This is a genomic window from Glutamicibacter sp. (assembly GCF_032154645.1).
In the GTDB taxonomy this organism is placed as follows: domain Bacteria; phylum Actinomycetota; class Actinomycetes; order Actinomycetales; family Micrococcaceae; genus Glutamicibacter.
The window spans coordinates 110,753-168,343 of the sequence record NZ_JALDXV010000006.1; the positions used below are offsets into that span (position 1 = coordinate 110,753).

Consider the following 57,591-nt stretch of genomic DNA (forward strand, 5'->3'; position numbering starts at 1 on the left):
GGATGGTGGATAGAATCTATGTTGATACCTGCGCAAAATTGGCATCTTCAACACTAGTTCTCTGGTTGTTATGTGACCAAGATTGCATTAATCGATGGAAAGAGGGGCGCCCTTAGTGAGCAGCGACGAGACCAATAGTATTGGCAGCTCCTGGCGTCAGGTAATCCGGAAGATCGAAGACGACGACCGAGTGAAGGCGCGCCACCGGGCCTTTGTATCGTTGGCAAAGCCGCAGGGGCTCATTGGTACAACGCTACTGGTAGCCGTACCCAACGATCTGACCCGCGACATGTTGCAGACTCAGCTGCGCGAGCCACTTGACGACGCATTGCGCGAAGTATTCCAGGATGACATCCGTTGCGCTGTCAGCGTCGATCTTTCTTTGTCAGAAGAGCTTGAAAACAACGAAGATGAAGCTCCTGCTGCGTCCCCAACTGCGGCTTCTACTGTCTCCGATGCGCCAGGTCCTCGTCCTCAGCCAGCCCCCCAGCCGACTCCACCATCAAACTCGCAGGAATTCGGACGACTCAACCCGAAGTACATTTTCGATACATTTGTCATCGGTTCGTCGAACCGTTTCGCGCACGCTGCTGCAGTTGCCGTCGCAGAAGCACCGGCCAAGGCCTATAACCCGCTTTTCATCTATGGCGATTCCGGTTTGGGCAAGACTCACTTATTGCACGCAATCGGCCATTACGCACGTCACCTCTATAAAGGCATCCGTGTTCGTTACGTGAATTCAGAAGAATTCACCAACGACTTCATCAATTCGATCCGTGATGACGAGGGTGCGAGCTTCAAGCAGACCTACCGCAACGTAGATATTCTGCTCATCGACGACATTCAATTCTTGGCGAACAAGGATGCAACTCAAGAAGAGTTCTTCCATACGTTCAATGCGCTGCATAACCACAACAAACAAGTTGTCATTACCTCTGACTTGCCTCCAAAACAGCTGCAAGGATTCGAAGACCGCATGCGTTCTCGCTTTGAATGGGGTCTGCTCACCGATATTCAGCCGCCTGAACTTGAAACACGGATCGCGATTCTTCGCAAGAAGGCCGATGCAGAAAACCTCTCTGCGCCTAGCGATGTCATGGAGTACATCGCTTCGCGCATCTCCACTAACATCCGCGAGCTTGAAGGCGCACTGATTCGAGTCACAGCATTTGCATCACTGAACAATCAGCAAGTTGATCTGGCACTCGCTGAAACCGTGCTCAAGGATCTAATTAGTGAAGACGGCGCACAGGAGATCACTCCTTCAACCATTATCAAGCAAACGGCTGAATACTTCGGATTGACCATCGAGGAACTCAACAGCAAATCGCGCACGAGAACGCTGGTTACCGCGCGCCAAATCGCAATGTACCTCCTGCGCGAGCTGACCGAAATGTCGTTGCCGAAGATCGGCGCTGAGCTTGGCGGACGAGACCACACCACTGTCATCCATGCTGATCGCAAGATCCGTGAATTGATGGCTGAACGACGTGCCATCTTCAACCAGGTAACCGAGCTAACCAACCGCATCAAGCAAAGTCAGCGGGAACTCTAAATCCGATTGCCACAGATGTGGATAAATATGTGGAATATCTGGTGACAGGCTGCGGATAAACAGCAGAGCCCATGTGGATGTTAAAAAACGTGAAACTGAGTATCAACAGTTGAGTGGAACTGCGTCTCACGTTCAACCACAGATTGTTCACATGCACAATTGGCGTCGGATCTGGGAATGAGCGCCTTTTCCACAGTATCCACAAGGGTTATTAACACTTCCCCTTTAAATACTTATCCATCCAAATAACGAGTCCTCCGACTCTCAGGGATCCAAAACTGTGAAAAACCAAAGTTGAACAGACTGCAGACATCGCAAGCATTCTGAAAATTTTTGTTGTTTGCTACACAGTTGGGACAGATCCTTCACCAGAGAACTTTTAGACGTGGCAAGATTGTTTGCAGAGAACATGCAACTACCTCCTCTATGCTTAAGAACTTGGCGGGGAACTACCTTCTTGGCCTGACTTAAGACTTATTAAGGTTCCGAAAGGCGGATTTTTCGTGAAGTTCAGCGTTGAAAAGGATGTATTGGCAGACGCCGTATCTTGGACTGCTCGCTCCTTGGCTCAGCGACCACCATCTCCCGTACTAGCTGGCATTCTCATCACTTCGCATGAAGGTCTAGTACGCCTCGAGGGATTCGACTACGAAATTTCGTCCCATATTGAGATTCCTGCTGACATCTCCGAACAGGGCTCAATTCTGGTTTCCGGAAAACTTCTGGCTGAAATCACCCGTTCCCTGCCGAACTCAACGGTGACTTTGGAGACTGAAGGTTCCAAAATCACTTTGACCTGTGGTCGATCGCGATTCCATTTGGCTACGATGCCGGTGGATGAATATCCGAACCTTCCCGAACTGCCTGAGGTTGCCGGCGTCATTGACGGCCAGTCATTTGCATCAGCGGTCTCGCAGGTAATTGTCGCCGCATCAAAAGACGACACTCTTCCTGTGCTTACCGGCATTAAGGTCGAAATCGAAAATGACCTCATTACGTTCTTGGCCACAGACCGCTATCGCTTGGCTATGCGTGAGCTGAACTGGACCCCGAACCAACCAGAAATCTCAACTTCATTCCTCATCAAGGCAAAGACTTTGAGTGAAGTAGCAAAGACTCTGTCGGGGGCAGGAGAGCTGAAGCTTGCCATCAGTGCCAACGGTGAAATGGTCGGTTTTGAAAGTGCTAACCGTCGAACCACATCGCTGCTGATCAATGGCGAGTATCCGAAGATCCGATCGCTGTTCCCTAGTGATACGCCAATTCATGCTACCGTTCGCACCAGCGAATTGATCGAAGCGGTTCGCCGCGTTTCTGTGGTTGCTGAAAGAAACACCCCGGTGCGTATGGCTTTCATCGATGGCCAGCTGACCTTGGATGCAGGTACCGGTGAAGACGCTCAGGCTGAAGAAGCAATCGTTGCAGCACTGCGCGGCGAAGACATTACCGTCGCCTTCAACCCGACTTTCTTATCTGAAGGACTGAATTCCTTCAATACCGATTTCGTACGCTTCTCATTCACCAGTGCCCCAAAGCCGGCAATGCTTACCGGACAGGAAAAACTGGATGAAGACGATCAGGACCAGTACCGCTACCTTGTGATGCCTGTCCGTCTGCCAAACTCGAACTAGTCATTGCCTACACGGTAGGTAGATCATCCTTCCTACCACGTCATTTCTGTCAGGACCCAGGTGTATATCTCACAGCTTTCCCTCACGAGCTTCCGCTCGTATACGCAAGCTGACGTGCATCTGGCTCCTGGCATCAATGTCTTGGTTGGTCCCAACGGCGTCGGCAAAACGAACATCGTTGAATCAATTGGATACCTGGCGACCTTAGCTTCCCACCGCGTTAGCAATGATGCGCCGCTGCTGAACTTTGGTGCTGAACGTGCACTCATTCGAGCTACTGTGCATCGCGGAAGTCAGCAGACGCAGCTCGAGGTAGAAATAACCAGCGGCAAACACAATCGAGCTCGAATCAACCGGGCCAATCCGGTGCGTGCGCGAGAAATCCTGGGCCTGGTTCGAACTGTGCTCTTTGCGCCGGAAGATTTGGCACTGATTAAGGGTGATCCATCAAATCGGCGCAGGTTCCTCGATGAGTTGTTAATTGCACTTCGTCCCATCGAAGCCGGCACCAAGAACGACTACGAACGAATCGTGAAGCAGCGCAATGCGTTGCTCAAATCTATTCGCGGCAAGTCCAAGCTCAACACCTCACAAGAAAACACTCTGCAGGCATGGGATATGCAGCTCGCCGCCACCGGCGCACGCTTAATTCGTGGCCGACTAAATGTTCTGGCCCTGCTGCGTCCCTACATGCAGGCAGCCTATGCAGACCTCGCGGACGGGGCCAAGGCCGCGAATGCCGTCTATCGTTCGTCGCTCGAGGGCGAAGTGGATGAAAGCAGCCTCCCAGCACAGAATTTGGAAGAACTAGGTCAGGAAGAAATTCAAAATCTGCTGCTTGATGCAATCGAAGCAAACCGTGCTCGAGAACTCGAGCGTGGAGTTTCCCTGTTCGGCCCGCACCGCGACGACTTGATTCTTACGTTGGGCAAGGCCCCAGCCAAGGGCTATGCCTCCCACGGCGAGACATGGTCGTTCGCTCTTGCCCTGCGTTTGGCGGCCTACCGTGTATTCGGCGACGACGATCCGCGCACCGGATCAGGCCCCATTCTGATCCTCGACGACGTTTTTGCAGAACTCGACGCAACCAGACGCAACAGGCTGGCGCATATTGTGGCCGGAGCTGAGCAGGTTCTGGTCACTGCAGCCGTGATGGATGATGTCCCCGAAGCATTGAAGGGACATTTCTTCCAGGTCTCCCCTGGGCAGGTAATCGATGCCTAGCCAGGGCTTTGACGACGAGCACCGCATGGACCCGGAGATCGACGCCGCCAAGGCGTTGCTCAACCGCATGCGCAAGCTCGCCGAAGAGCGCGGCGACGCCCGACTGGATGCAGCTCGAATAGCAAAGGTGCGCCAACGCCAAGCTGCAAGGAATGCTTTCGCCGCGGGCAAATCCGCTCCCACGGAAGGCGCAGCACGCGATCCGCGGTCCATCGGCGATGTCGTTTCGCGCATGTCCAAGGCCCGGGGTTGGAACACGCAAGTTGCCGTGGGCTCCGTTCTGGGACGTTGGGATGAGCTGGTCGGTGAGCGCATCGCTCAGCATTGCAAGCCGGAATCTTTTGAAAATTCGGTGGTCATCGTCCGCTGTGATTCAACCTCTTGGGCAACCCAACTGAAATTGATGACGCACCAGCTGTTGAAGAAATTTGATGCTGAACTCGGGCCCGGGATCGTCACGGTGATTCGGGTGCTGGGACCGAACGCTCCTTCGTGGCGTCACGGAAGCAGATCTGTCGCAGGCCGCGGCCCTCGAGATACCTACGGCTGAAAATTGCTGGCACGGCATATGGCGCTCTAACGCCCCCTCAAGCTGGATCCCCCCTCAGCAGATCACTCAAACTCGCTCAGATGGTCAATTCTGTGGCTTATGCGGCTGATTTAGGCCACAGAATCCCCGAAAATTTTGCTCTAGGCGGTAGAATTAGAGGTAGTGAATTCTCTGCGCCGCGGTGTACTCCGCGACTCAGTAGTTTCAGACCAAGATCGTCATGGGCCTCCTGCCAAGGAAGCGCCTCTGGTTATCGCGCGCCAAATTCGAGGAGTTCGTAGCACCCGTGTCTACCGAAAACGCTTCACCGCAGGAACCGGACAACATCCCAGTACCTGCCGAATCGATGACTTCCAAAGTCGAGCACACATACGGCGCCCAGGATATTACCGTTCTCGAGGGACTCGAAGCGGTACGCAAACGCCCGGGCATGTACATCGGTTCCACAGGTCCCCGCGGCCTGCACCACCTGGTGTATGAAGTCGTTGACAACTCCGTCGATGAGGCGCTGGCAGGCTACTGCGACACCATCACCGTCACACTGCAGGCAGACGGCGGCGTGCGCTGTGAAGACAACGGCCGAGGCATCCCAGTGGATATCCACCCCACCGAGGGCAAGCCGACCGTCGAGGTAGTGATGACCATCCTTCACGCCGGCGGCAAATTCGGCGGCGGCGGCTATGCGGTGTCCGGTGGCCTTCACGGTGTGGGCATCTCCGTGGTGAATGCGCTGTCATCCAAGGTTGAAACCGTCGTGCGCCGCCAGGGCCATGCCTGGCGCATCGGCTACTCCAACGGCGGCCACACCACTTCCCCGCTGGTCAAGGGCGAAGCCACCGATCAAACCGGTACCACCCAGACCTTCTATCCGGACGCGGGCATCTTCGAGACCACCGAGTTCGACTTCGAGACCCTGCGCGCCCGCTTCCAGCAGATGGCGTTCCTGAACAAGGGTCTGCGCATCATCCTGATCGACGAACGCATCCAGGACGTCGCGGAGCCGGAGGCAGAGGTCGACGAGGAGATCGAGAAGCAGGTAGTCAAGCCGCGCCGCGTGGACTACCTCTACAAGGACGGCCTGCTGGACTACGTCAAGCACCTGAACGCGGCCAAGAAGGTCGAGCTGGTGCACGACGAGGTCATCGCCTTTGAGGCGGAGGACTCGAATCGAGGCATCAGCCTCGAGATCGCGATGCAGTGGACCACCGCCTACGCCGAGTCCGTGCACACCTACGCGAACACCATCAACACCCATGAGGGCGGCACCCACGAAGAGGGCTTCCGCGCCGCGCTAACCGGCTTGCTCAACCGCTATGCACGCGAGAACAAGATCCTGCGCGAGAAGGACGACAACCTCACAGGCGACGACGTGCGCGAAGGTTTGACCGCCGTCATCTCCGTGAAGCTCTCCGAACCGCAGTTCGAGGGCCAGACCAAGACCAAGCTGGGCAACTCCATCGCCCGCGGCTTCGTCCAGGGCGTGGTCAATGAGGAGCTCGGCGACTGGTTTGAACGCAACCCGAACGTTGCCCGCGACATCATCCGCAAGGCCCAGCTGGCTTCCCAGGCCCGCATGGCGGCGCGCAAGGCCCGCGACAACGCCCGCCGCAAGTCCCCGATGGAATCCTTCGGCATGCCCGGCAAGCTCTCGGACTGCTCCTCGAAGAACCCCGTCGAGTGCGAGGTGTTCATCGTGGAGGGCGACTCCGCAGGCGGCTCGGCCAAGCGTGGACGCAACCCGCACACCCAGGCCATCCTGCCGCTGCGCGGCAAGATCTTGAACGTTGAACGAGCCCGTCTGGACCGCGCGCTGGGCAACGCCGAGGTGCAGTCGATGATCACCGCCTTCGGCACCGGCATCGGCGAAGAGTTCGACATCTCCAAGCTGCGCTATCACAAGATCGTGCTGATGGCGGATGCCGACGTGGACGGCCAGCACATCACCACGCTGCTGCTCACCCTGATCTTCCGCTTCATGCGCCCGCTGATCGAACAGGGCTACGTCTTCCTGGCCGCCCCGCCGCTGTACCGCATCAAGTGGTCCAACGCCCCGCACGACTACGTCTTCTCCGACAAGGAGCGCGACCAGGCGCTGGTGGAAGGCGCTGCGGCGAACAAGCGCATCCCGAAAGAAAACGGCATCCAGCGCTACAAGGGCTTGGGCGAGATGGACTACTCGGAGCTGTGGGACACCACCATGGACCCGGAGCGCCGCACCCTGCGCCAGGTCACCATGGACGACGCCGCCGCCGCGGACGAGGTCTTCTCCGTGCTGATGGGCGAGGACGTCGAATCCCGCCGCAACTTCATCCAGCAGAACGCCAAGGACGTCCGCTTCCTGGACATCTAGGCGACGCTGCCACGGATCTTAGAAACTTTTGAGCTAGAGGGAAGAAATTGAGCGACGAGCAGACCCCTGAAAACGAGCCGCTAGACGGCGAGGTCGTGGAGAACCACGAGCACGGCCGCATCGACCAGATCGACCTGCAGACCGAAATGCAGCGTTCCTACCTTGACTACGCCATGGCCGTCATCGTGGGCCGTGCGCTGCCGGATGTGCGCGACGGCCTGAAGCCCGTGCACCGCCGCGTGATCTACGCGATGTACGACGGCGGCTACCGCCCGGAGCGCGCCTACAACAAGTGCGCTCGCGTGGTCGGCGAAGTCATGGGCCAGTACCACCCGCATGGCGACACCGCCATCTACGATGCGCTGGTCCGCCTGATCCAGGACTGGGTCATGCGCTACCCGCTGGCCCTAGGCCAGGGCAACTTCGGCTCGCCGGGCAACGACGGCGCCGCCGCCCAGCGTTACACCGAAACCAAGATGGCCCAGCTGGCCATGGAGATGGTCCGCGACATCAACGAGGACACCGTTGATTTCCAGGACAACTACGACGGCAAGAACCAGGAACCGACGGTCCTGCCGGCCCGCTTCCCGAACCTGTTGGTCAACGGCTCCTCCGGCATCGCCGTGGGCATGGCCACCAACATCCCGCCGCACAACCTGCGCGAAGTCGCCGACGGCGTGCAGTGGTACCTGCAGAACCCGGAAGCCACCCGCGAGGAGCTGCTGGCCGCGCTGATGCTGCGTGTGAAGGGGCCCGACTTCCCGTCCGGGGCCATGATCCTTGGCACCAAGGGCATCGCCGACGCCTACCGCACCGGCCGCGGCTCGATCACCATGCGTGCGGTGGTCAACGTGGAGGAGATCCAGGGCCGCACCTGCTTGGTGGTCACCGAGCTGCCGTACATGGCGAACCCGGATAACCTCGCGGTGAAGATCGCCGAACTGGTGCGCGACGGCAAGATCGCCGGCATCGCGGACATGCGCGATGAGACCTCGGGCCGCACCGGCCAGCGCCTGGTCATCGTGCTCAAGCGCGACGCCGTGGCCAAGGTGGTGCTGAACAACCTCTACAAGCACACCGAGCTGCAGTCCAACTTCTCCGCGAACATGCTAGCGATCGTCGACGGGGTGCCGCGCACCCTGCCGCTTGACGGCTTCATCCGCCACTGGGTCACCCACCAGATCGAAGTGATCGTGCGCCGCACCGCCTACCGCCTGAAGAAGGCGGAGGCCGAGGCCCACATCCTCACCGGCCTGCTTAAGGCGCTGGATGCATTGGACGAGGTCATCGCGCTGATCCGCGCCTCGCAGACGGTGGACATCGCCCGCGAGGGGCTCAAGGAACTGCTGGACATCGACGACGAGCAGGCCCAGGCCATCCTGGACATGCAGCTGCGCCGCCTGGCAGCCCTCGAGCGCCAGAAGATCCTGGACCAGCACGCCAAGCTGATGGCGCTGATCGCCGAATACAAGTCCATCCTTGAATCCCCTGCACGTCAGCGCGAGATCGTCTCCGAGGAATTGGGCGAGATCGTTGACAAGCACGGCGACGAGCGCCGCACCAAGATCCTGATGGGCTACGACGGCGACATGAGCGTCGAAGACCTGATTCCCGAAGAGGAAATGGTCGTCACCATCACCCGCGGCGGCTACGTCAAGCGCACCCGCATCGACAACTACCGTTCGCAGGCGCGCGGCGGCAAGGGCATCAAGGGTGCCTCGCTGCGCGGCGATGACGTGGTGGAGCACTTCTTTGTCACCTCCACCCACAACTGGCTGCTGTTCTTCACCAACCACGGCCGCGTCTACCGCACCAAGTGCTACGAACTGGCGGAGGCAGGCCGCGACGCGAAGGGCCAGCACGTAGCGAACGTGATGGCCTTCCAGCCGGACGAGCACATCGCCCAGGTGCTGGATCTGCGCACCTACCAGGACGCGCAGTACCTGATGCTTGCAACCCGCAACGGCCTGGTGAAGAAGACCCGCCTGGAAGACTACGACACCAACCGCACCGCCGGTGTGATCGCTATCAACCTGCGCGAGGGCGATGAACTGGTCTCTGCGCAGCTGGTCAGCGAATCAGATGATGTGATGCTGGTCTCGCGCAAGGGCCAGTCGGTGCGCTTCACTGCCACCGATACGGCACTGCGTCCGATGGGCCGCGCCACCTCCGGCGTAACCGGCATGAAGTTCCGCGACGGCGATGAGCTGCTGGCGGCCGACGTGGTCCGCGAGGACTCCTACGTCTTCACCGTCACCGATGAGGGCTTCGCCAAGCGCACCACGGTGGACGAATACCGCGTCCAATCCCGCGGCGGTCTGGGCATTAAGGTGGCCAAGCTGAACGAGGAACGTGGCGAATTGGTCGGCGCCTTGATCGTCGACGAGACCGACGAGGTGCTGGTTGTCATGAGTTCGGGCAAGGTCGTCCGCTCGGCCGTTTCGCAGGTTCCATCCAAGGGCCGCGACACCATGGGCGTGATTTTCGCGAAGCCGGATAAGAAGGATCAAATCATTGCGGTAGCTAAGAATACTGAAACCGAGCTTGAAGAGAACTCGGAGGAAGATGCCGTAGCCTTAGATCCAGAAAATATCACCAACGAGTCATCCGCTGCGCCGGAAACTGTTTCCGACGCTGCCGACGATGACAACACCACTAACGGAGGTAACGCATGAGCACGCCCTCGACGCCCCGCCCCAGTGGCAGTGCCCCGAAGAGCGCAGCGCCGCGACCTACCCAGGTAAAGCGTCCGACGTCTGCCAGTACCGGCAGTCGTCCAGCTCCGGGTCAGCGCCCCGCCCCCGGATCACGTCCTGCCGGCGCCCGGCCGACCACCACCCAACAGCGTCCGGCCAATGGACAGGAGCGCCTGGTGCGTCCGGCACCCAAGGCGAAGGTCCGCAAGGCGCGACTGCTGGTTTCAAAGGTCGAACCATTCTCGGTCTTGAAGATCGCATTCTTGCTGTCTGTAGCCTTCGGTGTCATCACCGTAGTCGCTGCCGTTGGCATCTGGTCCGTTCTCGATCTGAGTGGAACCTTCGACTCCTTCAACCAGCTGATGCGTGAAGCCATTGGCGCAGAGGACAACTTCGACCTTCGAGATTCCATGTCCCTTGGTCAGGTAGCTTCCTATGCCACGATCATTGCCGTGGTCAACGTGGTTGTTATTTCTGTGGTTTCAATGCTTGGAGCGGTGCTCTACAACATTGCCGCTTCGCTTGTCGGCGGTGCCGGAGTAACCCTCACCGACGACTAGCAACACCCAAGTCGAGCCCGGGATTCATGATGTGATGCATGACACCTGGGCTCGATTTGTATCTTTGCAGAAACCCCGGTAAAGTTTTATTTCGTTCCGAAGGGAACAAAACAAAAGCAAGGGCGTATAGCTCAGGCGGTTAGAGCGCTTCGCTGATAACGAAGAGGTCCCAAGTTCAAGTCTTGGTACGCCCACCGAATCCTTGCTGGAGGGAAAGGGGAAGTAATGAAAAAGTTCCTGGTTCTCGCAACGATTGCAACTGCTGCGGTAGTAGTAATCAAGAAGGTAAAGGCTTCTTCGGAAACTAAGGAAACCTGGCATCAGGTAGCCGATAAAGTTTCCTAAAGCTTTTGGGGCCTTAGCTCAGTTGGTAGAGCGTCTGCTTTGCAAGCAGAATGTCAGGAGTTCGATTCTCCTAGGCTCCACAGAAAAAAGACGGGAAACGAAAGTTTCCCGTCTTTTCTTTAACTATGATTCCTTGCCTCAAGTTCTACTGAACAGCTCTCGAGTCCGAGGCTTTCCGGTGTCGACGAGAAATAATCACGATCTTCTCGACGGTAGTCGAGAAATAACCGATGTGTAATGATTCAGCAGTTCATCTCCGATCTTTTCCCAAGTGCGGCCCTGAACACTGTCGAAGGCCGAGGATGCAAACGCGGAGCGTTTTGCCTCGTCATAGACAAGGTCGCTGACTCGATAGACCAGCTCATCAAGGGCTCCCGGCTTATAGAGCCATCCGGTGCGCGAGGAATCGACTAAATCTAACGGCCCTCCGCGGCCCACAGCTACTACCGGTACAGCGCAAGCCATGGCCTCTTGGATGGTTTGGCAGAAGGTCTCCGATTCTCCTGGATGAACAAAGACATCAAACGACGCCATAGCCTCGGCCAGCTTCGTCCCCGAGAGGAAACCGGTGAAATGAGCGTGTGGAAGGATCGTGCGCAGTTCTTGGCCCTGAGGCCCCGAACCAACGATCACTAGACGTGTCTGAGGGAGGCTGGAAAGCACTTTCAGATCCTCTACCTGCTTATCGGCAGATAAACGCCCCACATAACCGATCAGACGTTCTGAATCAGGTGCCACACCTTTCCGAAACGCCTCACTTCTTCGGTGGGGTGAGAATTGCGTAGTGTCCACTCCCCTGCGAAACATCCACAACCGCTCTAGGCCTTGAGCCTCTAGCTGTCGATAGGAAAAGCTGCTCGGAACCAAGGTTAGATCGGATGCAGCATGAATCGTTCTAACGTGCTCCCACAGACGGTCGGTGAGCCAAGGAAATTTATACTTGGCGGCATAGGCAGGGACCTCTGTCTGATACACCGCCACAACCGGCAGTCCTAGGTCTTTAGCCGCACGTATAGCCTTACCGCCTAGCAGGAACGGGCTGGCAAGATGCACCACGTCCACCTGCTCCTGGGTGAGGATTCGTCGGATCCTATGCACAGACACGGTGGACAACCTCACCTCCGGATACATGGCTAAGGGCACGGACGGCACCGTAACGACCTTGAACCCTAAGTAGCGTCGAGGCACTGCCTTTCCACCGAGTTCGTTGATCAGTGACCCTGCTGGGGCGATAACCACAGCTTGCATTCCCCGCAGCCTCAAATGTTCCAAGGTGCGAAGAATGGAATTGGTAACTCCATTGACGTGTGGGAGGAATGACTCAGCAAAAATGGCAACTTTCACCTTTTCACCATCAGCCTTATACATGTCTTCCGCATGAACTAGACGAGCTCACCTCATGAACAACTTCCCACCGAGACAGTGCAGTAAGTTGAATCATCACAACGGATCTTGAAAAATTGACGCGTGCACAATGAAATGACGCCACCGGATCAGCACGGCAATCAACAAATAGAGCAGCGCGATTCTCAAATTGCCGTACTTCTTTTCCCCCTCCTGATTCTGTGCGGCGGAATCCTCGGGGTACTCTTCCCACAAAACTTCACCGGACTTTCGGCATGGATTAACCCACTGCTGATGGTGATCATGTTCTGCATGGGCCTAACCCTGACGTTGCCGGACTTCGCGCTGGTCCTTAAAAATCCGCTCCCAGTGATCGGCGGAGTCATTGCCCAGTTCGCGATCATGCCGGTTCTCGGATGGCTCATTGCGAAGCTGCTGCATTTGGATCCAGCCCTTGCCGCAGGCGTGATTCTGGTGGGCTGCGCCCCAGGCGGTACCGCATCGAATGTGGTGTCGTATCTCGCTAGGGGCAATGTGGCACTCTCTATTGCCATGACATCGATATCTACTCTTCTAGCTCCCCTGTTGACTCCCCTGCTCGCCCTTTGGCTAGCCGGACAATATATGCCGGTTGACGCGCGTGCCATGGCTGGAAGCGTCGTGCAGATAGTGCTGATCCCGGTAGTTCTTGGCCTAGTCCTCAGAATGCTTCTCGATCGTTGGGTACTTAAGGTTTTGAACATCCTCCCGTGGATGTCCGTCATCTCCATTTCAGTGGTCGTGACCATCATCGTTGCCGGAAGTGCATCGTCAATTCTCTCCGCTGGATTGCTGGTGCTGGTAGCCGTCATCCTGCATAACGGTTTGGGGCTGATCCTCGGCTATGGAGTGGGCAAGCTGCTTCGCGTTCCTGAAACTTCTTGCCGAACCATCGCGATCGAAGTAGGAATGCAAAACTCTGGATTGGCCGCTGGGCTGGCAAAGCAATACTTCACTCCGGAAGCTGCGTTGCCTGGCGCCATTTTTTCTGTGTGGCACAACTTGTCAGGTGCAATGACCGCTGCCTACTTCAGACGCCAAGACAAGAAGAATGAATCGAAATAATGATCAATTGACATGTGTATATGCCACCTCAAGCATTTATAAATTTGTGAAGTGTTCCAGAAGTGGAATCGATGCATACGGGAAGATTTAGAACCCCGAATACCGGACGGTAACCTTATTCCGTGACGTTTTTACTTGCCATTGCTGGAATTCTCGGAATCTCTGCGTCTGGTCCAATCATTGCTGCATTTCCAGGTGTCCCTGTTCTTTCAATGGCTCTCTGGAGAAACGGAGCGGCGGCCGCGGTGCTTGCAGTTCCGAGCATAAAGAAGAACAAACGTGCATTCGTCGAGATCAAGGGCAGGGAATGGTTCTACACCGGCGTTGCAGGCACCGCACTAGCCTTGCACTTCATCTGCTTCATGTACTCGATGAGAATGACCAGCGTCGCCGCTGGAACCGCACTGGTTTGCATTCAAGGCGTGTGGATCGTACTTTTTCAGGCTCTGCGCAAGGTGAGATACCGGACCCCCGTCTTTATCGGCATGGGCATTGCGCTCCTCGGCGTTCTGCTGATTACCGGATTTGATCTCGGACAAGGCCGAGAAGCAATTATCGGAGATCTTCTAGCCGTGGCAGGCGGCGTGCTGGCTGCAATTTATACACTCGCAGGTGCGGCGGCAAGACGGACAATGAGTACATCAACCTATGCCACGGGTTGCTACACAATCACCGCAGGAATTCTCTTGGTGCTGTGCCTAGCAACGGGGCAACCTATATGGGGGTTCGATGCTAAGGGTTGGTTAGGGATCATCCTGCTCACCGTGTGCGCTCAATTGTTGGGTCACACTGCCATGAATCACCTGCTTGACGTGCTGGGTCCGCTGACAGTTTCAACCCTGATTCTCTTGGAAATTCCGGGCGCAGCGCTATTGGCGGCGGTGTTTCTTGGCCAGGTAGTCCCTGCTGCAACGTATCTGGGACTCGCGGTGATCCTGGTGGGACTCATACTGATCGTGCGTGGACAAGTCCCACCAAAAAATGTAGTTGAACAACCTTACTGATCTTCAGTCAGTATGTCGCGAACTTCTTCTACCGTGACTTCCCGCTCCTTGACAGGAAGGTGCACCTCGGGCTTTGGAGCTTCGTTTTCCCAAGGATCTTCGATGGGCTTGGAAGCTTTCCAAACGGCAACCAAAATTGCAATGATGCCACCAATAACGCCTACCGCTAGGAGCTTCTTAGCCCCGCTCTTCTTGCTCACATATGCCCCTTTGTAGAGTTCATCTATTTCACCAAGCATTCCAAGCCTAAGATCGGAGAACCGACGGGGCTAGTGTTTGACCGATGGTCACGGGAATTTATATGAAATTTTCACTGACCGCGTAGGTCCTTGTTTAGCGCCGCAGGCGGTGCTCATGGAAGAATGAAGAACATGACCGCAAACGCAACGCATAAAGCCACGATTCACACCTCTTTGGGCGACATCGTTGTCGATCTCTACGGCAACCACGCGCCAAAGACTGTCAGCAACTTCGTTGGCCTGTCGACCGGTGAGCAGGAGTGGGTTCACCCAGAGACCGGTGACAAGAAGACCAACACTCCGCTGTACAGCGGAACCGTCTTCCACCGCATCATCGCCGACTTCATGATCCAGGGTGGCGACCCACTGGGCCAGGGCTTCGGCGGCCCAGGCTACCAGTTCGATGACGAGATCCACCCGGAACTGAACTTCAACGATCCATACAAGCTGGCTATGGCCAACGCAGGCATCCGCATGGGCCGAGGTACCAACGGTTCCCAGTTCTTCATCACCACCGTTCCTACCACTTGGCTGCAGGGCAAGCACACCATCTTCGGTGAAGTTGTCGATGCAGATTCGCGCAAGGTTGTAGACGCTTTGAATGCTGTCTCCACCGACGGCCGCGACAAGCCACTGGAAGACGTAGTGATCAACTCGATTGACATCGAGACCCTGTAACTAACACGTCTTAAGATTCGAAGGCCCTGTCGATTCCCTTTGTGGAATTGGCGGGGCCTTCGATGATTTAATCTCCATTCACGCTTAACTACTCAACGCAAGGTATAACCAGATGTCTTACGGGCAAGCAATTCCTCAGGGCCAGCCACAACCAACGTGTTACCGACACCCGCAGACAATCTCCTATGTTTCCTGCAACCGCTGCGGTCGGCCGATCTGTCCACAGTGCCAGGTTCCTGCACCGGTTGGTGTGCAATGCGTCGAGTGCGTTCAGCAGGCCAATAAGAACATTCCCACGCAGAAAACGCAGTATGGAGGCAAACTGCGGTTTGGCATGCCGTTGATGACTTCGATTTTCATCGGCGTGAACATTGTTGTGTATCTGATGCAGTTGCTCATTCCAGGGTTCACCAATCAACTAGTACTTGTTCCAGGGCTTGCCGCCTACCAGCCATGGCGGTTGATCACCAGCGCATTCGCGCACTCGCCGGGTTCGATCCTGCATATCCTGATGAATATGTACGGGGTGTACATTTTCGGCATTCTGCTTGAACCGCGACTGGGTCGTTTGCGATTCACCTGGCTCTATCTGCTCAGCGCCATGGGAGGGTCCTTGGGCGTGATGCTGTGGAGCCCGGCCAATACAGCTACTTTGGGTGCATCCGGTGCTCTGGCTGGCCTATTCTTAGCTGCGATCATCATTTTGCGGGGCAATAAACCCGCTGTTCAGCAGCTAGTTATCGTCCTTGGCCTGAATGTCGCCTTAGGATTCTTCGTTTCGGGGATTTCTTGGCAGGCGCACCTAGGCGGGGCCATCGTTGGCACCTTAGCTGCTCTCTGCGTTGTAGGTATTCCTCGAAGTAATCCACAGCGCTCCATAATCCAGGTTTCATTGTTGAGCGTTTTAAGCGTCGTCATTGTCGGCGCAACCTACGCAGCAGTCGTTGGCGCAAAATGGACCATCGGATAGTTCGAAAACTTAAAATCTGGATATCCACATTAGTTATCCACACTGTTAATAACTTACACCGGTGTAACTTCAAAGGTTCCGAGCTTCCTGGGACCCGTAGCCTCAGCGTAGATCGCCATATATTCCCCCGGGACAATAGATACACACATACTTCTCCCCAGCTGTGGATAACTTTTAAACACCCCCTGTAGATAGTGTGGGTGCGAATCGAAAACTGGTTGATGTTATTCGGCTCGAAACTTTAAACGAAGGGGAGATCTGTCGGAAATCGACCATCTTTGCATCTCTCCACAGCCTAATTCCACAGTGTTAATAACTCTTTTACACACCCATAATTTTGCGTTATTTTGAGTTGACTAGGTGATTTAATGGAATCTTACAACTTTTGATCCACTTTTCCCCACTTGTGGATAAGGTTGTGAACAAGTGGGGATTTGTATTAATCCACAACTCCTGTGGATAAGTGTGGATAACCGTTGTTTACTTGGTGAAAACTGGGGTAATCAGTAGCGCGGCGAAAGTCAGCATGAGAACGCAGATGATCCCATCGAGTATTCGCCACGACCTCTCACTAGAGAAAAACTTCGAGAGGAATCGTGCAGCGAAGCCCAACGCTGTAAACCACACCAAGCTGGCAATCATTGCACCTACCGCGAATGCGGTTGCGCCATCCCCCTGTGCCGCCCCAATAGATCCAAGGAGCAGGACCGTGTCGATGTAGACGTGAGGGTTGAGCCAGGTGAGCATCAGGACAGTGGCTGCAACTGACAGTCCAGAAATTTGTTCTTTGCCCGTTGCGGATTCCATGGCGCTTGGTGAAATAGCTCTGCGTAGCGCAAAAAGCGCATAACAAACGAGAAACACGGTGCCTCCGATTCTTGCGACGACCAGAATCCACGGAGCGCGTTCAACAACAATTCCAATCCCGGTTACCCCAGCCGCAATGAGGAGGATGTCAGAAAGCGTGCATAGGGCGACGGTCAGGAGAACATGTTCTTTGCGGATCCCTTGGCGCAAAACAAAGGCATTCTGTGCACCAATGGCAACGATCAGTGAAAGGCCCGTCGAAAAACCAAGGACAAGTGATGGCTGAAGCATGGATACACCTTAAGTAGCCAGAGTCGCCTGTGTCGAACTTAATAATCTGAATCTAAATTAGAATTCCTAATGTGAATATTGATCTGGAGCATCTGCAGACATTCTTGGCTGTAGTTGATGCAGGCAGCTTCGATGATGCTTCCATCGACCTTGGAGTTACCGCCTCCGCAGTGAGTCAGAGAATAAAGGCGTTGGAGAACAAAGTCGGTACTGTTCTCTTGATCCGAAGCCGCCCGGTGGTCCCTACACAACAGGGGAGCAGGGTTCTGCGTTACGCGAGACAGATGACTGCTCTGGGCGTTGAATTTGCACGTGAACTGTCTCAATTGGGGCATCAGAGGCTGTCGATAGGCGTCAACGCAGATTCCCTGGCTACGTGGCTGACTCCTGTGTTTGCCGAATTGGCTACCTGGTCGGATGTTTCATTGGAAATCTTGCGTACCGATGAAAATATCTCTTTGGAACTGCTGCGCAGCGGGCGCGTCAGTGCAGTGGTCACCAATAATGCAGATCCTGCCCAGGGGTGTACAGTTCGAAAACTCGGAAGCATGCGCTATTTTGCGGCAGCTGGGTCTGACGTGGCAGATCTCTACTTTGCCTCTAGGGGTGCGCCAGACTTTGTCCATGCCCCAATGGTGGTGTTTGATCGTGAAGATCCGCTGCAGCATCAATTGTTGGAGAACCTGGGGATGAATCCCTCTGGGTTACAGGGCAGGATCTGCATGATCCCAGACTCGTGGCAGTTTGTCCGAGCGATTCAAGCAGGAATTGGCTGGGGGATGGTGCCAGAACAGCAACTAAGAGATGTTCCAGAACTGATCAAGCTCAACGCGCAATGGCATATTGATGTCCCGCTGTACCTGCAGCGATGGTCGCTGCAGTCGCCCCTGTTGGAACGGCTGGAAGCTATCTTGATCACAGCTGCCCAAGAGAATGGGCTGGATTTGCTAGCCTAGATGCCGAGCGGACAGTAGGTCCCGCACCCGGACGAGGGAGCCGTACCCGGAACAAAGGACAAGACGGCCAGAAAAGGTATCTGGTTATGTCTTGGCTCGTATTGATTGTTTCGGGCATGTTCGAGGCAGTGTGGGCGATTGCCCTAGGACGAAGTGAGGGCCTGTCCCGGGTGGTCCCAAGCGTGGTCTTCTTCAGCGCTTTGTTGGTTTCCATGGGTGGACTTGCCTTCGCCATGAAAGAAATCCCCACCGGAACCGCCTATGCGGTCTGGGTGGGGATTGGCGCCTCATTGGCAGTGATCTATTCCATGGCCACCGGCGAGGAACCGTTTACCGTCATGAAGATGGTATTCATCCTCGGGTTGATCGGTTGCGTCATTGGCCTGAAAGCCGTGAGCCACTAACCCAAGGCTATTTCCAGCCCGTAGTCATGAAGAATCCGACCATGGCAATGCCGAAACCGATGACGATGTTCCAGCCGCCGATATTCGGGATGGGGAAGAGGGTCTGGGAGATGTAGTAGACCATGATCCATGCCAGGCCCAGAAGCATCAGGCCGAACATGACAGGTTTGTACCAAACCGGCAGTTCTTTATCGATGGCGTGGGACGTCTGGCTCTGCTGGGACTTTGGCTTGTTCTTGCGTCGTGACTTTGACTCCGGCACTCGAATGCTCCCTTAGCTTCTTCCGCATACTGTAGTAAATGTGGGAGACGCTCTAGTCTTCCCGTAGTCTTGTGGCAAGAATACCTTCGTAATGTTTCGAGTATTCCCCTACAACACCTTCAATACTAACCGCAACAGCAGCAGCTGATTGAGCAATCCCGCCGTGTGGAACGCCATTGAGGGAATAATGCAAGTCCTTGTTATAGGAGCATGATCTTCGTGAACCGTGCCGCTACAGCTACGGGCCGCCGCACGGCCCGGCGTCGCCCGTCCGTGGGCAACCGCATCGCTGGCTTTCTTGGCGAGCTGCTGATCACCTTAGGCATCTTCCTCATGCTCTATGTGGCGTGGGAACTATGGTGGACAAATATCGACTCGGCCAACGCACAGAGCGAAGTGACTAACACCTTTGTCCAGGAAATGGGTGATGTCGTCATCCCCGAAGACCAGCAGCAGGGCGGAGACAAGCAGGAACAGCAAGCAGAGGTTGACAAGGATTACGGCCCCGCCCCGGTCACTGCAATTGGCCCGGGAGAGACTTTCGGCATTATGTACTTCCCTACCTGGGGAAGCAACGGAACCTACCATCCGGTGACCGAGGGCGTGGGCGATAACGTCATCGACAATCTCGGAATCGGCCACTATCCCACCACCCAGCAGCCTGGGGAAAAGGGAAACTTCGCCGTTGCCGCCCACCGCCAGACCCACGGCCAGGTGTTCTGGGATATCGACAAGCTGAATGAGGGCGACAAGATCTACCTGCAGACCAAAAAGGGGTACTACACCTATACGTGGTACGACACCGAGGTCGTCGAACCGTCCAACGGAGATGTGCTGCTCCCGGTTCCTCATCAGTGGGGTGTAGAACCCACCGAGTCGATCTTGACGATGACTACCTGCCATCCGAAGTACACGACGAAGCAGCGAATGATCGCGTATTCGAAGCTGACCGACTGGCGTCCGCTGGATGCAGGTCCGCCGGCGGAAATTCGTGACCTCGTGATCAAGGCAACCAGCTAGGGGAGAAGCATGTACTCTTGGATTTTTCGCAATCTGCCCGGCCCTTTGTGGCTTCGCATTATTGAAGCATTGATCCTCATTGCCGCCGTCGTGCTATTACTGATGATGTACGTTTTTCCGTGGCTGAATCAATACATCAGCCCGTTCACCGACTCGACGATTGGCCTAAGCACGCAGTGAGCACCATCAAGATCCTTGTGATCGACAACTACGACAGCTTCGTCTACACCCTGGTGGGCTATCTGCAGGAGCTCGGTGCAGAAACCACCGTCTACCGCAACGACGATCTGAGCTTTGAAGAGGTTGCCGCCCTGGCAACCGACTTTGACGGCGTCCTGGTCTCCCCAGGTCCTGGCGATCCGGCAGGAGCCGGCGTGAGCATCGATCTGATCAAGTGGTGCGGCCAGCAAAACAAGCCGATGCTCGGCGTCTGCCTGGGGCACCAGGCGCTCGCCGAAGCCTATGGGGGAACCGTCACCCATGCCGAAGAACTGATGCACGGAAAAACCTCGTTGGTCAAGCACGAGGAACATCCGATCTTCGCTCAGGTGGCCAACCCGTTCACGGCAACTCGCTACCATTCCCTGGCGGCAGTTCGCGAGAGCATCCCCGAAGAGCTGGAGATCATCGCTGCCACCGAGGGCGGAGTCATCATGGGGCTGGCGCATCGCAGCGCGCCGCTGTGGGGCCTGCAGTACCACCCAGAGTCGGTGCTCACCGAGCAGGGCTATCAGATGCTCGGCAACTGGCTCGAGTTCGTCGGTCTTGCAGGCGCCGCCCAGAAGGCCGCAAAGCTTAGCCCGCTCTTCAGCGGAGAATAATTTTGGACGAGAAAAGCGCCACGGAATCCGTGGCGCTTTTCTCGTTTATTCGTTGTCTTTAGGCTGATCTGTCGGTTTGGTCCGGTTCAGGGGGCCGTTGTTTCCCGATTCGGCGTCCTTCTCCTTGTCCGAAGATTTACCGATTGGGCCGGGCGCCGCCGGATTCTGCAGTGAATTCGAGGATTCCTCGCTAGGGGTCGGCGTCGGCGTCGGAGTGGGCTCCGGCAGCGGGACCGCCACCGAGATCTTCACCAGGCTGCCTTGAGGCACCTCGGTTCCTGAAGCAGGGTCCTGCTCAAAGAGCGTCCCCGGCTCCTGGGCGCTGGTTTCAACGTCTACGAACTGCACCTGCAGCTTGACGTCGTCGTCCTCCAAAGCCTTGGTTGCTTCATCCTTGCTCATATTCGTCACAGCTGGGACTGTCACCTTGCCGGTGGAGAGGTTCAGGTCGACCTTGGAGCCTGCCTTGACCTTGGAGCCGGCTTCCGGCGAGGTGCCGATGACCCAGTCGGTGGGAACCGTCGCCGAGTTCTCGTGCGTCACCTCGCCGACCTCCAGTCCGGCCTCGCGCAGGGCGTCGCGGGCCGCAGCCTCGGACTGATTCACGATGTCCTTCGGAATGGTGCGCTGTTCCGAACCGTCGGAGATGTACAGCGTGACGGTAGATTCCTTGGAGATTTCCCTGCCGGCCTCCGGGTCGGTGCGGGTGGCGTCGCCCTCGTCGACGTCATCGCTGTATTCATGCTGCACGCTGACCTTGAAGGTCGCAGCGCTCAGCGCCGAGGTGGCCTCGTCTTCAGACATCTTTTCCACCTGAGGCACCGCGACGGGCGCATTGCGCTCCTGTTCGGCCTGGATGGAGCGGAATAGGACGAAACCGGCGATGCCGACGGCGAGCAGGGCCAGGACGATCAGCAGTGCGATCAGCCCGCGGTTCGACTTGCGGTGCACTGGCTCTGCGGGCAGATCGTCGCGTTCGGAGAACACGGGGTTCTCGTTGGTCAACGGGGCCGCCGCAGACAGGGTTTCCGTGGAGTCGTGGGTGCCGTAGATCGGCATGGTGTACGCCGGGACCAGCGCCTCAGCGTATTCGATGCCGTGGGCGGCATCTTCCAGTGCGTGGGCGAACGCACCGGCCGACTGGAAGCGCGCGTCGCGCTCCTTGGCCAGCGCCTTGAGCACGATCACATCGTAGATCGGGTTGACCTGGTCATTTGCTTCGCTGGGCGGGATCGGGTCCTCGCCAACGTGCTGATAGGCCACCGACACGGGAGAGTCGCCGGTAAACGGCGGCTTGTGGGTCAGCAGCTCATAGAACAGGCATCCGGCCGAATAGATGTCGGAGCGGAAATCTACCTGTTCGCCGCGGGCCTGCTCGGGGGAGAAGTACTGTGCGGTGCCCACCACGGCGGCGGTCTGCGTCATGGTGGCGGAGTTGTCCAGCGCCTGGGCGATGCCGAAGTCCATCAGCTTGACGTGCCCGGTGTCGGTGACCATGACGTTGGCGGGCTTGATGTCGCGGTGGACCACATTCTTGCTATGCGAGTGGTCCAGTGCGTCGCAGACGCCGCGCATCAGCTCTACGGCACGCTGCTCATCCACGTCCTCTTCGGCGATGACCTGCTTCAGGGTGCGGCCGGTGACGTATTCCATCACCATGAACGGCAGTTGTTCGCTGCTGGCGTCGGCAGCAGGAAGCTCGCCGGTGTCGAAGACCGCGACGATATTCGGATGGCTCAATCCGGCGACTGCCTTGGCTTCGCGGCGGAAGCGGTTGACGACCATGGGGTTGTTGGCGGTGTCGGCGCGCAGCACCTTCACCGCTACCTTGCGGGCAAGCACCTGATCGATGGCAAGATACACGTCGGCCATGCCGCCTCGGCCGATCAGTGAATGGACCTCATAGCGTCCGTTGATCAGCCGCGGCAGCCCCGGCGGTAGTTGTTCTAGTTCGCTCATTAATTATCGCTTGGAGCTTCTTCTTCGGCGTCGCCGCTAGGGGTGGCGGTCGGCGACTGGGTGGCCTTGAGGGTCGGGGTCGGGGACTCGGAAGGCTCCGGTCCCTTGGAAACGGTCAGCGAAACGCTGGTGCCCGGGGCGACCTCGGAGTTGGCTGCAACGCTCTGCTCCAATACGGTGCCGGCAGGCGACGAGTCATAGACCTCCGAGCCCTTGAGAACTGCAAGACCTGTTTCCTGCAGCAGCGACTGGGCGGCGGTGAAGCTGGTTCCGGTGACCGATGGGACCGTCACGGTCTCCGGTGCTGTTGCATAGACTACGGTGACGGTGGAGCCCTTCTCAACGCTGCCGGTGGGGTTCACCGAGATGACCTCGCCCGGCTGGGCGTCCGAGGATTCCTGCGGCACGTCCTTGACCTTGAGCCCCTGCGACTCGAGTTCGCTGATCACGGCGTCAACATTCTGGCCGACCAGGGTGTTGCTCACCTTGACATACTCGGTGGAGGGAGCCGGCGTCGGGGTTTCGGAGGCGCTTTCGGTCGGCGTGGCCGACGGCGTCTCAGATTCCTCGGTAGGCTCCGTGCTCTGGGTTTCCTCGGAAGATTGGGTGCTTTCGATCGTGGGTGGTGCTTCGTTGTTGGAGTTGTTGTTGAACAGCGGCACGAGCCATGCGGCCAGGGCGATCAGCGCTGCAATCACGATCACGACGATCAACGGAATGATCCAGGGGCTGCGCTTGCGCTCTTCCTCGTATTCCTGCACGTCCTCCTGGTCGAAGCCCGGTGTCTGGGCGGCGTCGGCGCTCGATGCAGAGAATTCCTCAGCTGCGGCGCCGGCAACGACGGTAGGCATCGCATTGGTCATGGCCGGGGCCGAATCGGCTTGGCCGATGGCCTGGGTTGCTGCGTCGTCGAGGTTCATTGCCTGGGTGGCCGCGTCGACGATCCCGGTGGCAAGCATGCCTGGCACCGCGAGGGTTGCGGTGTTCGTGTCTCCGGCGCGCAGCGCATCGGCCGCCTGAGCCAGTGCCGTCGCGTTTTCCGGGCGGTCCGCGGGGTTCTTGGCAAGCATCGACATGATCAACTGGCGCACCGGCGCCGGCACCGACTCGGGCAGCGGCGGCGGTGCGTCGTTGACCTGTGCCAGGGCGATGGCGATCTGCGATTCACCGGTGAACGGGCGGCGTCCTGCCAGGCATTCGTAGCCGATGACGCCCAGGGCGTAGATGTCCGAGCTTCCGGTGGCGTTCTGTCCGGTGGCCTGCTCCGGGGCGAGGTACTGGGCGGTGCCCATGACCTGTCCGGTGGCGGTCAGCGGCACCTGGTCGGCAAGGCGGGCAATGCCGAAGTCGGTGATTTTTACGGTGCCCGACGGCATGACGAGGATGTTGCCGGGCTTGACGTCGCGGTGCACCAGGCCGTGTTCGTGGGCGGCGGCCAGGGCGCGGGCGGTCTGGGCAATCAACGACAGGGTGCGGTCCACGTCCAGCTTGCGCTCGCGCTCGATGATGGTGGACAGCGGCGGGCCCGGGACGAGCTCCATCACCAGGTAGGCGGAGCCCTCTTCCTCGCCGTAGTCGAAGACGCCTGCAATGCCCGGGTGGTTCAGCAGGGCTGTATGGCGGGCCTCGACGCGGAAACGGGTGAGGAACGATTCGTTGTTCGTATATTCCTCTTTGAGAATCTTGATCGCAACAAGGCGCCCAAGTACCTGATCTCGTGCCTTCCAGACCTCGCCCATGCCGCCGATCGCAATGCGATCGGTCAACTTGTAACGACCGCCCAAGGTGGTGCCGGTTACTGGCCTCACTTGTTGAACACCGCCTCTACCATATTCTTCATGATTGCCCCGGCCGTGTTGTGGCCGGTGTTGTAGTCTACTTGCTCGATGGTGACGGTGATTGCCACCTGCGGATCGTCGGCCGGTGCAAAGCCGGTGATCCAGGAATTGACCAAACCAGTTTTGCCGATCTGGGCTGTACCGGTCTTCACGCGAAGATCCACGCCCGGAACCGCTGCGTTCATTGCGGTGCCCGACTGGACCGGACCCTTCATCAGTTCCTTGAGATCGTTCGCCACCTCAGGGGTGGTAGCGGTGGAGAACTTCTCGGGCTTCGGCTGCTCGATAACGCGCAGGTCCGGAGCAATCACCTTTTCCACCATATTCGGCTTCATGATCACTCCGTCGTTCGCGATGGCCATGGCGACCATATTCATCTGCAGCGGGGTGACCTTGTTGTCGAACTGGCCGATCGCCATCAGCGCGAGCTGATCGGCGGTAACGCCGTTGGTCGGGAACACGCTCGGGGTGACAGACTGCGGGATCTCCAACTGCTGGCCAAAGCCAAAGCGCTCGGTGACATCCGCAAATCCTTCCGGACCGACGGCCTGGCTGATCTCGGCGAACGGAGTGTTGCAGCTCTGTGCAAAGATGAAGGCTAGGTCTGCCTCGGACCGCCGGGAGCAGATGCCCTCGACGAAGTTCGGTAGCGGAGCATTGGTTCCCGGAAGGTTCACCTTGGCAGGGTTCTTGATCGGAGTGGTCATATCGAACTTGCCGGATTCAAGCGCCGCAACGGTGCTGAGGATCTTGAAGGAGGAGCCCGGCGCGACAAGGTTGCCGATGGCAGGGTTGACGTACTGGCTCAGCCCGTCGATCTCACTGATCTTCTTGGCGTTCTTTGCCGCCTGCGTGGTGGAGTGCACCGCCAGCTCGTTCGTGTCATAGGTCGGGGTAGAGACCATTGCACGAATCTTGCCGGTCTTCGGCTCGCTGACGATCACGGTGGCGCGCATCGACTTGTCGGGAATTGCATCGTAGGCTGCCTGCTGCAGCTTGCCGTCGATGGTCAGTTCCACCGAGGCACCCTCGGCCTGCTTGCCGGTGAACATGGCGGCCAGGCGGTCGTAGAGCAGATCCGAGCTGGTGCCGGTCAGCCAGTCATTGAGCTTGGACTCCAGCTGGGTGGTGCCGTTGGCCAGCGAGTAGTAGCCGGTCAGGTGTGCATAAAGCTCCGGGTCGGTGTACTTGCGCTGGTAGTTGAACTGCCCGTCGTCGGTTTCCACCGATTCGGCAATTGGCTTGCCGTCGACAAGAATGGCGCCGCGCGGCAGATCGAACTCACGGAACAGCTGACGCTTGTTCAGGGCGTTGTCGTTCAGGGTCTCGGCATTGAAGAACTGAATGTAGCTCAGGCCGCCAAGGCAGACGACAAAGAGCATCGTCAGTGCGACCCATACTCGCTTAATTGCATGATTCAACGCTTGATCACCGCCAGTCGTTCTTTGAGGGTGCTGGACTTAGGCGTTGCAATTTCATCGGTTGGTCCTACCGCGCCGGCAATTGGACGGCGCGCATTGTGGGAGATGAGCAGGAGCAGAGCGATGATGATCCAGTTGGCAAGCAGTGATGAACCGCCGGCGGCCATGAATGGCGTGGCGAGACCGGTCAATGGAATCAACCGGGTCACGCCGCCGATGATGACCACGCACTGCAGGCCAAAGGTGAAGGCAAGTCCGCTGGCGAGCAGCTTGCCGAAGGTATCGCGTGAGCCCAGCGCTGCGCGCAGGCCGCGGGATACCAGCAATAGGTAAAGCAGGATGATGGCGGTGACGCCGATCAGGCCGATCTCTTCACCGAAGGAGGCGATGATCATGTCCGAGTTCGCCAGTGGAACGCGATAGGGCGAACCTCCGCCCAGTCCTGTGCCGAACAGGCCGCCGTCGGCCATGCCGAACAGACCCTCGACGATCTGGGCGCTGCCGCCTCGAGCCTGATAGATCTCGGGGTCGAAGGCGTTGAGCCAGACATTGACGCGGCGCTGGACGTGGCCCATGGTGCTGTAGGCGAAGATACCTCCGGCTGCGACCATCGACAGGCCGATGAGCACCCACGAGATGCGCGAGGTGGCAACGTAGATCATGAGAATGAACAGGCCGAAGAACAGGATGGCGGAGCCGAGGTCGCGCTGGATCACCAGCACGCCGATGGACAGCAGCCAGGCGATGACCATCGGAGCCATGTCTCGCATGCGCGGCAGCTGCAGCGGTCCGAACTTGCGACCTGCCATCAGGATCAAGTCGCGGTTGGAGGACAGGTAGCCGGCGAAGAAGATCGACAGGGTGATCTTTGCAAGCTCACCGGGCTGCAGCGAGAAGCTTCCAACGCGGATCCAAATGCGTGCGCCGTTGATGGTCACACCGAGACCCGGGATCAGCGGGAGCAATAGCAGTCCGATCGAGACGACCAGTGCGATGTAGGTGAAGCGGCGTAGCACGCGGTGGTCCTTGACCGCCCAGAGTACGATGCCCGCGACGAGCACCGCGATGGCCGTCCACATCAGCTGGCGTGCCGACTGCGAGGTACCCTTCGCGATGTCGATTCGGTGGATCATTGCCAGGCCGAGCGAGTTCAGGGCAACCGTAATTGGAAGTATTACTGGATCGGCATATTTGGCAAAAATCCGCAGAAGTACATGGATGATCAGCGCGAGAACAGCCATGATGCTCATCTGGATGATGAAGTTCTTGTTGTCGCTTGTCTCGCTGGCGCTGCCAACGAGGAAGAATGCGGAACCGCCGACACACAGGGCGAGCAGCAGCAGCACTAGTTCGAGATTGCGCCGTGGCACCGGTGCAGTTTGCACATCGGTCATTGCATGATCTCCTGACAATAGGCTGGCAGCGGGGCTTGTGTGTTGTTGGTTTTATTGGTTTCTGGAACCTGGACTGGGCAGTTCTGCTTGGCGGTGACCAGCAGCTCCTGAATGATTGCTTGGGCATGCTCGCGGCTGCTAGCTGAAATCGTTGATTCAACACGCTGGCGCGAATATTCCGGCAGTGCTTCGAGCGGGACCGAACTGACGGTGTCGATTTCCGAAAGCGAAATCGGACCCAGTTCCTGTGGTACACCCTGATAAATGGCGACCTTTCCATCGACGGTGCCGACGAAGTACTGGGTTTGCGTCCACATGTAGCCCCAGACTCCGAAGATCACCACCAACAGCGAAGCCATTGTCAGCAGAATCGGCATCAGCCAGCGTCGGCGCGGCAGCGACTGGTCGATCGGATCCAGCACCTCACCGGCTTCCGAGGAACGGTGCGTGAGCAGCACGGCAGCGCGGCGTTCGCCGGTATGCTGTGTGACCACCGGAATCTGACCGGTTTGGGTGGCCAACTGAGCGGCTCCGACCAACAGGTGGGGCCGCTGGGAAATCTCGTGGCGCAGCAGCGAAGCACTGGCTTCAACATCGCCCTCCGCGGCGATGGTCAGCTGCCCGGTGTCCGGAGCAGGCTCGGACTCGGAGTGTTCGTCGCCGGGCTGCAGGTTGTCCTCGACGACCTCGAACATCACAACGGTGACGTTGTCCGGTGCGCCGTTGCGCAGGGTGACTGCAACAAGGTCGTTGACCGCCTGGTCCATGTCTTCGGTCTGGCGGATGATCTGTTCGACCACCGGCACCGGCACGGCATCGGTCAGGCCGTCGGAGCACAGCATCCAGCGTTCTCCCACCGCGGCGGGCAGCTGCTGGACATCCAGCTCGGGGGAGGCGTCGGAATCGCCAAGCACGCGCAGCAGTACGTTCTTATGCGGGTGGACTTCGGCTTCGGCCTTGCTGATGCGGCCCTCGTCGACAAGGCGCTGCACAAATGTGTGGTCCTTGCTGATTTGCTCAAAGACTCCGTCCTTGAGCCGGTAGGCACGTGAATCGCCGATGTGGGCCATGTGCAAGGTGCTCTGGGAAAGCAGCAATGAGGTCACGGTGGTGCCCATACCCGAAAGCTTCGGGTTGGCACTGACCAGTTCATTGAGCACCAGGTTGGCGGCCTGAATCTCATCCGGCAGCGCATTTTGCGGATCCGGGGTGATGTCGCGGTCCAGATGCACCAGATCCAAGACGGTAGAAGCCGAGGCGACGTCGCCGCCAACGTGTCCGCCCATGCCGTCGGCGAGCACCGCAAGATGGGCTCCGACATAGGCGGAGTCGTCATTCTTCTTGCGGATTCGTCCGACATCGGACTTGGCGGCAAATTTAAACTTCAAAGCCATAGGCTAGGCCTTCAATTCCAGGACAGTCTTCCCGATGCGGATGCGCTGTCCGGGTTCAACTGCCTGGGCACGGGTGAGCTGGGTGTCTCCAACGAAGGTTCCGTTGGTCGAGCCGAGGTCCTCAATGAACCAGCGCGACCCCTGCGGGAACAGTCGTGCGTGGCGGCCCGAAGCATAGTCGTCTTCCAAAACGATGGTTGCATCCTGGGCGCGGCCAAAGAGCAGGGGCTGTCCCTGGAGCTGGATGGTGCGCCCTGCCAGGGGGCCTTCGAGGATCTGCAGGGTGGTGGCCGCCTTGCGCGCTGCCGGCTCCGGCTCGGCGAGCTCGGGGTTCTTCTTGAGCGCGCGGGCGCTTGGTTTTCCGGTGCGTGCGCGCGAACCAATGGCCAGATCGCGGCGCATGGAGCCGACGACGCTCAGGACGAGCAACCAGATGAGGACCAGGAAGCCCAATCGGAAGAGGCTTAGAACGAGGTCATTCATGCACGTTCTCCGTTGTTCGGGGTAATCAGGCGGAAGACAATCTTCGTCTGTCCGATGTTGATGATTGAACCGTCAAATATACGGGTTTCTGAGGAAATCTTCTTCCCGTCCACGTAGGTGCCGTTGGTCGAACCTAAATCGGAAACGACGTAGGTGGATTCTCCGCGGGTCTCAACACGAAGGTGTTGACGGGATACACCAGAATCATCCACAGGGATGTCGGTGCTTGCCGAGCGGCCCAGCACGATCGAGTGGTGGTGCAACGCGTAGCGCTGGCCGTCAACCTCCAAGATCGCCTGCTTTGGAATTGCCGGCGCGGAAGGCTGCGGCTTTGCAGGTGCAACCGACCTTGGCTGGGCGGTGGTTTTTGGAGCCTCTGAAGGATCCGACATCGGCGCAGCGCCGGATGGGCGCGGAGCAGGTTCCCGGACCGGGGCCGATGCCGCAGGTTTCGAGGTCGCGTCCTTGATGGAGCCGTTGATTTCCATTTCACCGATGCGGAAATTCGGGTCAGCTACGAAGTGGATCATGATGTCGCTCTGAACCGAGTAGCCCTGAGTCGTTGCGTGTTCCGCCGTGACCCTGGCAAGTTCATTGACCACTGCAGTTCCCCAACCCTTGGCCGTCTCGAAGTCAGCTTCGCTGAGGGAGACAACAAAATCATTGGGCGCCAGGCTTCGGCCTTCGCTGATTGGCAAAATACCGCGGTCCATTTCATTGCGCAGAGCTGTGGTCAGTTCTACGGGTTTGATTGCACTGGTACTTTTGCCACGAAAGAAGCTAGTGACGACCTTCTCCAAGCCACGTTCGACCTTGTCGAGAAAGCCCATTACTCGTGCCCCTTCCTACTGTTACGTGATGACCATTGAGTCCTCTGCCTGAGGGCCGGGAGTGGCTCGCACGCAGAACTTCAATAGTAGATCTTACTGTTTTCAGCTGGGCAATACCCGGAAATTAGCTGTCTAACGGTTGTTATATCGGGGCGAAAAAACACAGCTCAAATAAATCTTAATGTGGCGCTGACCACAAAGTACCGTTTCGATTAGGAGAACGCCGAAAGTGTGTGTAAGCTATTTCTTGTTGCCGCGAGAGTGGGAACGAAAAAAGAATATGCGCGAGTGGCGGAATTGGTAGACGCGCTGGCTTCAGGTGCCAGTGATCGCAAGGTCGTGGGGGTTCAAGTCCCCCCTCGCGCACAAAAATGAAATGATCCTCAATCAGTTTTGATTGAGGATCATTTGTTTAAATACCTGTGTAAAAACAATCACGGTTTTAATGGCCGAAACTCATCGCATCGTGCCTCAATTGACGCCCGATTGCGCCCGTCAAACTTTTTGCCAGCATGTTGCCTATGGAAAAACGAGAATGACCTCGGATCGTTTGAATGGATCCGAGGTCATCTTGTTCTTGATTATCAACCGTGGAACTTAGCTGGCCGCCAGTGCTGCAAACACCAGGGCGAAGGTGAAAGTGGCCCAGTCGTTGATGAGGTGGGCACCGAAGGAAACCAGGATATTCTTCGTTCTAATGAAGGCTAGGGTTAGGACAATGCGTGCCGAGCCGATGACAAAGATCGCCTGAACGAAATTCCAGCCGTAGGTAGGAAGGTGTGCCGCTCCAAACCAAACGGCAGTGATGATCCATGCCAAAATGATCGAGGTCTTGCGCGAGAGGTGTGCTTTTGAATAGCACCAGTACAGAACGGCGAGGAACGGCAAGATCGTGAAGACCTCTTCGCCGAACAACTGCAAGAAAGTTCCGAGGTAGAAGGCAACGACGTTGATTACGCCGCCATCTACTAGTCCATCGGTGGCTGAATTCGAGGTGAAGCCACCAATTTTTCCACCCGATGCGATCAATGCAACGAGGGCGCTAACCAGCAGGTTGATGAGCCAGAAGATGATCATTGCGCCGTAGTCTCGCGCCTTGAGCGGCCGGAAGATGGCTCGCCAATTTGGCTGGACCAGAATGATGAAGGTCGCCAGTGGAAGCCCTACGAACAAGATTCGGGGGATGAGCATAAGGACTTGGCTCTCGAAGCCGATGAAGCTGAGGGCGGCAAACCCTGCGACCGAAGCGAGGATGATGGCAAGCCACTTCCATGTTTCGACCTTCTGGGGAAGCAGGTTGTAGAACGGGAAATCAGCGTCGTCGTTTCGTTCAATGATTGAGCCAAAGCGGAGATTGCTCCGTGTCATCTTTGGTACGCCTTTCGCGAGGGAGGATCCATACAGCCGCCAGTTGTCTGGGAGGGTCTTGGGGCCCTGCTGGAAAGCTACCTTAAATATGATCTGTGGGGCGAAGGATGTAAATACCCAAATGAACATCTACTTCTACGGTATGTAGAAATTCATCCTTGCGTATCATTCGGTTGCATTCGCGGTCATCCTCATGAGGTATAGAAACGTTTTTCGCGGCGTTGTTTCTAGGTTTTAACACCGCTCACCTTGTGGATTCAGCAGCTCAACGCCGGTGATTGCTGGACCTGTTTCCCTTTATTGAAATTTAAAGGCGCATTGCCGATCGGGTTCGTCGCAGATTGGTGGCAAACCGCGGACGAAGACTAGTCTCGGACCGGCTGGCTAGTTCGTGCACCCCTGGGTCTTCTGCCCATGGCAATGACGAGGAATGCAGCGGCGACGATTAGTGCGGCGATGCCCACGACATAGCCGAGCACCGGTGCCCAGCCTCCCTGGATATGAGGGTTGAGGAATGGGTACGGGTACCACCAAGGTAGGCCGGTGGCCGGGGCGATGGTCAATGGGCCGCGGATGAACGTGTAAATGAGCCAGAACAGCGGGAAGGCCAGTGCGATCGATGCATCTTTCCACGGCAGGGCTCTGGTGCTTCGGGCGAACAGGGAATCTATCAGCATGTAGGCAGGGCCGATGGTATGAAGGATTTCATTCGACCATGGCACGGTAGTTCCTTGGTCCAGTGCGATGCTGCGCAGCAGCAGGTTGTATACCAGTCCGGTGATGATCATATAGGTTGCCGCGCAGGCGAGAAGGCGGGCCAGCCAGCGCGGCTCCTGGGCGCCGGGTGTTCGAACCGCCATCCATGTCGACGCCGTCAGCAGAGCAATGGCGCACAAAAGATTGGACAAGATCGTGAAGTAGCTGAAGAAATTGACCATGGTGGTCGTCAGATCACGCTGCAGCGCCACCGTGAAGGCCATTGTTGCCTGGGCCTGGGCTGCGATGGCGGCAATGATTGCCATCCCGATCAGGGCGCGTGCGATCAGCCAGCCAAACCATGCTCCAGGGTGAACTTCGGTCATTGTGCTGCTTCTCGTTCTATTGAAAATACGACATCTGACATGTCGGAACTTACCATGATAACTGGTGCTTTAGGGGTGGCGGCGGATAAAATTCATCTCGGCAAGTTTCGAGCTGAAGGTGGAATCCATGGCCGTCAATAACAAGGTAATTGAACTGACCGGTACTGTCAGGACCGTTGCAGGGCGTAAGATTCTGGAATTTGATGAGAACTCCAGCCTCCAGCTACCCAGCCGCGGCCAGGTAGCCGTCGATGTGCTTGGTCCCACGGGTGCTGTGACGGCAGTGCTGGAACCGGACGGCCGCAAGGGGCACTGGGTAGCCATCGACGGCAGCGGCCCACTGGTGATTGAGGCGGCGGACGGCGACAGCCTCCAATTGCAGGTCGAGACCGGCGCTGCCTGGCCGGAGGCCACAGTCCCGGCCGACCTTGCCCAGGCGCTGGAAGCCGCACCGGAACTGGATGAAACGTGGCAGTCGTTGACGCCCATGGCCCGCTGGGAATGGGTGCGCTGGGTCGGCGCCACAAGCAACCCGGCAACCCGAAACCGCCGTGTAGAGGTCAGCATCTCCAAGCTGCGCGACGGCAAACGCCGGCCGTGCTGTTTCGACCTGTCCTCCTGCACGGATCCGGAGCTGGCCAAAAGCGGCAAGCTCATCTCCTAGCCCAACGGCACCCAGCGCATCAGGTAATAGCTGTCGATTTCGGGTTCCGGGTCGAAAATCAGACCGAGCATGCCGGTGGACATCACCGTCAGCCCAATGACAATTAACAAGACGACGACGGTGGTGGCCACGGTGAAAAACTTGGTACCGCGCTTCACCTAACCGTGTTCCTTTGCGTCGGTGGAGCCTCGGACCATTAGCTCGCTGGGAAGGGTCGACTGCAGCTCCTGCGGGGTGCCCCCGTCAAGGATCCTACGCAGCTTCAAGGCGGCCTGACGCCCCATCTCGGTGGCGTTCAGGCGGACGCTGGTGATGCCCGGATTCGACGTGGCTGAATAGGGTAGGTCGTCGAATCCTGCCACGGCAAGCTGCGCGGGGATCTCGATCCCCAGTTTTCGCGCGGCGTGCAGTACGCCGAAGGCGTGGTTGTCGGTGGCGCAACCCAGCGCCGTGACGCCATTTGCATGCCAGGAAGCCCAGCGCTGCTCAAAGAGCTGAGAGGCTACGTTGACATCGATCATGCAGCTGTCGATGGACGTGGGCAGAACTTCAATCCCATAACGCTCGGCGGCGGCGAGGAATGCTTCACGGCGCACCGTCAGGGTGTCGGTTCCGGTGCTTGCATCGAGATAGGCGGCCTTGGTGTGGCCCAGCTTGGCGAAGTGGGCAACGACGTCTTCGGCACCCTGGCAGACGTCCATATTCACTGCCGGAATCGCGGAATCGATCTGCGGGGCGTCCAGGGCCACCAATGGCAGGGGACCGGAGAGATCGTCCAGGAATTCCTGCGTTGGAGCATGGACCAGCAGGCCGGCGGGGCGCAGTCCGAGCAGCCTGCGTGTTTCTGCGGCGCTGGGGGAGATGCCCGCATCGGTCACGGAGAGCAGCAGCTGATAGTCGTTGCCGAGCACCGAACGGACGCCGGCGATGACCTTCGCAAAGAACGGGTTGGAAATGTCCGGAGCCACCAGTATCACCAGCGAGCTGACTCCCTTGGCCAGCGAGCTGCCGATGCTGTCCACGTAATATCCAAGTTCGCGGATCGCCTCGCGCACTCGCTCCTCATTTTTCTTGGAGACCCGGCCGCTGGACTTGCCGTTGGCCACGAGCGAGACCGTTGCCGTCGACACCCCGGCATGCTCGGCGACCATGGCCGCCGTCACCCGGCGTGCTGCGTGCTTCATTGCAGGCTTTCCCTCACTGATCATGCAACCATACTAGTTTGCTTTGCTATAGATGCGGAGTATTAGTTAAGCGTTTGACGAAGTTGGTGGTTTGCCGGAAGATTTATGAGTGAACCCAAACGACAAAGCTCAAGGACGCGCTATGGACCATGTTGCAACCGCGCCGCGGAAGATTATTTTGGACTGCGACCCGGGGCACGACGATGCTGTGGCAATGCTGCTGGCCCACGGAAGCCCGAAGATTGAGCTGCTGGCGGTGACCACAGTCGCCGGAAACCAGACACTGGACAAGGTCACCGCCAACGCACTGGCGGTAGGAACCATTGCTGGAATCACGAATGTCCCCTTCGCCGCGGGCTGCCCGCGTCCGCTGGTGCGCGAGGTGGAAACAGCCGGCGATGTGCACGGAGACTCGGGAATGGACGGGCCGGCCCAGCCTGCCCCGCGCATCGAGCTGGACGATCGCCACGCAGTGGATCTGATCATCGAAACGATCATGGCGCACGCCCCGGGCGAGATTACCCTGGTGCCCACCGGGGCGCTGACGAATATCGCGCTCGCCGTGCGCAAGGAGCCGCGCATTGTTGAGCGGGTGCGAGAGGTGGTGCTGATGGGCGGCGGCTACCATACCGGCAACTGGAGCGCGGTGGCCGAATTCAACATCAAGATCGACCCGGAAGCCGCCCATATCGTCTTCAATGAGCCGTGGCCGGTGGTGATGGTGGGCCTCGACCTCACCCATCAGGCGCTGGCCACCAAGGACGTGGTGCAGCGCATCGAGCAGATCGGCACCGGGCCGGCCAGATTTGTCCGCGAACTCATGGACTTCTTCGCCCAGGCCTACCGGGATACCCAGGGATTCAATGCGCCGCCGGTCCACGACCCCTGCGCCGTCGCCTATGTGATCGACCCCGAGGTGGTGCGCACAGTCAAGGCGCCGGTCAGCGTCGAGCTGCGCGGCGAGTTGACCCTTGGAATGACTGTCACCGACTTCCGTGCGCCGGCCAGCGAGGACTGTCACACATCGGTGGCGGTGGATCTGGACCACGGCGGATTCTGGGACCTGGTGGTCGACGCGCTGCAGCGCATCGGGGAAGTGCCCCTTGAAAAGTAAAAAGTAGTGGTCAACACATTGAAGATTCACTAAAAAGTGACTGCCATCAATGCACAAAGCTTCCAGCGTTCCATAGACTGAAGATCAGTGGATATTCATTGAAACGAAGGTTGTGAGATGGCAGAAAAAACTCCGCACCAGAACGTGAGATTTGAATCGGCGGGAACCGAGGCGCACGGGTATCTGGCGCTGCCTGAATCCGGTTCCGGTCCCGGTGTTATCGTCATCCAGGAATGGTGGGGGCTGACCGACCACATCCGCGACGTGGCGGACCGCCTTGCGGCCCAGGGCTTCGTCGCGCTCGCACCTGACCTGTTCGGCGGATGGATCACCCACGACGGCGACGAGGCGGCCGACATGATGTCGCGGCTGCCCGAAGAAAAGGGTGCAGAACTCCTCGCCGGCGCGGTGGAATACCTCCTGGCCAGCGAGGCCGTTACCAGCTCCAAGCTCGGCGTGATCGGCTTCTGCATGGGCGGTGGATTCGTCCTGCAGCTGGCTGCCCAGCAGGGGGAGAAGATCGCCGCCGCCGTTCCGTTCTACGGCGTGGGCCAGGGCGTCCCCAATGATTTCAGCGGCGTCCGCGCCGCCATCCAGGGGCACTACGCGAACTTCGACGACTTCTATCCGGTGGCCGAGGCGCACCGGCAGGAAGAGCAGATCCGCGCGGAGTCCGGAGCAGAGGTCAACTACTTCTACTACGACGGCAAGCACGCCTTCCACAACGACGAAAACCCCGCCGGAAACTACGATCCGGCCCTCGCGCAGCTGGCCTTTGAGCGCGCCGTAGACTTTTTGCGAGAAAAAGTCTCCTAAAACCCATAAAGTGGTATGCATCACTTAAGAACTCATCACTAAATAAGGAGAACTGGAATGTCAGAGACCATCATCGTTGGAGTCGACGGTTCGGAAACCGCGCAGCGTGCAGCACGCCGTGCAGCTGAGCTGTCCCTCAAGCTGGATGCCGAATTGGTAGTCATCACCGCCCACGCTTCGGACAACACCGAGGTTGTATCCATCGGTTCAGATACCTGGATCCTGGACGACGCAGAGCAGGCACGCAAGCTGGCTCAGCGCGTAGCGGCAGATGTCGAAGCTTCCGTTCCGGGTGCCAAGATCACCGCAGCGGCGGGCCACGGCAAGCCAGGCGATGTACTGATCTCAGAGGCTGAGGACCGCAAGGCTTCGATGATCGTCGTCGGCAACGTCGGCATGAAGGGCCTGGGCCGCGTGCTCGGTTCCGTCGCTTCCTCGGTAGCCCACTCGGCTCCATGCGACGTGCTGGTCGTCAAGACCGATAAGTAGGCATCAGCGCGCTGGCGGGCACTACGGTGCCCGCCAGCTGCGTTTAACCCGTAGGCTTAAGTACGTGCAAAAACTTCGAGTCTCTTTCGTCGCAGGCGTCACCCCGGGCAAGTGGATGGATCGATTCACCGAACGCTACCCCGAGGTCGAACTGGCGGCGAGCCGCCAGGACTTCGGCGATATCCTCGACCAGCTGGCCAACGACCAGGCGGATGTGGTGTTCGTCCGCTACCGCGGCGAATCGCCCAAGGACGCCACCCGCCACGTGATCCCCCTGTATGAAGAGCTGGAAGTGCTCTGCGCGGCCAAGGACCACGATGTCGAGTACTACGAAGAGACCATCCCCGAAGAGACGGCCGCCAGCTTCCCTCAGGTAGACCTTGCCGACTACCCGGAAGAGGTCGGCGGCATCCCCACCGCCATGGAGGTCGTCGCCTCCGGCGCCCAGGTGCTGCGCGTCCCGCAGTCCGTGGCCCGGCTCTTCCACCGCAAGGACGTCATCTACCGCGTCATCGAACCCGGTGCGCCGAGCATGATCGGCATCGCCTGGCCCACCGCCATGGAAGACACCCGCATGGTCGACGAGTTCATTGGCATTGTGCGCGGACGCAGCGCCAACTCCTCGCGGCAGACCTCGGTACGCAACAGCGAGCAGCAGGCCAAACGGATCAACGACAAGAAAAAGGCAGTGGCCAAGGCCAAGGCGCAGGAAGCCGCGAAAAAGGCGAAACAGCAGGCCAAGAAGCAGGCGCGCAGTGGTTCCAAGGGCCGCAAGCGCCGCTGAAGCTAGTGGGTGATCCACAACTCATGAGAGAGTTTGCTTATGTTGCAATTCGATACCCTGTCGCTGTCCGCCAAGGACCAGGCGCTCATTTTGACCATCAACCAGCCCAAGAGCATGAATGCGCTGGCCCGCGAGGTAGTCAACGACCTCGAAGCATTTCTGGACTGGTTTGAGACCACGGGATTCGAATACCGCGGGGTGGTCATCACCGGCGCCGGGGAGAAGTCATTCGTCGCCGGGGCGAACATCGTGCAGATGAATACCATGGACGAGGCGGCCTTCATCGCCTACGCCAGGCAGATGCACGCTGTCACCGAACGACTCGAGGCGCTGCAGGTGCCGGTGATCGCGGCTGTAAACGGCTTTGCCCTGGGCGGCGGCTGCGAGCTGGCGCTGGCCTGCGACTTCATCTACGCCTCGGAGCGGGCAAGCTTCGGCCAGCCGGAGGTCAACCTGGGCCTGGTGCCCGGATTCGGCGGCTCCGTGCGCCTGCCGCAGCGCGTAGGCAAGGCCATGGCCCGCGAACTGATCTTCACCGGCCGGCGGATCAAGGCCGACGAGGCGCTGCGCATCGGCCTGGCTAACCGGGTCCTCCCGGCCGATCAGCTCATCGACGCGGCGGCGGCGGCCATCGCCGAGATCGCGGCGGTGTCGCCGACCGCGGTAGCCATTGCTAAGCGGGCCATGGTGTCAATGGACGGCCTGAATACCCACGACGCCCTGGCCGCGGAAGCAGAAGCCTTCATCGCCGCCTATCACACCGAGGATTCGGTGGAGGGCCGGGCGGCCTTCGTCGAAAAACGCGCCGCCATCTTCCCCGGAAAATGAGGATGCACTACGGGCCGCACCCGGATCAGTGGGTTCAGTACCACGCCCCCGAGCACACCACGGCCGATGGGGCGGTGCTGATCATCCACGGCGGGTATTGGCGCGAGAAATACACGGCGGACCTCGGGACCCCCTTGGCCGAGGACCTGGCCGCACGCGGGATCCCCGCCTACAACCTTGAATACCGGCGCGGGGCGGGCAGCGCTGCAAGGATGCTCGCCGATGCGAAGCTGGCGGTGGGACTGATCAGCCAGGAAGGCCCGATCACCGTCATCGGCCACTCCGCCGGGGGACACCTCGGCGCCCTGCTGGCGGCCCACGATCCGCGCATCACCCAGGTGATCAGCCAGGCGGGGCTGCTGGATTTGGGGCTGGCACAGCAGCTGAAGCTGAGCAGCGATGCGGTGGACGAGCTGCTGGGGGATGAGCCGCTGGCGAAGTACGACCCGGTGGAATTATGGCCGGTGGCGGCCCGTGTCATAATCTTTCATGGACGCGAGGACGCGGATGTGCCGGTCAAGATCGCGCGGCGCGCAGCCCAAAAGGCCGCGGCGCTGGGGCAGGAACACAGCTTCACGCTTTTCGACGGGGACCACTTCACCTGGATCGATCCGCACAGCAGCCACTGGGCGGCCTGCGTGAGGGCGCTGTCGCCCGTGCACTATTAAAGGAGAAGCATGAACCCGACGGTCATCGGCGAGGCCCTGGTTGACGTTCTGGCGTCAGGGATCGCCCCGGCACAGGAATTCGTGGGCGGAAGCCCGTTGAATGTGGCTGTCTCGCTGGCCAGGCTCGGCTACCCGGGCACCCTAATTTCCCGCTGGGGCGACGACGAAAACGGCAGGAAGATCGAGTCCTACCTCGACGCGAACAACGTCGGGTACGTCGGCGGCAAGGACGACGAACCCACCGTACTGGCCCACGGCATCCTCGACCCCGCCGGCGGGGCGAGCTTCGCCTTCAACGCCTTCTGGCAGATGCCGAAAATCGGAGAGCTGTCCCGGGACACCGAGCTGGTGCACACCGGCTCCATCGCCACCCTGTTCAGCCCCGAGGAGCTGCTGCCGCTGCTCGCCGCGGCCCGTAGCCACGCCACCATCAGCTATGACCCGAACCTGCGGCCCTCGCTGGTCTCCAGCCACCCGCAGACGGTGGCCCAGATCGAACAATTCGTCGCCCAGGCGGATGTGGTGCGCGTCTCGGGCATCGATTTGAAATGGCTCTATCCGCTGCGTTCGGTCAACGATTCGGCCCGCGCTTGGCTCAAGCTGGGGCCTGCCCTGGTGGTCGCCACCGCGGGCTCCCGCGGCTGCTGGGGAGTGGTGCGCGCCGGCGAGGCGCAGCATGAATCCCCGCAGGTCGAGGTCTCGGACACCGTCGGCGCCGGTGACACCTTCACCGCGGCCCTGCTGTGCTGGCTGGGCGAGCATGAAAAGCTCGGGGCCGCCCGCCGTGCTCTGCTGGAGGCGCTGAGCGTCGAGGAGCTGTCCCAGGCGCTGGAGTTCGCCTCCCGCGCCGCCTCCGTGACGGTACAGCGCGCCGGGGCCAACCCTCCGCGCCGGGCGGAGCTGTAAATGATCAAGCTCATCGCCTCCGACCTGGACGGAACCATCGTCGCCAAGGACGGCACGATCAGCGACCGCACCCGCCAGGCGTTCCTCGCCGCCAGGGAGTCGGGCATCCAGATCGTCTTCGTCACCGGGCGCCCCTTCAGGTGGCTGACTCCCATCGTGCAGGCCTTCGGCGGGCTGGGCACGGTAATCTGCTCCAACGGGGCGCTGCTCTACGACCTGGAGCAGGACAAGGTCATCTGGTCCCAGACGCTGCCGGCCAGCACCGCACGCCAGGCGGCGGGCATCATCTTGGACCACGAACCCAGGGCGAGCTTCGCCGCCGAAACCACCAAGGGGCTGCACCTGGGCCCGGGCTTTGCCGACAAGCACCACGACTTCGGCGTGCAGGCGGATCTCGACCTGAACAACCCGGCGATCGACGCAGAGGGCATCGTTAAATTCCTGGCGCGCTCGCCGCACCTTGCCATCGACGACTTCTACGCCGCCGTGGCACCGGATCTGAGCGACCTGCTCTCGGTCACCCACTCGGCGTTCGACGTCTCCCTGCTGGAGATGGCGCATGTCAACATCCACAAGGCGAACACGCTGGGCGAGTACTGCCGCCGCCTGGGCATCGGCGCTCAGGAGGTCATGGCCTTCGGCGACATGCCCAACGACATCCAGATGCTGCAATTCGCAGGCTCCGGCTATGCGATGGCCTCCGGCCACCCGCAGACCCTTGCCTGCGCCGAAAATATCGCTCCGCCCCTTGACAAGGACGGCGTCGCCCAGGTGATTGAGGGCCTGCTTAAATGACCTACGCTTTTTCGCACCGCGGAGTGCGCAACGGAGCCGAAGAAAACACGCTCGTCGCCTTCCAGCGCGCGGTGGACCTGGGGATCTCCCACCTGGAGTCCGACGTCCACGCCTCTAAGGATGGGACCGTCTACCTCTTCCACGACCACACGGTGGACCGGATCACCGAGGGGACCGGGGAATTCAACCACTTCAGCGATGCGCAGCTGGCGCAGCTGCGCGCCGGCGGGGAAAAGCTGTGCACCCTCGACGAACTGCTCGACGCGTTTCCCCACAAGCTGCTGAACATCGACGTCAAGGACGAGAACGTGATCGGCCCGCTGGCGCAGCTCATCGAACGCCGCGGTGCCCACACCAATATTGCGTTGGCGTCCTTCTCCACCCGGCGCAGCGCGGCGGTAGCCAAGCTGCTCTCGGCGCCCATCAGGCGCTCGCCGGGCCAGCTGCGGATGGTGCTGATCTGGCTCAGCGCCCATCTGATCGGCAGGGTTCCGCAGCGGCTGATCAGGGACTTCTGGGCGGTGCAGGTGCCGAACAAGCAGGGAAGAATCCCCGTGGCCACCGCTCGATTCATCAAGGCCGTACACGCCGCGGGATCGCAGGTGCACGTGTGGGTTATCAACGATGAGGCAACCATGCGCGAGCTGGTGGCGAAGAATGCCGACGCGATCATGAGCGACGATGCGCGGCTGCTGGTCCAGGTGCTGAACTAGGCGCTCTTCCAGGCGGCGGCCGCGGAGCGGACAACCCCCAGGGCCACCAGCCACACCCCTGAGGCGATCCACAGGGCGGTGGTCCATGGCCCGGCGTTCGGGTAGCCTGCCACCATGAGCGCCGAGGCGCCGATCCAGACGGCCGTGGCGGCGATGTTCACCGGCATCAGCCGCTTCACGCGCAGCGGATGCACAAAGGCGATGGGCGCCCAGGTGAGGATCGAGAAGGCGATGACCACCACGCTGGTGACGCCCGGCGACGGGCCGATGAACCACAGGGCCAGCGCCACGATGTTCCACGCCGCCGGGAAGCCCATGAAGTAGTAGTCGTTGGTTTTCATCTTCGCGTTGGCATAGCAGAACATCGATGTCACGTTGATCAGCAGCAGCAGGATGACGCTCGCTGCACCGGTGCCGAGCAGCCCCGTGGTGTACATGAACAGCGCCGGAATAAACGTCCACGTCAGGTAGTCGACGATCGAATCGAGGATGACGCCGTCGAAGTTCGGCGCGTACTTTTCCACCTCTGCTGCGCGGGCCATCGACCCGTCGACGCCGTCGACCACCAGGGCTATGCCCAGATACAGCCACATCAGCTTCGGCTGGTTATCGATCAACGCCAGCAGCGCCAGCGTCGCCCAGATGATTCCCGTCAGGGTAAATGCATGGACTGCCCATGCGGTGATGACCTTATTTCGGGGATGCTCAGGCATTCGCTGCTTTCTCGGCGTCAGGCACGGACCGGCTTGGTCCACCGAGTCATGATACAGCCGTGAAATCCACGTCCGCCCGGTTTTTCCGGCGCGGCACCCCTGTGATTTTCGGTACCACTACCCCAGGCTCAGGGTGTTCAGGACCAGCTGCGCATTGGCGCTCAGGTGCTCGTCGCTCGCGTCGAGCAGCAGGCGCAGCCAGGTTTCATGCTGCGAGAGCGGTGCAACGAAGACCGCCGCGTCGATGAGGTCGTAGAGTTCATCCGGGGTGCCATAGGCGGAGAATTCGTTCAGGTACGCAGCCAGCACGCGCATCACACGCTCGTCGTGGGCGGTGCAGTCCCAGGCGTGGCACATCGCAGCCAGCGGCACCGCCAGCGAGGAGAACGGGTGGGCCCAATGCGCCGAGCCAAGGTTCAAGATGCGCCCGTGGACGCCGGCGTCCGCCGGGACCACCACCTGGGACAGGTCGAAGGCACCGTGTTCAAGGCTCAAGGGCACCGCGCCGGCGTGCAGCGTCTGCGCGGCCGCATTGAGCCGGTCGATGTTGATCACCAGTGAATCTGCGCGCGAGGGGTCAAGATACAGCGGGTGCGAGGGCTCCAGCGAGACATGCAGCATCAACGCCTGCTCGAACTGTTCGGGCAGGAACTGCGGGTCGACCACCGTCACCCCTGCATCGAAGAAGTCTTCCTCATGCCCGATCAGCGCCACCTGGAAAGAGCCGAGGGAAGAGAGCGCAAGCTCCCAGTTCTCCACGGAGTCTCCCAGATCGGCCAGGGTGTGCCCGAAGTCGGGGCTGAGCATGTAACCCGCCGTGCGGTCGATGGCCAGGGGCATGACCACCTTGTCGGGGACCAGCTCTCCAGCCTTGACGGTCGCCGCCGCCACGGAAGCGAGGCCGGGGGCGGTGACACTGAAAATCAGATCGGCGGCATCGGTCTGCACAATCGCCGAAACCTGGTGCAGTTCGGCAGGCCAAAAGTCGGGTCCGCCGACCCGAGAAATGCTGTACGCGCTGCAGGCCTGATCGATCCACTCGGCGGCCGCTTCACGCCAGTCGTTGCTATTCCACACATCTATCCACTGAGCCACACACTTATCGTAGTATGCGAAAGCAAGTGCGTTCAGTTGCTACCGTAGGGACTACGGCCAGTATTTGCACTTCTTTCGAGGGATTTCGATCGTGAACGCTTTTCGCCCCAGCTATAGGCACCGTGATTACAAGGCAGTACTTTTCGACCTCGACGGTGTGCTGACCCCCACCGCGCTGCTGCACCGTGCGGCGTGGCGTGAGCTCTTCACCCAATATTTCGCCGCGGCGCATCCGCAGGTGGCAGGCTACACGCAGTCGGACTACTTCACCCTGCTCGACGGCAGGCCGCGCTATGACGGCGTGGCGGCGGTGCTCGACTCGCGTAATATTTCGCTGCCCTGGGGCGATCCGCAGGACGCGCCGGGCTATGAGAGCATCTGCGCCCTGGGGAACCTGAAAAACAACGTCTTCACCCAGGTGCTGACGCGCGACGGCATCGAGCCCTATGCCGGTTCACTGGCCTATCTGCATCAGGTGCTGGACGCCGGGCTGGACGTCGCGGTGGTTTCTTCATCACGCAATGCCCGCGCGGTGCTGAAGGCCTCGGGGCTGCTGGGGCTGATCCCCACCGTCATTGGCGGCATCGAAGCCGCGGCGCGGCATCTTCCGGGCAAGCCCGCACCGGATACCTTCCTTGCCGCGGCCCAGGACCTGGGCTGGCGCCCGGAGGAATGCGTGGTGATCGAGGATGCTTCCAGCGGGGTGGCAGCTGCGGCGCGCGGCGGGTTCAGGGTGATCGGGGTGGCCCGCGAGAACAACGAGGCCGACCTGCTCGCCGAGGGTGCGAACTTCGTCGTCGGCGACCTCGACGAGCTGGTCTCCGCGGCCGCCGTCGACGCCTGGGACTTCGACCCCTGGTCGATCACGCGTGGAAACCGCGATGAAAACGGGGCCCAGGACACGGTGTTTTCGCTGGGCAACGGCTTCTTGGGTGCGCGGTCGGCGCAGATCGGCCTGGGGGAGCAGGTGGGCGGCAGCTTCATCAACGGGCTGCACGAAACCTGGCAGATCCGCCACGCCGAGGGGGCCTTCGGTCTCGCCGAAACCGGGCAGACGATGATCTGCGCCCCGGATTTCCGCACCCTGCGCGTGTTCATCAACGATGAGGCGCTGGAGATCGGCCGCACCGAAATGCTGCGCGACGATCTTCGCCTTGACTTCCGCGAGGGCGCGCTGATCGCCACCACGCTGTGGCGCACCGCGGAGGGGCATCGGGTCGCCGTCACCGCGCGCACCATGATCTCCTTCACCGACCGTCACCTTGCCGTCCAGGACCTGCATGTGCGCCTGCTCGATGCCCCGGCCCACGTGCTCGTGCAGTCCGCGGTCATCGGCTACCGTTCGCAGCGCCCGGTGGCCTCTCCGGAAGAGATCGACGCCACCGGCCCGGGCTTCGACCCGCGCAAGGCCGAGGAGGCCAGTGAAAATCCGCTGAGCCCCGCCGGCCACCGCCAGCAGGGCGCACGCCTGGGCATCTCCTATGACGTGGCGGGCTCCGGGATGAGTGTTGCGAGCATGGTCGAGCATCAGGTCAGCACCACCGGCGGCGGCAGCCCCCGGGTGGATGTCACCCGCACCGTCACCGAGGAACGCGCCGAAGAGGTTTCAAGCGTCCAGCTGGAGGCCGGCCAGGGGCTGCGGGTGGCAAAGTTCGCCGTGTACCACTGTTCGCGCCGCCACCCGGCCCAGGAAATGCTGCAGCGCTCCGAACGCGCCCTGCAGCACCTGGTGCCGCGCGGCATCGACGCGCACTTCCGCACCCAGCGGGAGTTCATGAATGACTTCTGGCAGCGCAGCGATGTCCAGGTGAACAGCGCTGACAAGCTGCTGCAGCGCAAGATCCGCTGGAACCTGTTCCAGCTGGCCCAGGCTTCGGCGCGGGCCGACGGTCTGGGCATCAGCGCCAAGGGGGTGAGCGGCAACGGCTATTCGGGCCACTACTTCTGGGACACCGAAATCTACGTGATGCCGTTTTTGACCTACACCAACCAGCAGTGGGCGCGCAATACGCTGCGCGCCAGGGTGTCGATGATCCCCGCGGCCCAGCGCCGCGCCCACACCATGAACGAGGCGGGCCTGCTCTTCCCCTGGCGCACCATCAACGGCGAGGAGGCCAGCGCCTACTACCCGGCGGGCACGGCGCAGTACCATATCAACGCGGACGTCGTATATTCGCTGAACCGCTATGTCACCGCGGTGGAGGACGACGAGTTCCTCATTGCCGGGGGAGCCGAAATCCTGGTGGGCACCGCCCGCATGTGGGCCTCGCTGGGTTTCTGGCGCGGTTCCGGGGACGCCGAACGCTTCCACATCTACGGGGTCACCGGTCCGGATGAATACACGGCGGTCGTCAACGACAACGTCTACACGAACGTGATGGCGCGCTTCAACCTGCACCGCAGCGCCCAGCTGCTGCGCGAGTTCGCCCAGCGCCACCCCCGGTCCTATGAGCAACTGGCCGCCGCGCTGGACCTGCTGCCCGGTGAGCTGGACACCTGGGAGAAGGCGGCGTCCTGCATGCACATCCCGTATTCCGAGGCGGTGGGGATCCACCCGCAGGACGAGCATTTCCTCAACCGCGAGGTCTGGGACTTGGACAGCACCGGTCCGGAGCGCCGCCCGCTGCTGCTGCACTACCACCCGCTGGTGATCTACCGTTTCCAGGTCATCAAGCAGGCGGACACCGTGCTGGCGCTGTGGCTTCGTTCGGCCGATTTCACCCCCGAGCAGAAGCTTGCCGACTTTAACTACTACGACCCGCTGACCACCGGAGACTCGACCCTTTCGGCGACCGTGCAGTCGATCCTCGCCGCAGAGGTGGGCTATCGCGAGCTTGCCTGGGAGTACTTCGAACATGCGTTGAATGTGGATCTGGAGGACCTGCACGGAAACACCTCCGACGGGGTGCACGTGGCATCCACCGGAGGAGTCTGGGCCGCCCTGGTCTACGGTTTCGCCGGTCTGCGCGATGACGAAGACCGTTTGTGCTTCGATCCGCGGCTGCCGGAGCAGTGGGAGTCGATGAGCTTCAAGCTCGCCTGGCACGGCACGCAGATCCAGGTCACCGTTCATCAGCGGGCCATCGAGTTCACCCTGCGCGGACCGCATTCACGGCCCGTGTGGGTGCGCGGTGCACAGGTGGACCTGCCGGTGGATGAGGCAGTCAGCGTTGCCCTCGACGACCAGGGTCCGCGCCTTCAGGGGCGCCCGACCCTGGAGCACGTCTTATCCCTGCAGAAGGATGTGGGCGCTGAGATGCCGACCAAGCACTGGTAAACCTAGAGCTTCATTTCCTCCAGCGTGCGCCCCTTGGTTTCGCGGACCATAAAGGCCACGAAGAGCAGGGAGAGCAGCGCGAAGAAGGCGTAGATTCCGTAGGCCAGGGCCAGGCCGGCCTCGGCCAGCGCGGGGAAGGTCGTCGAAACCACGAAGTTCGCGATCCACTGGGCGGAGGCGGCAACGCCCAGGGCCAGCGCGCGGATGGAGTTCGGGAAGATCTCGCCGAGCAGCACCCACACCACCGGGCCCCAGGTGGCGCCGAAGCCGATCACGAAGAGGTTTGCGGCCACCAGCGCCACCATGCCCCAGGAGCCCGGCAGGGTCAGTGCGCCGTCCACGGTGACGGCCTGGGCGAAGGACAGCGCCATCATGCCCAGAGAGAGGGTCATGATGATCGAGCCGATCATCAGCAGCGCCTTGCGTCCCAGCACGTCGATCAGCAGCACCGCGATGATGGTGGCAACCACGTTGATCACGGAGGTGATCAGGGAGATGGTGAAGGAGTCGGATTCGGTGAAGCCCACCGATTTCCACAGCGTGGTGGAGTAGTAGAAGATGACGTTGATGCCGACGAACTGCTGGAACACCGAGAGCAGGATGCCTACCCAGACCAGCGGGTGGAAGCCGAACTTCCCCAGCAGGTCCTTGAAGCGCTGGCGGCGTTCGATGTGCACCGTGGTGCGGATTTCTTCGATCTTCGCTTCCGTCGCGGCCCCTGGCTCCATGCCCATGTCCCGGGTCAGCACGGTGGCGGCGTCGACGTAGCGTCCGCGCTCCACCAGATAGCGGGGGGATTCGGGCAGGCGCAGCGCCATCAGGCCGTAGAAGATCGCCGGGACCGCGAGCGAGAGGTACATCCAGCGCCACGCGGCCAGGCCGAACAGGCCAGTGGCTTCAGCGGAGCCCATGATGTAGACCAGCAGCGCGCTGACCAGGAACGCCACGAAGATGCCGAGCACGATCGCCATCTGCTGCATCGACCCGAGGCGGCCGCGCTGCTGTGCTGGGGAGATCTCGGCGATGTAGGCCGGCGCAATCACCGAGGCGAAGCCGACGCCGATGCCGCCGATAATGCGCCAGAAGACCAGGTCTCCGGCGCTGAAGCACAGGCCGCAGCCCAGCGCGGAGATCAGCAGCAGCCCGGAGGCGATGATCATGGTGCGCACGCGTCCGACGCGCTCGGACACCATGCCGGCAACCCAGGCGCCGATCGCCGCACCGAGCAGCGCACAGGACACCGTGAAGCCGATGGCCACCGAATTCAGCGAGAACGTCGTTTGCACGGCATCGACGGTGCCGTTGACAATCGAGGAGTCGTAGCCGAAGACGAACCCGCCCAGGGCCGCGCCCAGGGCGATGAAAATGAGTCGCGCGGAAATCTTTCCGTCAGGTGTTATCGCAGTCACAGTGCCAATGGTAGCGGAGTGAAACTATTTTGGAAACCCGCCTTACAATAGCTACTGCGAGAAGCTATTGCCGCGCATCCTGGCCGCGATGCTCATCAGGTGGAAGACCACCAGCGTGGCGATCGTTCCCAGGGCGATACCGCCGAGTTGGAATTGGCCGAAGCTGATTTCCGTGGTCACGGCGATCGCGATGATCAGCCCGGTGCCCGCGGTCATCAGGTTGATCGGGTTGCCGAAGTCCACCTTCGCCTCGATCCACAGGCGGGCGCCGACGATGCCGATCATGCCGTAGAGTACGATGCCCAAGCCGCCGATTACGCCTTCGGGGATGGTGCCGATCAGCGCACCGATTTTCGGCATGAAGGCAAGGGACATGGCAACGATGGCCGCCACCCAGTAGGCGGCGGTAGAGTACACGCGGGATGCTGCCATGACGCCGATGTTCTCCGCATAGGTGGTGGTGGCCGAACCGCCGCCGCATCCGGCGACCATGGAGGCCGCACCGTCGGCCATCAGGGCCCGGCCGTTGAACTCCGACAGGTCGCGGCCGGTCATCACACCCACCGTGCGCACGTGTCCGATGTTCTCGGCAATCAGCACAAACACCGCTGGCAGGAACAACAGCGCGGTATCCAGATGGAAGGTGGGCGTGTTGAAGCTCGGCAGGCCGAACCATGCGGCCTGGGCCAGCGGCGCAAAGTCCACCTGGCCCTGGATCAGCGCGATCACATAGCCGATCACCAGGCCCACCAGGATCGACAGACGCCCGAGCATTCCCTTGAACACCACGGTGGCGAGCACCGTGGCGATCACCGTCAGGAAGGTGGTGGCGGGGAAGTCGGTCATCGGCTTTAGGGTGGCGCTGGCCAGGTTCAGGCCGATCAGCGCGACGATGGTGCCCATGACCACCGGCGGCATCAGCCGGTGGATCCAACCGGTGCCGGTCTTCTGCACCACCACGCCGACAACGAACAGCAGCGCGCCGGTCATCACGATGCCGCCCAGCGCGGCGGACATGTCGTGCCCCTGGGTTGCGGCGATCACCGGGGAGATCAGCGCAAAGGAGGATCCCAGGTAGCTGGGGACCTTGTTCTTGGTCATCAGCAGGAAGATGATCGTCGCCACGCCGGTGAACAGCAGCGTGGTGGTCACCGGGAACCCGGTCAGCGTCGGCACCAGGATGCTGGAGCCGAACATCGCCAGAATGTGCTGGGCGCCGATCGAAATGGTCTGCGGCCAGTGCAGCCGCTCATCCGGGGCGACGACCTCACCGGGGGTGATGGTTCTGCCGTTGCCGTGAATGCTCCAACTCATGAATTCCTCCAGGTACCGTTTTAGACCGTTGAGAATTCTACGCTTTCACGATGCGCCTGCGCGAAAAACGCCAGCTCATGCTCGGAGGAGCGGATGAAGGCGGCGCGCATCCGTTCACGCTGCGCAGCATCGGCAAGCCACCACGCCTCGCGCACCATGTCCTTGGCCTGTGCGGTCGCCTCGTCGAATCCCGGGTCGGCATAGGTAGTCAGCCAGTCGTTGTACGGGTGGGCATCATGGTTCGCCGCCGCCAAGCGGTTGCCGATGTCCTGGTAGAGCCAGTAACAGGGCAGGATCGCGGCGATCAGCTCGCCATAGCTGGCGTTGCTCGCGTGCAGGTGGTTCACGTAGTTCAGGGTGGTGGCCGACGGGTTGGCCTGGCCCTCCACGAGGTGGCTGCGGTGCAGCTGCAGCTCGCCCTCCAGGATTTCCCCGGCGCCCTTGGCCCAGAAGCGCTGGGCGTCCAGGTCCGGGGCCAGCATGCTTGCCTGCGAAAGCACCTGTGCGTAATGCTGCAGGTAGAGCGCATCCTGGGCCAGGTAGTAGTCGAACGTCGCCTCCTCGAGGCTGCCGTCGGCCAACTGCACGATGAATTCCAGGTCGTCGATGCCGCCGCGCAGCGGTGCAATGTCCTCCCACCAGGCATCCATCGGGTCCCCGGCGCCGAAGAAGTCGACGAAGTGGTTCACCGGGCCGTGTCCGCTGCCCACCTCAAGGGCATCTGCCCCGGCGATGGCGCGGGCCAGGTAGCCCTTGGCCTGTTCGAGGGACAGCACCCAGTCGCCGGTGGCGGCAAAACGGGTAGCGATGGCGCTGGACAGGGTGCAGCCTGTGCCGTGGGTGTTCTTCGTATTGATGCGCGGGGCGGTGAATTCCGCCAATACGCCGCCTGCGGATACCAGTGCGTCGGGGCAATCTTCTCCTGCAAGGTGCCCGCCCTTGGCCAGCACCAGAACCTCGTGCGCCGCGGCCAAGCGCTGCGCCTGCTCAAGCACGCCTGCCCAGTCAGCTGCCGGCTCTGCGCCCAGCAGTGCGGCGAGCTCGATGATATTCGGGGTGATCACCGTGGACCGGTCCAGCAGCGGACGCAGCGCCGCCGCGTCCTCCAGCAGCCGGTCGCCGCTGGTGGCCACCATGACAGGGTCCAGCACCACCGGAGCATCCACCGTAGCCAGCCATGCCGCCACGGCGTTGATGATCTCGGCGTTGGCCAGCATGCCGATTTTTACGGCATCCACGCGCACGTCCGCGCTGATGGCTTCAAGCTGGGCGGCGACGAAATCCCCGCCAATGGCCTGCACCCCGCTCACACCCTGGGTGTTCTGTGCGGTCAGCGCGGTGATCACCGCCATGCCGTAGCCGCCGTTGGCCGCGATGGACTTCAGGTCCGCCTGGATTCCTGCTCCGCCGGATGGATCCGAACCTGCGATGGAAAGGATGTTCACTTCGCCGCCTCCCAGGCGGCAACCAGCTGTGCGCTGGCGGCCTGGGGGTCCGCGGCCTGGCAGATCGCGCGGACCACTGCCAGCCCGGCTCCGCCGCTGGCACGGATCGCCTTCGCGTCATCGGCGGTCACCGCGCCGATGGCCACGCAGGGAAGCTGCGTCCATCCGGTGCGCAGCGCAAATCCGTCAAGGCCCAGCGGGGTCGGGTGGTCCTTCTTGGTCGGCGTGGCGCGCACGGCTCCCACACCCAGGTAGTCGATGACCTCGGCATCCAGGTTCGCCTGCTCGATGTTCTCACGGCTGGACGCACTCAGGCCCAGGATCCCGTCGCCGATGATCTGGCGAGCCACGCGCACCGGCAGATCCTTCTGACCGATGTGCACACCGGTCACCGCGGCGCCCGCCGCCTTGGCGGCCAGATAGATGTCGATGCGGTCGTTGATCAGCAGCTCGGCCTTGCCCGCGGTCAGCTTCGCCGCCGCCAGGGTCAGCTCATAGAACTCGCGCGCGGTCTCATCCTTGGCGCGCAGCTGGATCCACCCGATCCCGCCGGCCACGGCGCCCTCGATGACTTCCAGTGTGCTGCGCGGGGTGCAGCTGGCGGTGTTGGCAACCAGGTAGGCTCCGAGATCACGCATGGGTTAGCTCCTCATAATTCAGTTCTTCAAGTTCTTGCGGCTCGGTCGCTGCCAGGGCGTCGAGGAACGCCACGGCAAAGCTGCCCGGCCCGCTGCAGTTGGCCAGCGCCTTTTCGGCGGCCAGCCCATAGAAACCGTGGGCTGCCACGGTGGCTTCAAATGGATCCTCGTGCACCGCGAGCATGCCGGCGCAGAACGCGCCCAGGGCACAGCCGCCGCCGGTGACCCGGGTCAGCCCGATGCCGTTGGTGCGCACCAGCGTGGTGCGCTTCGCGTCGATAATCGCGTCCACCTCGCCGGAAATCGCCACGACCGATCCGTATTTCCGCGCCAGCTCGCGCCCGGCGGTGATGGCTGCCTCCACACTGTCCTGCGAATCGACGCCGCGGCCGGTGGAATCCCAGCCGGCCAGCGCCAGGATCTCCGAGGCGTTGCCGCGGATCAGCGTGGGTCGGTGGGCGATGATTTCCTTGGCGAACTCGGTGCGCACCGGCAGGGCGCCGACCGCCACCGGGTCCAATACCCACGGGGTGCCGGCGGCGCTCGCCGAGTCCACTGCCTCGCGGATGGCGACAAGCTGCTCGGTCGTTGGGGTGCCCAGGTTGACCAGCATCGCTGAGGCCACCGACGCGAAAGGCCCGGCTTCGCCGGGCAGGTTGGTCATGGCCGGGGCGCCGCCGGAGGCCAAGAGGACATTGGCGGTGAAGTTGGTGACCACGGCGTTCGTTAAACAGAACACCAATGGGGATTGCTGCCGGTAGTTTTGGGCAACGATAGGCAGTGTCATGCGACATCCCTCCGCTAGCGTGACCTAGTTCAGGTTCAACGGGTCTTATCTCAGTCGGTTTCTCCGACACCCCGTGTCACTGTTCCCGAGGTTACGCAGTTTCAGCGCCCAAGACCAACTTCATGAACGCGCCCGACCAGGTTTGGGCGGTGCGAAAGAAGGAAGGATTAATGGGCTGATGGCCCCTCCCGTGCCGTAGTCTCGAGTCATGGGTCTGTTTACTTCCAATCCACTGCCGGAACCGGTCGGCGATTCAGCGCCTCCGGTTGACGAGCATCCAGCAAATATTGCCTCCACACTTGATCATTTGCGCCAATCGGCCGATTCTCGCATCACCCACCCTCGGCGCTTCCGCGCCCAGCAGCTGCGCGGGTTGGAGAAGATGTTGGATGAACACCTGCAGGACTTCCTAGAGGCGCTGGAAGAGGATCTTGGCAAGGGGCCGACCGAAGCCAAGTTCTCAGAGGTGGACGTGGTGCGCGCGGAGATCGACTACGCCCAGCGCCACCTGGCCGAGTGGATGGACAGCGACGGGGTCAAGGTTCCGCTGGCGCTGCAGCCGGCGATGGCCAAGATCGAGCCGCGGCCGCTGGGCGTCGTGCTGATCATCGGACCATGGAACTATCCGCTGCAGCTCATGCTTGCCCCGCTGGTAGCCGCGATCGCTTCCGGAAATGCTGCGGTGCTCAAGCCTTCAGAAATCGCCCCGGCAACTTCCGGAGCACTGGCAAAGTTCCTGCCCCTGTACCTTGACCGGCGCGTCTATGCGGTCATCGAGGGCGGCGTGGATACTGCTACCACCCTCTTGGCCGAACGCTGGGACCACATCTTCTTCACCGGCGGTGAAAAGGTGGCAAAGGTGGTCGCCGCGGCGGCTGCCAAACACCTAACCCCGATCACCCTTGAATTGGGCGGCAAATCTCCTGCCGTGGTAGACAACCATCTACCTTCCACTGCTAAACGGCTCGCCTACGCAAAGTTCATGAACGTCGGGCAAACCTGTGTCGCGCCCGACTACGTCCTGTCGATCGGGGACTCGACTGCACTGATCGACCGTCTGGGGCAGGCAATCACCAGCTTCTACGGCAAGGATCCACTCACCCACCAGGATCTGGGCCGAATCATCAGCCGCAGGCACTTCGACCGGCTGCTGGCGATGTTTGAACAGGGCGAGGTGGTCCACGGCGGCCAGTACGACGAGCAGTCGCTGCGCATTGCTCCGACGATTATGCGCAATGTCGATCTCGAGGGCACCCTCATGCAGGAGGAGATCTTTGGCCCGATCCTTCCCGTTGTCGAGGTGCAGAACTTCGAGGAGGCGCTGGAGTTCATCGCGGCCCGTCCAACCCCGCTGGCCGCGTACCTGATGAGTGAAAGCCCCCGGCTGCAGTCGATCTTCTCCGACAGGGTTCGTGCTGGAGCGATCGTGCACAACGCACCATTGGCCCAGATGGTCGTCCCGTCGCTGCCGTTTGGCGGTGTGGGAGCAAGCGGCATGGGCTCTTATCACGGCAAGCACGGTTTCGACAGGCTTTCGCAAATGCGCGCAGAACTGAGCAAAACGACTGTCGTAGACACCTTGAGCGCGATATATCCTCCATATTCTTGGGCTAAGCGAAAGATTATTGATCGCTTACTGTAGCGCGTTTCATAGCCTCGGGGCATGCCGAGGTGCTTGGATTGATAGGTTGTAATTTTTCTAAGCATCAGGAGATGTAACGCATGACCGAGCCCGCACCGTCTCAAGACGGCCTGAAGCGTGGTCTCAAGGCCCGCCACTTGCAAATGATCGCCATTGGCGGGTCGATCGGCACCGGACTTTTCGTCGCCTCGGGCGGCACCATTGCCGAAGCTGGGCCCGGCGGTTCGATCGTCGCCTACGCGCTGATCGGACTCATGGTTCTGCTGTTGATGCAGTCCCTGGGCGAGATGAGCGCCAGACTACCCGTTGCAGGCTCCTTCCAGACCTACGCAACGGTGTTCGTCAACCGGCACTTTGGCTTTGCCATTGGTTGGAACTACTGGTTCAACTGGGCGATTACGGTTGCCGCGGAACTGGTTGCCGCCGGAATCGTCATGTCCTATTGGCTTCCCGATGTTCCGAGCTGGATCTGGGCCGCTGTCTTCCTCATCCTGCTCACTGGATTGAATGCGTTGTCGGCCAAGGCCTACGGCGAAGGTGAATACTGGCTGGCGATGATCAAGGTCGTCACGGTCATCGTGTTCCTCATCTGCGGCGTGTTGATGATCTTCGGGATCTTGGGCGGCACTTCCCCGGGCTTCAGCAACTGGACCACCGGAGATGCTCCCTTTGTTGGCGGCTGGCTCTCGATTGTTTCGGTCTTCATGATCGCAGGCTTCTCGTTCCAGGGAACCGAACTGGTCGGCGTTGCCGCCGGCGAAGCCGAGAACCCGAAGCGCGATATCCCCAAGGCGATCAAGGCGATCTTCTGGCGCATCATGCTCTTCTACATCGGCGCCATTTTCATTATCGGCACGCTGATTCCGTACACCGACCCTTCGCTACTTTCGAGCGGGGCTTCCGACATTGCGACCTCGCCGTTCACGCTGGTATTTGAACGCGCTGGCATTGCCTTTGCCGCGGCCCTGATGAATGCGGTTATCCTTTCCGCGATTCTATCTGCGGGCAACTCGGGCCTATATGCCTCTGCGCGCATGCTTTATTCCATGGCGCTGGACGGCAAGGCTCCAAAGATCTTTGGCCGGCTCAACCGCCGCGGAGTGCCGGTACCCGCCATGCTGATGACTGCCTCGATTGGCCTTTTTGGATTCCTGACGGCGATCATCGGACAGGGTGCGGCCTATACCTGGCTCCTGAACGTCTCGGGCCTTTCGGGCTTCATCGCCTGGGTTGGCATCGCAGTGTGCCACTATCAATTCCGCAGGCAGTACATAGCCAGCGGACGAGACTTGAAGGACCTGCCGTATATGGCACCGCTGTTCCCACTGGGCCCGATCCTCGCGTTCGTCATTCTGATTGTGGTGATTGCGGGCCAGAACTATCAGGCGGTCATCGAAGGAAAGGTGATGGAAGTCGTTTCAAGCTATATCGGTCTTCCGATCTTCCTGCTGTTGTGGCTGTGCCACTGGCTGGCCACCCGAAAGCAGCCAGCCGTGAAAATCGATCCTTGGACCGCCAAGCTTCACTAAGCGCTTAGCGCCGCATCAACAATTACCCGGGCTTCCGCCAGCACCTGCTGCAGATGCTCGGGTGATTTTGTTGATTCTGCGTAGATTTTGTAGATGTCCTCGGTTCCAGAAGGGCGCGCGGCAAACCAAGCGTGCTCACTGGAAACCTTCAGGCCGCCGATGGCAAAGCCAGAAGCCTCGGTGGCCTTGACGGTAATTGGATCTCCCGCCAGGTCCTGGGCGCTGACCATGCCGGGATCCAGCTTGCCCAAAATCGCCTTCTGCTCGCGGTTTGCAGGGGCGTCGAACCGGTCGTAGTAGCTGCCGCCATGCGCCGCCACCAGTTCGGCGTGGATCTGGCTTGGGCTTTTGCCTGTGACAGCACGGATTTCACTGGCCAGCAGCGCCAGCATGATGCCATCCTTGTCGGTGCTGAAGGCCTTGCCCGAGAAGTCCAGGAAGCTGGCGCCGGCGGATTCTTCGCCACAGAAGCCGACGTTGCCGGAAGCCAGTGGATCGACGAAGTACTTGAACCCTACGGGTACCTCAAGAAGCGTACGTTCGTGGGCTGCAACAACGCGGTCGATCAGCACCGAGGAAACCAAGGTCTTGCCGATCGCTGCGTCTGCCGGCCACAGCGGTCGATGGGACAGCAGATAGTCGATTGCCACGGCAAGGAAATGATTCGGATTCATGAGGCCTGCATCCGGGGTGACGATGCCATGGCGATCGGCATCGGCATCATTTCCGGTGGCGATGTCGTACTTGTCCTTGTTAGCTACTAGGGAAGCCATGGCGTGGGCGGAGGAGCAGTCCATGCGGATCTTGCCGTCCTTGTCCAGGGTCATGAAGTTGAACCGGGGATCGACGTTCTCGTTGACGACCTGCAGGTTCAGCCCATAGCGGCGCCCGATTTCAGCCCAGTAGTGCACCGCGGCCCCACCCAGCGGATCTGCACCAATTGAAATTTTCGATGCGGCGATTGCAGGGAAATCGATCACCTGGGCCAGGTCGGTGATGTACAGCTCTCGGAAGTCGAATGGCTGAGCATTTGGCGCGCTGCGCTTGATCTCGGTGCTGTTGAGCAGTTCATTTGCACGGGCGGCGATTGGTCCGGTGATTTCAGATTCTGCTGGACCGCCATGGGGAGGGTTGTACTTGATTCCGCCGTCCGCCGGCGGGTTGTGCGATGGGGTGATGATCAGTCCGTCAGCCTGTTCATCGCCTGCTGCGTTGTGAACCAGAATGGCGTGGCTCAATGCAGGGGTGGGAGTCAGTCCGTCTTCTGCAAGCACTCGGATGCCGTTTCCGGCCAAAACTTCAAGCGCGGTTCGGTATGCGGGCTCTGAAAGTGCGTGGCTGTCCTTGCCGACATACATTGGTCCGCTGATGCCTGCAGAGTTGCGGTAGTCGACAACTGCCTGGGTGATAGCGGCGATATGCGCTTCGTTGAACGTGCCATTCAGGGATGTGCCTCGGTGGCCCGAAGTGCCGAAGACTACTGCCTGATCCGGATTGTCTCCGGAGGGAATTATTTCCGTGTACGCATCAAGCACTTCCTGAAGATTGATCAGATCGGATTCCTGGGCAGGTTGCCCTGCTCGTTCGTGTGCCACTGCATACCTCTCTTTGATGGTGCTTTTCTTGTGCGTCCATAGAACAATGGATAGTGATGAGCTATTACCCATATCCCACGAACATGAACCAGCGACCTCCCGAATCAAATGGATTATCGGTGGCGTCCCTAGTGCTTGGCATTCTTTCAATGTTGGGGTTCGCAGTTATCATTCTAGTTCCATTGGCCGGAGTTATCACCGGGCACCTTGGTTATGCGAGAGAGCCGAATTCGCGTGGACTTTCTGTGGCGGGTTTGATTACTTCGTGGATAGCGCTCGTATTGTCCGCAATGATCTATGCCTTTATCATCTGGGCGATCCTTATGATTCCGGATACCTCGGACGGTTTTTACTACAATTACTACGACGGAAACTATTCATGATCAGTCGGGTGGCCTAGGGTAATCATCATCGAAGATGCTCCAAAATTACTTTTTCTCCGACGCAATTGAAGTAAATATTTGCCGCACTAATTAAATTTCCGTGAACGGAATTATGATTCAGTTTCCCTTCAATTCACGGCTGAGTCGAACAAATTCTTAAACAAAAACTGTCATGTATTGGGACATCGGTGACAAAACTGCATCAAGACATCAGTAACACTTG

General features: G+C 60.0%; 53 protein-coding genes, 3 tRNA genes and 2 riboswitches. Of the genes, 33 read left to right on the forward strand and 23 right to left on the reverse strand.

All coding sequences use genetic code 11. From position 1 onward, the window contains the following. Positions 1–115 precede the first annotated feature (115 nt). From dnaA to RUH64_RS07475, 10 genes are all read left to right on the forward strand, one after another. Complete coding sequence (dnaA, locus tag RUH64_RS07435) at positions 116–1,555, forward strand: chromosomal replication initiator protein DnaA (protein ID WP_396275995.1); 1,440 nt, start codon at positions 116–118, stop codon at positions 1,553–1,555. A 503-nt stretch (positions 1,556–2,058) separates the two neighbouring features. Further along, positions 2,059–3,186 carry a DNA polymerase III subunit beta gene (gene dnaN / locus RUH64_RS07440; protein ID WP_313812525.1) on the forward strand — a complete coding sequence of 376 codons (1,128 nt, stop codon included), beginning with the start codon at positions 2,059–2,061 and terminating at the stop codon, positions 3,184–3,186. 60 nt (positions 3,187–3,246) lie between these two features. Beyond that, complete coding sequence (recF, locus tag RUH64_RS07445; RefSeq protein WP_313812526.1) at positions 3,247–4,410, forward strand: DNA replication/repair protein RecF; 1,164 nt, start codon at positions 3,247–3,249, stop codon at positions 4,408–4,410. Further along, the gene (locus RUH64_RS07450) at positions 4,403–4,960 is read left to right on the forward strand and encodes a DciA family protein (RefSeq protein WP_313812528.1); all 558 of its coding nucleotides are present in this window, start codon (positions 4,403–4,405) and stop codon (positions 4,958–4,960) included. The genes recF and RUH64_RS07450 overlap by 8 nt, the downstream gene beginning before the upstream one ends. Before the next feature lie 346 nt (positions 4,961–5,306). Further along, entirely contained in the window at positions 5,307–7,310 is a 2,004-nt protein-coding gene (gene gyrB, locus RUH64_RS07455; protein ID WP_313812607.1) for a DNA topoisomerase (ATP-hydrolyzing) subunit B, read from the forward strand. 47 nt (positions 7,311–7,357) lie between these two features. After that, complete coding sequence (gene gyrA, locus RUH64_RS07460; protein WP_313812530.1) at positions 7,358–9,985, forward strand: DNA gyrase subunit A; 2,628 nt, start codon at positions 7,358–7,360, stop codon at positions 9,983–9,985. Further along, the gene (locus RUH64_RS07465; RefSeq protein WP_313812532.1) at positions 9,982–10,566 is read left to right on the forward strand and encodes a DUF3566 domain-containing protein; all 585 of its coding nucleotides are present in this window, start codon (positions 9,982–9,984) and stop codon (positions 10,564–10,566) included. Before gyrA ends, RUH64_RS07465 begins: the two co-directional genes overlap by 4 nt. A gap of 120 nt (positions 10,567–10,686) precedes the next feature. Continuing rightward, positions 10,687–10,760: transfer RNA gene (locus RUH64_RS07470), tRNA-Ile, on the forward strand. Positions 10,761–10,791: 31 nt separating this feature from the next. Further along, the gene (locus RUH64_RS16900; protein WP_396275996.1) at positions 10,792–10,911 is read left to right on the forward strand and encodes a DLW-39 family protein; all 120 of its coding nucleotides are present in this window, start codon (positions 10,792–10,794) and stop codon (positions 10,909–10,911) included. 7 nt (positions 10,912–10,918) lie between these two features. Then, positions 10,919–10,991, forward strand: a tRNA-Ala gene (locus tag RUH64_RS07475). A 115-nt stretch (positions 10,992–11,106) separates the two neighbouring features. On the opposite strand, the gene RUH64_RS07480 is transcribed toward RUH64_RS07475, so the two are convergent. Then, positions 11,107–12,279, reverse strand: a complete 1,173-nt coding sequence (locus RUH64_RS07480) for a glycosyltransferase family 1 protein (RefSeq protein WP_313812533.1) — start codon at positions 12,277–12,279, stop codon at positions 11,107–11,109. Positions 12,280–12,390: 111 nt separating this feature from the next. Here RUH64_RS07480 and RUH64_RS07485 point away from each other — a divergent pair, with 111 nt between their 5' ends. Together RUH64_RS07485 and RUH64_RS07490 are read left to right on the forward strand one after the other, a co-directional pair. Further along, a complete protein-coding gene (locus RUH64_RS07485) occupies positions 12,391–13,359 on the forward strand; it encodes a bile acid:sodium symporter family protein (protein ID WP_313812608.1) in 969 nt (322 codons plus the stop codon). Between the two features lie 122 nt (positions 13,360–13,481). Next, a complete protein-coding gene (locus RUH64_RS07490) occupies positions 13,482–14,363 on the forward strand; it encodes a DMT family transporter (RefSeq protein ID WP_313812534.1) in 882 nt (293 codons plus the stop codon). Here RUH64_RS07490 and RUH64_RS07495 read toward each other — a convergent pair. Next, positions 14,357–14,563 carry a hypothetical protein gene (locus tag RUH64_RS07495; protein ID WP_313812535.1) on the reverse strand — a complete coding sequence of 69 codons (207 nt, stop codon included), beginning with the start codon at positions 14,561–14,563 and terminating at the stop codon, positions 14,357–14,359. The two genes, RUH64_RS07490 and RUH64_RS07495, sit on opposite strands and share 7 nt — an antisense overlap. 171 nt (positions 14,564–14,734) lie before the next feature. On the opposite strand from RUH64_RS07495, the gene RUH64_RS07500 reads away from it, so the two are divergent. Further along, positions 14,735–15,280, forward strand: coding sequence for a peptidylprolyl isomerase (locus RUH64_RS07500; protein ID WP_313812536.1), 546 nt, complete (start codon positions 14,735–14,737; stop codon positions 15,278–15,280). A 343-nt stretch (positions 15,281–15,623) separates the two neighbouring features. Further along, on the forward strand, positions 15,624–16,250 hold the full coding sequence (locus RUH64_RS07505) for a rhomboid family intramembrane serine protease (protein WP_313812537.1): 627 nt from the start codon (positions 15,624–15,626) through the stop codon (positions 16,248–16,250). Positions 16,251–16,730: 480 nt separating this feature from the next. On the opposite strand, the gene RUH64_RS07510 is transcribed toward RUH64_RS07505, so the two are convergent. Next, on the reverse strand, positions 16,731–17,348 hold the full coding sequence (locus RUH64_RS07510; RefSeq protein ID WP_313812538.1) for a LysE/ArgO family amino acid transporter: 618 nt from the start codon (positions 17,346–17,348) through the stop codon (positions 16,731–16,733). Between the two features lie 71 nt (positions 17,349–17,419). Between RUH64_RS07510 and RUH64_RS07515 the strand changes: the two genes are divergently transcribed. Together RUH64_RS07515 and RUH64_RS07520 are read left to right on the forward strand one after the other, a co-directional pair. After that, on the forward strand, positions 17,420–18,304 hold the full coding sequence (locus tag RUH64_RS07515; protein WP_313812539.1) for an ArgP/LysG family DNA-binding transcriptional regulator: 885 nt from the start codon (positions 17,420–17,422) through the stop codon (positions 18,302–18,304). Positions 18,305–18,306: 2 nt separating this feature from the next. Next, a riboswitch (guanidine-III (ykkC-III) riboswitch) is annotated at positions 18,307–18,376 on the forward strand. 14 nt (positions 18,377–18,390) lie between these two features. After that, the gene (locus RUH64_RS07520; protein WP_313812540.1) at positions 18,391–18,708 is read left to right on the forward strand and encodes a multidrug efflux SMR transporter; all 318 of its coding nucleotides are present in this window, start codon (positions 18,391–18,393) and stop codon (positions 18,706–18,708) included. A 7-nt stretch (positions 18,709–18,715) separates the two neighbouring features. Here the strand turns inward: RUH64_RS07520 and RUH64_RS07525 are convergent, their stop codons facing one another. After that, entirely contained in the window at positions 18,716–18,970 is a 255-nt protein-coding gene (locus RUH64_RS07525) for a cell division protein CrgA (protein ID WP_313812541.1), read from the reverse strand. A gap of 210 nt (positions 18,971–19,180) precedes the next feature. Here RUH64_RS07525 and RUH64_RS07530 point away from each other — a divergent pair, with 210 nt between their 5' ends. The 3 genes from RUH64_RS07530 to RUH64_RS07540 are packed head-to-tail and all read left to right on the forward strand — an operon-like array spanning position 19,181 to position 20,811. Then, positions 19,181–19,990 (forward strand): class E sortase, encoded by an 810-nt coding sequence (locus tag RUH64_RS07530; RefSeq protein ID WP_313812542.1) that lies wholly within the window; start codon positions 19,181–19,183, stop codon positions 19,988–19,990. A 9-nt stretch (positions 19,991–19,999) separates the two neighbouring features. After that, complete coding sequence (locus RUH64_RS07535) at positions 20,000–20,170, forward strand: hypothetical protein (RefSeq protein WP_313812543.1); 171 nt, start codon at positions 20,000–20,002, stop codon at positions 20,168–20,170. Continuing rightward, positions 20,167–20,811: an aminodeoxychorismate/anthranilate synthase component II gene (locus RUH64_RS07540; RefSeq protein WP_313812544.1), complete on the forward strand. Its 645-nt coding sequence runs from the start codon at positions 20,167–20,169 to the stop codon at positions 20,809–20,811. Before RUH64_RS07535 ends, RUH64_RS07540 begins: the two co-directional genes overlap by 4 nt. A gap of 45 nt (positions 20,812–20,856) precedes the next feature. Here the strand turns inward: RUH64_RS07540 and pknB are convergent, their stop codons facing one another. The 7 genes from pknB to RUH64_RS07575 are packed head-to-tail and all read right to left on the reverse strand — an operon-like array spanning position 20,857 to position 30,130. Next, complete coding sequence (pknB, locus tag RUH64_RS07545; protein ID WP_313812545.1) at positions 20,857–22,770, reverse strand: Stk1 family PASTA domain-containing Ser/Thr kinase; 1,914 nt, start codon at positions 22,768–22,770, stop codon at positions 20,857–20,859. After that, positions 22,770–24,578: a protein kinase domain-containing protein gene (locus tag RUH64_RS07550; RefSeq protein WP_313812546.1), complete on the reverse strand. Its 1,809-nt coding sequence runs from the start codon at positions 24,576–24,578 to the stop codon at positions 22,770–22,772. The genes pknB and RUH64_RS07550 overlap by 1 nt, the downstream gene beginning before the upstream one ends. Continuing rightward, on the reverse strand, positions 24,575–26,029 hold the full coding sequence (locus RUH64_RS07555; protein WP_313812548.1) for a penicillin-binding transpeptidase domain-containing protein: 1,455 nt from the start codon (positions 26,027–26,029) through the stop codon (positions 24,575–24,577). The genes RUH64_RS07550 and RUH64_RS07555 overlap by 4 nt, the downstream gene beginning before the upstream one ends. Then, positions 26,026–27,423, reverse strand: a complete 1,398-nt coding sequence (locus tag RUH64_RS07560) for an FtsW/RodA/SpoVE family cell cycle protein (RefSeq protein ID WP_313812549.1) — start codon at positions 27,421–27,423, stop codon at positions 26,026–26,028. Before RUH64_RS07560 ends, RUH64_RS07555 begins: the two co-directional genes overlap by 4 nt. Next, entirely contained in the window at positions 27,420–28,817 is a 1,398-nt protein-coding gene (locus RUH64_RS07565) for a protein phosphatase 2C domain-containing protein (protein ID WP_313812551.1), read from the reverse strand. Before RUH64_RS07565 ends, RUH64_RS07560 begins: the two co-directional genes overlap by 4 nt. 3 nt (positions 28,818–28,820) lie before the next feature. Next, positions 28,821–29,300 carry an FHA domain-containing protein gene (locus RUH64_RS07570; RefSeq protein ID WP_313812553.1) on the reverse strand — a complete coding sequence of 160 codons (480 nt, stop codon included), beginning with the start codon at positions 29,298–29,300 and terminating at the stop codon, positions 28,821–28,823. Next, a complete protein-coding gene (locus RUH64_RS07575) occupies positions 29,297–30,130 on the reverse strand; it encodes an FhaA domain-containing protein (protein ID WP_313812555.1) in 834 nt (277 codons plus the stop codon). Before RUH64_RS07575 ends, RUH64_RS07570 begins: the two co-directional genes overlap by 4 nt. Before the next feature lie 282 nt (positions 30,131–30,412). Between RUH64_RS07575 and RUH64_RS07580 the strand changes: the two genes are divergently transcribed. Then, positions 30,413–30,496, forward strand: a tRNA-Leu gene (locus tag RUH64_RS07580). Between the two features lie 231 nt (positions 30,497–30,727). On the opposite strand, the gene RUH64_RS07585 is transcribed toward RUH64_RS07580, so the two are convergent. Continuing rightward, a complete protein-coding gene (locus RUH64_RS07585; RefSeq protein ID WP_313812557.1) occupies positions 30,728–31,498 on the reverse strand; it encodes a CPBP family intramembrane glutamic endopeptidase in 771 nt (256 codons plus the stop codon). Positions 31,499–31,863: 365 nt separating this feature from the next. Further along, on the reverse strand, positions 31,864–32,580 hold the full coding sequence (locus RUH64_RS07590) for a Pr6Pr family membrane protein (protein WP_313812559.1): 717 nt from the start codon (positions 32,578–32,580) through the stop codon (positions 31,864–31,866). Positions 32,581–32,707: 127 nt separating this feature from the next. Between RUH64_RS07590 and RUH64_RS07595 the strand changes: the two genes are divergently transcribed. Then, the gene (locus tag RUH64_RS07595) at positions 32,708–33,244 is read left to right on the forward strand and encodes a YdeI/OmpD-associated family protein (RefSeq protein ID WP_313812561.1); all 537 of its coding nucleotides are present in this window, start codon (positions 32,708–32,710) and stop codon (positions 33,242–33,244) included. Here the strand turns inward: RUH64_RS07595 and RUH64_RS07600 are convergent. Together RUH64_RS07600 and RUH64_RS07605 are read right to left on the reverse strand one after the other, a co-directional pair. After that, positions 33,241–33,402 carry a hypothetical protein gene (locus tag RUH64_RS07600; protein ID WP_313812563.1) on the reverse strand — a complete coding sequence of 54 codons (162 nt, stop codon included), beginning with the start codon at positions 33,400–33,402 and terminating at the stop codon, positions 33,241–33,243. The two genes, RUH64_RS07595 and RUH64_RS07600, sit on opposite strands and share 4 nt — an antisense overlap. Beyond that, positions 33,403–34,452 carry a LacI family DNA-binding transcriptional regulator gene (locus RUH64_RS07605; RefSeq protein ID WP_313812565.1) on the reverse strand — a complete coding sequence of 350 codons (1,050 nt, stop codon included), beginning with the start codon at positions 34,450–34,452 and terminating at the stop codon, positions 33,403–33,405. It abuts the gene before it with no gap. Positions 34,453–34,570: 118 nt separating this feature from the next. Here RUH64_RS07605 and RUH64_RS07610 point away from each other — a divergent pair, with 118 nt between their 5' ends. From RUH64_RS07610 to RUH64_RS07650, 9 genes are all read left to right on the forward strand, one after another. Then, the gene (locus tag RUH64_RS07610; protein ID WP_313812567.1) at positions 34,571–35,542 is read left to right on the forward strand and encodes a nucleoside hydrolase; all 972 of its coding nucleotides are present in this window, start codon (positions 34,571–34,573) and stop codon (positions 35,540–35,542) included. A gap of 117 nt (positions 35,543–35,659) precedes the next feature. Next, on the forward strand, positions 35,660–36,358 hold the full coding sequence (locus tag RUH64_RS07615; protein ID WP_313812569.1) for a dienelactone hydrolase family protein: 699 nt from the start codon (positions 35,660–35,662) through the stop codon (positions 36,356–36,358). Between the two features lie 57 nt (positions 36,359–36,415). After that, entirely contained in the window at positions 36,416–36,847 is a 432-nt protein-coding gene (locus RUH64_RS07620; RefSeq protein ID WP_313812571.1) for a universal stress protein, read from the forward strand. 64 nt (positions 36,848–36,911) lie between these two features. Next, positions 36,912–37,631, forward strand: coding sequence for a substrate-binding domain-containing protein (locus RUH64_RS07625; protein ID WP_313812573.1), 720 nt, complete (start codon positions 36,912–36,914; stop codon positions 37,629–37,631). A 39-nt stretch (positions 37,632–37,670) separates the two neighbouring features. Further along, positions 37,671–38,459, forward strand: a complete 789-nt coding sequence (locus RUH64_RS07630) for an enoyl-CoA hydratase-related protein (RefSeq protein ID WP_313812575.1) — start codon at positions 37,671–37,673, stop codon at positions 38,457–38,459. Then, the gene (locus RUH64_RS07635; protein WP_313812577.1) at positions 38,456–39,127 is read left to right on the forward strand and encodes an alpha/beta hydrolase; all 672 of its coding nucleotides are present in this window, start codon (positions 38,456–38,458) and stop codon (positions 39,125–39,127) included. The genes RUH64_RS07630 and RUH64_RS07635 overlap by 4 nt, the downstream gene beginning before the upstream one ends. 9 nt (positions 39,128–39,136) lie before the next feature. Continuing rightward, on the forward strand, positions 39,137–40,033 hold the full coding sequence (locus tag RUH64_RS07640; RefSeq protein WP_313812579.1) for a carbohydrate kinase: 897 nt from the start codon (positions 39,137–39,139) through the stop codon (positions 40,031–40,033). Further along, on the forward strand, positions 40,034–40,828 hold the full coding sequence (locus RUH64_RS07645) for an HAD family hydrolase (protein WP_313812581.1): 795 nt from the start codon (positions 40,034–40,036) through the stop codon (positions 40,826–40,828). It abuts the gene before it with no gap. After that, positions 40,825–41,541, forward strand: coding sequence for a glycerophosphodiester phosphodiesterase family protein (locus tag RUH64_RS07650; RefSeq protein ID WP_313812583.1), 717 nt, complete (start codon positions 40,825–40,827; stop codon positions 41,539–41,541). The genes RUH64_RS07645 and RUH64_RS07650 overlap by 4 nt, the downstream gene beginning before the upstream one ends. Here RUH64_RS07650 and RUH64_RS07655 read toward each other — a convergent pair. Both RUH64_RS07655 and RUH64_RS07660 read right to left on the reverse strand, forming a co-directional pair. Then, positions 41,538–42,254, reverse strand: coding sequence for a hypothetical protein (locus tag RUH64_RS07655; RefSeq protein WP_313812585.1), 717 nt, complete (start codon positions 42,252–42,254; stop codon positions 41,538–41,540). The two genes, RUH64_RS07650 and RUH64_RS07655, sit on opposite strands and share 4 nt — an antisense overlap. Positions 42,255–42,371: 117 nt before the next feature. Beyond that, positions 42,372–43,349 (reverse strand): hypothetical protein, encoded by a 978-nt coding sequence (locus RUH64_RS07660; protein ID WP_313812587.1) that lies wholly within the window; start codon positions 43,347–43,349, stop codon positions 42,372–42,374. 91 nt (positions 43,350–43,440) lie between these two features. Between RUH64_RS07660 and RUH64_RS07665 the strand changes: the two genes are divergently transcribed. Beyond that, positions 43,441–46,626: an HAD-IA family hydrolase gene (locus RUH64_RS07665; protein WP_313812589.1), complete on the forward strand. Its 3,186-nt coding sequence runs from the start codon at positions 43,441–43,443 to the stop codon at positions 46,624–46,626. 2 nt (positions 46,627–46,628) lie between these two features. Here the strand turns inward: RUH64_RS07665 and RUH64_RS07670 are convergent, their stop codons facing one another. The 5 genes from RUH64_RS07670 to thiM all read right to left on the reverse strand — a co-directional run bounded on the left by RUH64_RS07670 (position 46,629) and on the right by thiM (position 52,219). Continuing rightward, positions 46,629–48,035, reverse strand: coding sequence for a sugar porter family MFS transporter (locus RUH64_RS07670; RefSeq protein ID WP_313812591.1), 1,407 nt, complete (start codon positions 48,033–48,035; stop codon positions 46,629–46,631). A gap of 51 nt (positions 48,036–48,086) precedes the next feature. Continuing rightward, entirely contained in the window at positions 48,087–49,349 is a 1,263-nt protein-coding gene (locus tag RUH64_RS07675; RefSeq protein WP_313812593.1) for a solute carrier family 23 protein, read from the reverse strand. Between the two features lie 20 nt (positions 49,350–49,369). After that, entirely contained in the window at positions 49,370–50,794 is a 1,425-nt protein-coding gene (gene thiD / locus RUH64_RS07680; protein WP_313812594.1) for a bifunctional hydroxymethylpyrimidine kinase/phosphomethylpyrimidine kinase, read from the reverse strand. Next, the gene (gene thiE / locus RUH64_RS07685; protein WP_313812595.1) at positions 50,791–51,432 is read right to left on the reverse strand and encodes a thiamine phosphate synthase; all 642 of its coding nucleotides are present in this window, start codon (positions 51,430–51,432) and stop codon (positions 50,791–50,793) included. The genes thiD and thiE overlap by 4 nt, the downstream gene beginning before the upstream one ends. Beyond that, positions 51,425–52,219, reverse strand: a complete 795-nt coding sequence (gene thiM / locus RUH64_RS07690; RefSeq protein ID WP_313812596.1) for a hydroxyethylthiazole kinase — start codon at positions 52,217–52,219, stop codon at positions 51,425–51,427. Before thiM ends, thiE begins: the two co-directional genes overlap by 8 nt. After that, positions 52,209–52,303, reverse strand: a riboswitch (TPP riboswitch). (Overlaps the previous gene by 11 nt.) A gap of 124 nt (positions 52,304–52,427) precedes the next feature. Between thiM and RUH64_RS07695 the strand changes: the two genes are divergently transcribed. Together RUH64_RS07695 and RUH64_RS07700 are read left to right on the forward strand one after the other, a co-directional pair. Further along, a complete protein-coding gene (locus tag RUH64_RS07695) occupies positions 52,428–53,861 on the forward strand; it encodes an aldehyde dehydrogenase family protein (protein WP_313812597.1) in 1,434 nt (477 codons plus the stop codon). A gap of 80 nt (positions 53,862–53,941) precedes the next feature. Continuing rightward, positions 53,942–55,390, forward strand: coding sequence for an amino acid permease (locus RUH64_RS07700; RefSeq protein WP_313812598.1), 1,449 nt, complete (start codon positions 53,942–53,944; stop codon positions 55,388–55,390). Here RUH64_RS07700 and pgm read toward each other — a convergent pair. After that, positions 55,387–56,985 carry a phosphoglucomutase (alpha-D-glucose-1,6-bisphosphate-dependent) gene (gene pgm / locus RUH64_RS07705; protein WP_313812599.1) on the reverse strand — a complete coding sequence of 533 codons (1,599 nt, stop codon included), beginning with the start codon at positions 56,983–56,985 and terminating at the stop codon, positions 55,387–55,389. The genes RUH64_RS07700 and pgm overlap by 4 nt on opposite strands. Between the last annotated feature and the right edge of the window lie 606 nt (positions 56,986–57,591).

What these genes read in the sequence shown, in the direction of transcription:
- RUH64_RS07450 (WP_313812528.1), top strand. Translation starts at nt 4,403, where the DNA reads ATGCCTAGCCAGGGCTTTGACGACGAGCACCGCATGGACCCGGAGATC.
- gyrB (WP_313812607.1), top strand. Translation starts at nt 5,307, where the DNA reads ATGACTTCCAAAGTCGAGCACACATACGGCGCCCAGGATATTACCGTT.
- RUH64_RS07465 (WP_313812532.1), top strand. Translation starts at nt 9,982, where the DNA reads ATGAGCACGCCCTCGACGCCCCGCCCCAGTGGCAGTGCCCCGAAGAGC.
- RUH64_RS16900 (WP_396275996.1), top strand. Translation starts at nt 10,792, where the DNA reads ATGAAAAAGTTCCTGGTTCTCGCAACGATTGCAACTGCTGCGGTAGTA.
- RUH64_RS07480 (WP_313812533.1), bottom strand. Translation starts at nt 12,279, where the DNA reads ATGTATAAGGCTGATGGTGAAAAGGTGAAAGTTGCCATTTTTGCTGAG.
- RUH64_RS07485 (WP_313812608.1), top strand. Translation starts at nt 12,391, where the DNA reads ATGACGCCACCGGATCAGCACGGCAATCAACAAATAGAGCAGCGCGAT.
- RUH64_RS07500 (WP_313812536.1), top strand. Translation starts at nt 14,735, where the DNA reads ATGACCGCAAACGCAACGCATAAAGCCACGATTCACACCTCTTTGGGC.
- RUH64_RS07505 (WP_313812537.1), top strand. Translation starts at nt 15,624, where the DNA reads ATGACTTCGATTTTCATCGGCGTGAACATTGTTGTGTATCTGATGCAG.
- RUH64_RS07510 (WP_313812538.1), bottom strand. Translation starts at nt 17,348, where the DNA reads ATGCTTCAGCCATCACTTGTCCTTGGTTTTTCGACGGGCCTTTCACTG.
- RUH64_RS07520 (WP_313812540.1), top strand. Translation starts at nt 18,391, where the DNA reads ATGTCTTGGCTCGTATTGATTGTTTCGGGCATGTTCGAGGCAGTGTGG.
- RUH64_RS07530 (WP_313812542.1), top strand. Translation starts at nt 19,181, where the DNA reads ATGATCTTCGTGAACCGTGCCGCTACAGCTACGGGCCGCCGCACGGCC.
- RUH64_RS07535 (WP_313812543.1), top strand. Translation starts at nt 20,000, where the DNA reads ATGTACTCTTGGATTTTTCGCAATCTGCCCGGCCCTTTGTGGCTTCGC.
- pknB (WP_313812545.1), bottom strand. Translation starts at nt 22,770, where the DNA reads ATGAGCGAACTAGAACAACTACCGCCGGGGCTGCCGCGGCTGATCAAC.
- RUH64_RS07560 (WP_313812549.1), bottom strand. Translation starts at nt 27,423, where the DNA reads ATGACCGATGTGCAAACTGCACCGGTGCCACGGCGCAATCTCGAACTA.
- RUH64_RS07565 (WP_313812551.1), bottom strand. Translation starts at nt 28,817, where the DNA reads ATGGCTTTGAAGTTTAAATTTGCCGCCAAGTCCGATGTCGGACGAATC.
- RUH64_RS07570 (WP_313812553.1), bottom strand. Translation starts at nt 29,300, where the DNA reads ATGAATGACCTCGTTCTAAGCCTCTTCCGATTGGGCTTCCTGGTCCTC.
- RUH64_RS07575 (WP_313812555.1), bottom strand. Translation starts at nt 30,130, where the DNA reads ATGGGCTTTCTCGACAAGGTCGAACGTGGCTTGGAGAAGGTCGTCACT.
- RUH64_RS07585 (WP_313812557.1), bottom strand. Translation starts at nt 31,498, where the DNA reads ATGACACGGAGCAATCTCCGCTTTGGCTCAATCATTGAACGAAACGAC.
- RUH64_RS07590 (WP_313812559.1), bottom strand. Translation starts at nt 32,580, where the DNA reads ATGACCGAAGTTCACCCTGGAGCATGGTTTGGCTGGCTGATCGCACGC.
- RUH64_RS07595 (WP_313812561.1), top strand. Translation starts at nt 32,708, where the DNA reads ATGGCCGTCAATAACAAGGTAATTGAACTGACCGGTACTGTCAGGACC.
- RUH64_RS07605 (WP_313812565.1), bottom strand. Translation starts at nt 34,452, where the DNA reads ATGATCAGTGAGGGAAAGCCTGCAATGAAGCACGCAGCACGCCGGGTG.
- RUH64_RS07610 (WP_313812567.1), top strand. Translation starts at nt 34,571, where the DNA reads ATGGACCATGTTGCAACCGCGCCGCGGAAGATTATTTTGGACTGCGAC.
- RUH64_RS07615 (WP_313812569.1), top strand. Translation starts at nt 35,660, where the DNA reads ATGGCAGAAAAAACTCCGCACCAGAACGTGAGATTTGAATCGGCGGGA.
- RUH64_RS07620 (WP_313812571.1), top strand. Translation starts at nt 36,416, where the DNA reads ATGTCAGAGACCATCATCGTTGGAGTCGACGGTTCGGAAACCGCGCAG.
- RUH64_RS07630 (WP_313812575.1), top strand. Translation starts at nt 37,671, where the DNA reads ATGTTGCAATTCGATACCCTGTCGCTGTCCGCCAAGGACCAGGCGCTC.
- RUH64_RS07635 (WP_313812577.1), top strand. Translation starts at nt 38,456, where the DNA reads ATGAGGATGCACTACGGGCCGCACCCGGATCAGTGGGTTCAGTACCAC.
- RUH64_RS07640 (WP_313812579.1), top strand. Translation starts at nt 39,137, where the DNA reads ATGAACCCGACGGTCATCGGCGAGGCCCTGGTTGACGTTCTGGCGTCA.
- RUH64_RS07645 (WP_313812581.1), top strand. Translation starts at nt 40,034, where the DNA reads ATGATCAAGCTCATCGCCTCCGACCTGGACGGAACCATCGTCGCCAAG.
- RUH64_RS07650 (WP_313812583.1), top strand. Translation starts at nt 40,825, where the DNA reads ATGACCTACGCTTTTTCGCACCGCGGAGTGCGCAACGGAGCCGAAGAA.
- RUH64_RS07655 (WP_313812585.1), bottom strand. Translation starts at nt 42,254, where the DNA reads ATGCCTGAGCATCCCCGAAATAAGGTCATCACCGCATGGGCAGTCCAT.
- RUH64_RS07675 (WP_313812593.1), bottom strand. Translation starts at nt 49,349, where the DNA reads ATGAGTTGGAGCATTCACGGCAACGGCAGAACCATCACCCCCGGTGAG.
- thiE (WP_313812595.1), bottom strand. Translation starts at nt 51,432, where the DNA reads ATGCGTGATCTCGGAGCCTACCTGGTTGCCAACACCGCCAGCTGCACC.
- thiM (WP_313812596.1), bottom strand. Translation starts at nt 52,219, where the DNA reads ATGACACTGCCTATCGTTGCCCAAAACTACCGGCAGCAATCCCCATTG.
- RUH64_RS07695 (WP_313812597.1), top strand. Translation starts at nt 52,428, where the DNA reads ATGGGTCTGTTTACTTCCAATCCACTGCCGGAACCGGTCGGCGATTCA.
- RUH64_RS07700 (WP_313812598.1), top strand. Translation starts at nt 53,942, where the DNA reads ATGACCGAGCCCGCACCGTCTCAAGACGGCCTGAAGCGTGGTCTCAAG.